Annotated in this window: 51 protein-coding genes, 1 tRNA gene, 1 other RNA gene and 1 pseudogene (2 of these 54 running past the window's edge); 24 read left to right on the plus strand and 30 right to left on the minus strand. The window is 65.8% G+C overall.

Features of this window, described 5'->3' with window-relative positions; genetic code table 11:
- Positions 1–1248: the end of a Cache 3/Cache 2 fusion domain-containing protein gene (locus FHY18_RS01665; RefSeq protein WP_259150584.1), read on the plus strand. Its footprint begins 1425 nt before the window's first position; the window shows 1248 of its 2673 coding nt (coding positions 1426–2673); the start codon falls outside the window, past its left edge; the stop codon is at positions 1246–1248.
- Positions 1249–1313: 65 nt separating this feature from the next.
- Here the strand turns inward: FHY18_RS01665 and FHY18_RS22040 are convergent.
- A pseudogene (locus FHY18_RS22040) lies at positions 1314–1605 on the minus strand (hypothetical protein); the annotation flags it as partial.
- A 504-nt stretch (positions 1606–2109) separates the two neighbouring features.
- Between FHY18_RS22040 and FHY18_RS01670 the strand changes: the two are divergent.
- From FHY18_RS01670 to FHY18_RS01680, 3 genes are all read left to right on the plus strand, one after another.
- A complete protein-coding gene (locus FHY18_RS01670; protein ID WP_259150585.1) occupies positions 2110–3312 on the plus strand; it encodes a homoserine O-acetyltransferase in 1203 nt (400 codons plus the stop codon).
- Between the two features lie 101 nt (positions 3313–3413).
- Positions 3414–3713 (plus strand): DUF1294 domain-containing protein, encoded by a 300-nt coding sequence (locus tag FHY18_RS01675; RefSeq protein ID WP_259150586.1) that lies wholly within the window; start codon positions 3414–3416, stop codon positions 3711–3713.
- Positions 3714–3778: 65 nt separating this feature from the next.
- Positions 3779–3853, plus strand: a non-coding RNA gene (locus FHY18_RS01680) — sX9 sRNA.
- A 30-nt stretch (positions 3854–3883) separates the two neighbouring features.
- Here the strand turns inward: FHY18_RS01680 and cydC are convergent.
- A complete protein-coding gene (cydC, locus tag FHY18_RS01685) occupies positions 3884–5560 on the minus strand; it encodes a thiol reductant ABC exporter subunit CydC (RefSeq protein ID WP_259150587.1) in 1677 nt (558 codons plus the stop codon).
- A complete protein-coding gene (gene cydD, locus FHY18_RS01690) occupies positions 5557–7368 on the minus strand; it encodes a thiol reductant ABC exporter subunit CydD (protein WP_259150588.1) in 1812 nt (603 codons plus the stop codon). The genes cydC and cydD overlap by 4 nt, the downstream gene beginning before the upstream one ends.
- A gap of 82 nt (positions 7369–7450) precedes the next feature.
- Between cydD and FHY18_RS01695 the strand changes: the two genes are divergently transcribed.
- From FHY18_RS01695 to FHY18_RS01715, 5 genes are all read left to right on the plus strand, one after another.
- Entirely contained in the window at positions 7451–9073 is a 1623-nt protein-coding gene (locus FHY18_RS01695) for a cytochrome ubiquinol oxidase subunit I (protein WP_259150589.1), read from the plus strand.
- Positions 9074–9088: 15 nt separating this feature from the next.
- On the plus strand, positions 9089–10240 hold the full coding sequence (gene cydB / locus FHY18_RS01700) for a cytochrome d ubiquinol oxidase subunit II (protein WP_259150590.1): 1152 nt from the start codon (positions 9089–9091) through the stop codon (positions 10238–10240).
- Between the two features lie 84 nt (positions 10241–10324).
- Entirely contained in the window at positions 10325–10441 is a 117-nt protein-coding gene (gene cydX, locus FHY18_RS01705) for a cytochrome bd-I oxidase subunit CydX (RefSeq protein ID WP_055852095.1), read from the plus strand.
- Positions 10442–10495: 54 nt separating this feature from the next.
- A tRNA-Pro gene (locus tag FHY18_RS01710) sits at positions 10496–10572 on the plus strand.
- 84 nt (positions 10573–10656) lie between these two features.
- On the plus strand, positions 10657–11922 hold the full coding sequence (locus FHY18_RS01715) for an MFS transporter (RefSeq protein ID WP_259150593.1): 1266 nt from the start codon (positions 10657–10659) through the stop codon (positions 11920–11922).
- Here FHY18_RS01715 and FHY18_RS01720 read toward each other — a convergent pair.
- The 13 genes from FHY18_RS01720 to FHY18_RS01780 form a co-directional block, all read right to left on the minus strand.
- Entirely contained in the window at positions 11903–13816 is a 1914-nt protein-coding gene (locus FHY18_RS01720; RefSeq protein WP_259150596.1) for a CocE/NonD family hydrolase, read from the minus strand. The two genes, FHY18_RS01715 and FHY18_RS01720, sit on opposite strands and share 20 nt — an antisense overlap.
- Positions 13817–14098: 282 nt before the next feature.
- On the minus strand, positions 14099–15346 hold the full coding sequence (locus FHY18_RS01725) for a glutamate-5-semialdehyde dehydrogenase (protein ID WP_259150597.1): 1248 nt from the start codon (positions 15344–15346) through the stop codon (positions 14099–14101).
- A gap of 185 nt (positions 15347–15531) precedes the next feature.
- A complete protein-coding gene (proB, locus tag FHY18_RS01730; protein WP_259150598.1) occupies positions 15532–16683 on the minus strand; it encodes a glutamate 5-kinase in 1152 nt (383 codons plus the stop codon).
- Between the two features lie 13 nt (positions 16684–16696).
- Positions 16697–16957 (minus strand): YciI family protein, encoded by a 261-nt coding sequence (locus FHY18_RS01735; RefSeq protein ID WP_259150599.1) that lies wholly within the window; start codon positions 16955–16957, stop codon positions 16697–16699.
- A complete protein-coding gene (locus tag FHY18_RS01740) occupies positions 16957–17310 on the minus strand; it encodes a cupin domain-containing protein (RefSeq protein WP_259150600.1) in 354 nt (117 codons plus the stop codon). Before FHY18_RS01740 ends, FHY18_RS01735 begins: the two co-directional genes overlap by 1 nt.
- Positions 17310–18605, minus strand: a complete 1296-nt coding sequence (locus tag FHY18_RS01745) for an argininosuccinate lyase (protein WP_259150602.1) — start codon at positions 18603–18605, stop codon at positions 17310–17312. Before FHY18_RS01745 ends, FHY18_RS01740 begins: the two co-directional genes overlap by 1 nt.
- A 75-nt stretch (positions 18606–18680) precedes the next feature.
- Positions 18681–19631 carry an N-acetyl-gamma-glutamyl-phosphate reductase gene (gene argC, locus FHY18_RS01750; RefSeq protein WP_259150603.1) on the minus strand — a complete coding sequence of 317 codons (951 nt, stop codon included), beginning with the start codon at positions 19629–19631 and terminating at the stop codon, positions 18681–18683.
- Positions 19628–20239, minus strand: a complete 612-nt coding sequence (locus FHY18_RS01755) for a GNAT family protein (protein WP_259150605.1) — start codon at positions 20237–20239, stop codon at positions 19628–19630. Before FHY18_RS01755 ends, argC begins: the two co-directional genes overlap by 4 nt.
- Positions 20240–20244: 5 nt before the next feature.
- Complete coding sequence (locus FHY18_RS01760) at positions 20245–21588, minus strand: acetylglutamate kinase (RefSeq protein WP_259150606.1); 1344 nt, start codon at positions 21586–21588, stop codon at positions 20245–20247.
- A 48-nt stretch (positions 21589–21636) separates the two neighbouring features.
- Complete coding sequence (locus FHY18_RS01765; RefSeq protein WP_259150607.1) at positions 21637–22737, minus strand: acetylornithine deacetylase; 1101 nt, start codon at positions 22735–22737, stop codon at positions 21637–21639.
- 191 nt (positions 22738–22928) lie between these two features.
- Positions 22929–24173: an argininosuccinate synthase gene (locus tag FHY18_RS01770; protein WP_259150608.1), complete on the minus strand. Its 1245-nt coding sequence runs from the start codon at positions 24171–24173 to the stop codon at positions 22929–22931.
- 71 nt (positions 24174–24244) lie between these two features.
- Positions 24245–25270, minus strand: coding sequence for an N-acetylornithine carbamoyltransferase (locus FHY18_RS01775; RefSeq protein WP_259150609.1), 1026 nt, complete (start codon positions 25268–25270; stop codon positions 24245–24247).
- Positions 25271–25579: 309 nt separating this feature from the next.
- Complete coding sequence (locus FHY18_RS01780) at positions 25580–26092, minus strand: hypothetical protein (protein WP_259150610.1); 513 nt, start codon at positions 26090–26092, stop codon at positions 25580–25582.
- Positions 26093–26248: 156 nt separating this feature from the next.
- Here FHY18_RS01780 and cysS point away from each other — a divergent pair, with 156 nt between their 5' ends.
- The 3 genes from cysS (at position 26249) to FHY18_RS01795 (ending at position 29564) form a co-directional block, all read left to right on the plus strand.
- Entirely contained in the window at positions 26249–27664 is a 1416-nt protein-coding gene (cysS, locus tag FHY18_RS01785) for a cysteine--tRNA ligase (protein ID WP_259150611.1), read from the plus strand.
- A gap of 215 nt (positions 27665–27879) precedes the next feature.
- A complete protein-coding gene (locus FHY18_RS01790) occupies positions 27880–28317 on the plus strand; it encodes a SufE family protein (protein ID WP_259150612.1) in 438 nt (145 codons plus the stop codon).
- On the plus strand, positions 28314–29564 hold the full coding sequence (locus FHY18_RS01795; RefSeq protein ID WP_259150613.1) for an MFS transporter: 1251 nt from the start codon (positions 28314–28316) through the stop codon (positions 29562–29564). Before FHY18_RS01790 ends, FHY18_RS01795 begins: the two co-directional genes overlap by 4 nt.
- A 526-nt stretch (positions 29565–30090) precedes the next feature.
- Here the strand turns inward: FHY18_RS01795 and dksA are convergent.
- Positions 30091–31116: an RNA polymerase-binding protein DksA gene (dksA, locus tag FHY18_RS22045; protein WP_259150614.1), complete on the minus strand. Its 1026-nt coding sequence runs from the start codon at positions 31114–31116 to the stop codon at positions 30091–30093.
- Positions 31117–31200: 84 nt separating this feature from the next.
- Here dksA and yidD point away from each other — a divergent pair, with 84 nt between their 5' ends.
- The 6 genes from yidD to eutC all read left to right on the plus strand — a co-directional run bounded on the left by yidD (position 31201) and on the right by eutC (position 37967).
- Positions 31201–31500, plus strand: coding sequence for a membrane protein insertion efficiency factor YidD (gene yidD / locus FHY18_RS01805; protein WP_259150615.1), 300 nt, complete (start codon positions 31201–31203; stop codon positions 31498–31500).
- On the plus strand, positions 31497–32846 hold the full coding sequence (locus tag FHY18_RS01810; RefSeq protein ID WP_259150616.1) for a dihydroorotase: 1350 nt from the start codon (positions 31497–31499) through the stop codon (positions 32844–32846). The genes yidD and FHY18_RS01810 overlap by 4 nt, the downstream gene beginning before the upstream one ends.
- Positions 32846–33685 (plus strand): M23 family metallopeptidase, encoded by an 840-nt coding sequence (locus FHY18_RS01815; protein WP_259150617.1) that lies wholly within the window; start codon positions 32846–32848, stop codon positions 33683–33685. The genes FHY18_RS01810 and FHY18_RS01815 overlap by 1 nt, the downstream gene beginning before the upstream one ends.
- A 690-nt stretch (positions 33686–34375) precedes the next feature.
- The gene (eat, locus tag FHY18_RS01820) at positions 34376–35740 is read left to right on the plus strand and encodes an ethanolamine permease (protein ID WP_259152454.1); all 1365 of its coding nucleotides are present in this window, start codon (positions 34376–34378) and stop codon (positions 35738–35740) included.
- Positions 35737–37149 carry an ethanolamine ammonia-lyase subunit EutB gene (locus FHY18_RS01825; RefSeq protein WP_259150618.1) on the plus strand — a complete coding sequence of 471 codons (1413 nt, stop codon included), beginning with the start codon at positions 35737–35739 and terminating at the stop codon, positions 37147–37149. Before eat ends, FHY18_RS01825 begins: the two co-directional genes overlap by 4 nt.
- Entirely contained in the window at positions 37146–37967 is an 822-nt protein-coding gene (gene eutC / locus FHY18_RS01830) for an ethanolamine ammonia-lyase subunit EutC (protein ID WP_259150619.1), read from the plus strand. Before FHY18_RS01825 ends, eutC begins: the two co-directional genes overlap by 4 nt.
- Positions 37968–38096: 129 nt before the next feature.
- Here the strand turns inward: eutC and FHY18_RS01835 are convergent, their stop codons facing one another.
- The 3 genes from FHY18_RS01835 to FHY18_RS01845 form a co-directional block, all read right to left on the minus strand.
- Complete coding sequence (locus FHY18_RS01835; RefSeq protein WP_259150620.1) at positions 38097–38393, minus strand: hypothetical protein; 297 nt, start codon at positions 38391–38393, stop codon at positions 38097–38099.
- 202 nt (positions 38394–38595) lie between these two features.
- A complete protein-coding gene (locus tag FHY18_RS01840; RefSeq protein WP_259150621.1) occupies positions 38596–38886 on the minus strand; it encodes a hypothetical protein in 291 nt (96 codons plus the stop codon).
- A gap of 287 nt (positions 38887–39173) precedes the next feature.
- Positions 39174–39677, minus strand: a complete 504-nt coding sequence (locus tag FHY18_RS01845) for a pyridoxamine 5'-phosphate oxidase family protein (protein WP_259152455.1) — start codon at positions 39675–39677, stop codon at positions 39174–39176.
- A gap of 407 nt (positions 39678–40084) precedes the next feature.
- Between FHY18_RS01845 and FHY18_RS01850 the strand changes: the two genes are divergently transcribed.
- Together FHY18_RS01850 and FHY18_RS01855 are read left to right on the plus strand one after the other, a co-directional pair.
- Complete coding sequence (locus tag FHY18_RS01850; RefSeq protein ID WP_259152456.1) at positions 40085–41224, plus strand: putative acyl-CoA thioester hydrolase; 1140 nt, start codon at positions 40085–40087, stop codon at positions 41222–41224.
- A 390-nt stretch (positions 41225–41614) separates the two neighbouring features.
- A complete protein-coding gene (locus FHY18_RS01855) occupies positions 41615–43285 on the plus strand; it encodes a glycoside hydrolase family 28 protein (protein WP_259150622.1) in 1671 nt (556 codons plus the stop codon).
- 181 nt (positions 43286–43466) lie between these two features.
- Here FHY18_RS01855 and FHY18_RS01860 read toward each other — a convergent pair whose 3' ends face one another.
- Genes FHY18_RS01860 through efp form a run of 6 tightly spaced genes read right to left on the minus strand, consistent with a single transcriptional unit; the run spans position 43467 to position 48491 of the window.
- Complete coding sequence (locus FHY18_RS01860) at positions 43467–44156, minus strand: phytoene/squalene synthase family protein (RefSeq protein ID WP_259150623.1); 690 nt, start codon at positions 44154–44156, stop codon at positions 43467–43469.
- Between the two features lie 28 nt (positions 44157–44184).
- Positions 44185–44910: a phosphoglycolate phosphatase gene (locus FHY18_RS01865; protein ID WP_259150624.1), complete on the minus strand. Its 726-nt coding sequence runs from the start codon at positions 44908–44910 to the stop codon at positions 44185–44187.
- A gap of 55 nt (positions 44911–44965) precedes the next feature.
- Complete coding sequence (gene ubiG, locus FHY18_RS01870; RefSeq protein WP_259150625.1) at positions 44966–45685, minus strand: bifunctional 2-polyprenyl-6-hydroxyphenol methylase/3-demethylubiquinol 3-O-methyltransferase UbiG; 720 nt, start codon at positions 45683–45685, stop codon at positions 44966–44968.
- A 29-nt stretch (positions 45686–45714) separates the two neighbouring features.
- Positions 45715–47052 (minus strand): TRZ/ATZ family hydrolase, encoded by a 1338-nt coding sequence (locus tag FHY18_RS01875; RefSeq protein WP_259150626.1) that lies wholly within the window; start codon positions 47050–47052, stop codon positions 45715–45717.
- An 18-nt stretch (positions 47053–47070) separates the two neighbouring features.
- A complete protein-coding gene (locus FHY18_RS01880; RefSeq protein ID WP_259152457.1) occupies positions 47071–47874 on the minus strand; it encodes a hypothetical protein in 804 nt (267 codons plus the stop codon).
- A 50-nt stretch (positions 47875–47924) separates the two neighbouring features.
- Positions 47925–48491: an elongation factor P gene (gene efp / locus FHY18_RS01885; RefSeq protein ID WP_259150627.1), complete on the minus strand. Its 567-nt coding sequence runs from the start codon at positions 48489–48491 to the stop codon at positions 47925–47927.
- A 101-nt stretch (positions 48492–48592) separates the two neighbouring features.
- Between efp and epmB the strand changes: the two genes are divergently transcribed.
- Complete coding sequence (gene epmB, locus FHY18_RS01890; RefSeq protein WP_259150628.1) at positions 48593–49621, plus strand: EF-P beta-lysylation protein EpmB; 1029 nt, start codon at positions 48593–48595, stop codon at positions 49619–49621.
- A 538-nt stretch (positions 49622–50159) separates the two neighbouring features.
- On the opposite strand, the gene FHY18_RS01895 is transcribed toward epmB, so the two are convergent.
- From FHY18_RS01895 to FHY18_RS01905, 3 genes are read right to left on the minus strand one after another with little or no spacing between them, the layout of a single operon-like run.
- A complete protein-coding gene (locus FHY18_RS01895) occupies positions 50160–52277 on the minus strand; it encodes an EAL domain-containing protein (protein WP_259150629.1) in 2118 nt (705 codons plus the stop codon).
- Complete coding sequence (locus FHY18_RS01900) at positions 52274–53203, minus strand: phosphate/phosphite/phosphonate ABC transporter substrate-binding protein (protein ID WP_259150630.1); 930 nt, start codon at positions 53201–53203, stop codon at positions 52274–52276. The genes FHY18_RS01895 and FHY18_RS01900 overlap by 4 nt, the downstream gene beginning before the upstream one ends.
- A 51-nt stretch (positions 53204–53254) precedes the next feature.
- Positions 53255–54019, minus strand: coding sequence for an RNA methyltransferase (locus tag FHY18_RS01905; RefSeq protein ID WP_259150631.1), 765 nt, complete (start codon positions 54017–54019; stop codon positions 53255–53257).
- Between the two features lie 116 nt (positions 54020–54135).
- On the opposite strand from FHY18_RS01905, the gene FHY18_RS01910 reads away from it, so the two are divergent.
- A complete protein-coding gene (locus tag FHY18_RS01910) occupies positions 54136–54969 on the plus strand; it encodes an inositol monophosphatase family protein (RefSeq protein ID WP_046963628.1) in 834 nt (277 codons plus the stop codon).
- A 344-nt stretch (positions 54970–55313) separates the two neighbouring features.
- On the opposite strand, the gene FHY18_RS01915 is transcribed toward FHY18_RS01910, so the two are convergent.
- On the minus strand, positions 55314–55925 hold the full coding sequence (locus tag FHY18_RS01915) for a superoxide dismutase (protein WP_259150633.1): 612 nt from the start codon (positions 55923–55925) through the stop codon (positions 55314–55316).
- Between the two features lie 263 nt (positions 55926–56188).
- Between FHY18_RS01915 and FHY18_RS01920 the strand changes: the two genes are divergently transcribed.
- Together FHY18_RS01920 and FHY18_RS01925 are read left to right on the plus strand one after the other, a co-directional pair.
- Positions 56189–56629 carry a ribonuclease gene (locus tag FHY18_RS01920; RefSeq protein WP_259150634.1) on the plus strand — a complete coding sequence of 147 codons (441 nt, stop codon included), beginning with the start codon at positions 56189–56191 and terminating at the stop codon, positions 56627–56629.
- Positions 56626–56917, plus strand: the 5' portion of a protein-coding gene (locus FHY18_RS01925) for a barstar family protein (protein WP_259150635.1). Its footprint extends 134 nt past the window's final position; the window shows 292 of its 426 coding nt (coding positions 1–292); it begins with the start codon at positions 56626–56628; its stop codon lies off the right edge, out of view. Before FHY18_RS01920 ends, FHY18_RS01925 begins: the two co-directional genes overlap by 4 nt.

The raw sequence follows: 56917 nt of genomic DNA on the forward strand, positions 1-56917 counted from the left end.
GAGCATCAGGCACGCATGCTCGATCAGCTCACCAGCACGCACATCGCGCAGATCCATGTCGGCGGCCGCACCATGCGATTGGTGGTCAGCCCGGTACTGGGCGCCGCCGGTGAGCGCATGGGGTTTGTGGTCGAGTGGGCCGACCGCACCCAGGAGGTGCAGGTGGAAGAAGAAGTCGCACGCATCGTGCAGGCGGCCGCCATCGGCGACCTGAGCGGGCGCGTCAGCCTTGATGGCAAGCAGGGCTTCCTGCTGCTGCTCGCCCAGCAGCTCAACGCGCTACTGGACAACAACGCCGACGGCCTGTCACGCGTGTCCGCGCTGCTGTCGTCGTTGTCGCAGGGCGACCTCACCGCACGCATGGACGGCGATCTGCAAGGCGTGTTCGCCACCATCCGCGACGATGCCAACGCCACCGCCGACCAGCTGGCCGGAATCGTACGCCGCATCAAGGATTCGTCGCTGGCGATCAACTCGGCTGCCACCGAGATCGCCACCGGCAATGGCGACCTGTCGCGGCGCACCGAGCAACAGGCCGCCGCGCTGGAAGAGACCGCCGCATCGATGGAAGAGCTCACCGCCACCGTCAAGCAGAACGCCGACAACGCCGACCAGGCCAACCGCCTGGTGCTCGATGCCGCCGGCGTTGCCGCCAAGGGTGGCGATGTGGTCGGCCGTGTGGTCACCACCATGGCCGACATCGACGCTTCGTCCAAGAAGATCGCCGAGATCATTTCCGTCATCGACGGCATTGCCTTCCAGACCAATATCCTGGCGTTGAACGCGGCGGTGGAAGCGGCACGTGCCGGCGAGCAGGGCCGCGGTTTTGCCGTGGTGGCCTCGGAGGTGCGCACACTGGCGCAGCGCTCGGCCGGCGCGGCCAAGGAGATCAAGCACCTGATCGAAGACTCGGTGACCCGCATCGGCAACGGCGCCGCACTGGCATCGGAGGCCGGCAGCACTATGCAGCAGGTGGTCGGCTCGGTCCAGCGCGTCACCGACATCATGGGCGAGATCACCAGCGCCTCGCGCGAGCAGGCCGCCGGCATCACCCAGGTCAACCAGACCGTCACCCAGATGGACGAAACCACCCAGCAGAACGCAGCGCTGGTGGAAGAAGCCACCGCTGCGGCACGCGCGATGGAAGACCAGGCCGCGCAGCTGGTAGACGCCGTGGCGGTGTTCCGCCTGGAGCCGCAGGACCGCTTGAGCACCCTGCTGGCCAGCGCACGCCACGCCTACAGCTGAGGCGTACTTGCAGCGTGTCCTGCGATGGTGGGCGGGCAAGGGCCCTGCAGCAAAGGCGCAGCGGTGAGGGCGCGGTGCCCTCGCCGCTCGCGGGACACGCCGTGAACCCGTCCATGGGGGCTCGATGGCGGCATCCATGCCGCCAACGGTCCCGCAATCGGCGAGGACACCGCACCAGACAGTTGGCTGGTGGTTTTGTTGAAGAACGAAACCACCGCCTCGTGCGGTTTGCGGGTTGCGGGTTGCTGTGCTGAAACTTCACGCACCGATCAACTCGACTGGTCCTTGTCCGCTCACCGTCGCGGGACCCTTGGCGGCATGGATGCCGCCACAGAGCTTACAGGGACGTACTTGCAGCGTGTCCCGCGATGGTGGGCGGGCAAGGGCCCTGCAGCGGGCGCGAAGACCTCGAGGGCGCGGTGCCCTCGCCGCTCGCGGGACACGCCGTGAACCCGTCCATGGGGGCTCGATGGCGGCATCCATGCCGCCAACGGTCCCGCAACCGGCGAGGACACCGCACCAGACAGTTGGCTGGTGGTTTTGTTGAAGAACGAAACCACCGCATCGTGCGGTTTGCGGTCTGCTGTGCTGAAACTTTGCGCACCGAAACTTTGCGCACCGATCAACTCGACTGGTCCTTGCCCGCCCACCGTCGCAGGACCCTTGGCGGCATGGATGCCGCCAAGTAGCTTACAGGGACGTACTTGCAGCGTGTCCTGCGATGGTGGGCGGGCAAGGGCCCTGCAGCAAAGCCGCAGATCAACAGCGTTAAAAGGTGACATCACCTAACGCAAGGGCTCAAACCGAGTCCCCATCCCGATTCACCATGCCGCCCACCGCCACGCCGGATAGAATTGCGACATGACCGAATTCATTCCCCCTGGCACGCTATACCACTCCCTGCCTTCGCCGTTTCCGATGAAGCGCGGTGGTGAGCTGCATCAGGCTCGTGTGGCTTACGAGACCTGGGGCACGCTGGCTGCCGATCGCAACAACGCGGTGCTGATCGTCACCGGCTTGTCGCCCAACGCGCATGCGGCCGCAAATCAGGCCAACCCCGAGCCGGGTTGGTGGGAGGCGATGCTGGGGCCGGGCAAGCCGATCGATACCGAACGCTGGTTCGTGGTGTGCGTCAATTCGCTGGGCAGCTGCAAAGGTTCGACCGGGCCGGCCTCGATCGATCCGGCCACCGGCGAGCGCTATCGGTTGCGCTTTCCGGACCTGTCGATCGAAGACGTGGCCGATGCTGCCGCCGATGTGGTGCGCGCACTGGGCATCGAACAGCTCGCCTGCCTGATCGGTAACTCGATGGGCGGCATGACCGCACTGGCGCTGTTACTGCGGCACCAAGGCATTGCGCGCAGCCACATCAACATCTCCGGCAGCGCGCAGGCGTTGCCGTTTTCCATTGCCATCCGCTCGCTGCAGCGCGAAGCGATCCGGCTGGATCCGCACTGGAACGGCGGCCACTACGACGACACGCGCTACCCGGAATCGGGCATGCGCATGGCACGCAAACTTGGCGTGATCACCTACCGCTCGGCGCTGGAATGGGACGGCAGGTTTGGTCGCGTACGCTTGGATTCCGAACAGGCCGACGACGACCCGTTCGGGCTGGAATTCCAGGTCGAAAGTTATCTGGAAGGCCACGCGCGCCGCTTCGTGCGCTTCTTCGATCCCAACTGCTATCTGTACCTGAGCCGCTCGATGGACTGGTTCGATCTGGCCGACTACGCCGAGCCGACTCCGGGCGCACAGACGCCATTGGCTGGCGCCCGCGGCCCCGGCGCGCCTGTTGGCATTGCGTCGGCAAGCCAGGGCTCCAGCGATGGCGAGGTGCTGGCCGGCCTGTCGCGTATCCGCATCGCACGCGCGCTGTCGATCGGCGCCAACACCGACATCCTGTTCCCGGTGCAGCAACAGGAACAGATCGCCGATGGCCTGCGCGCCGGCGGCGCCGATGCCCGTTTCATCGGCCTGGATTCGCCGCAGGGCCACGACGCCTTCCTGGTGGATTTCGCACGGTTCGGCCCGGCGGTCCGCGATTTTCTGGACGCCTGCTGATTGCCAGGTCCAGAGCCACATCCAGAGCCAGATCACGCCCCTCGCAGACCGCCAGCAGCGTACTGCCACGCCGGCTGCTGGCCGGTCTGTTCGCGGTCGGCATGCTCGGCCTGGTGCTCGCAGAACGGCTACCGGCTGCGATTGCGCTCTGGTACGCGGCAACCAGCATTGCCGCGCTGATCGCCTATCGGCTGGACAAGACCGCAGCCACACGCGGCCAGCGCCGCACCCCGGAAGCCACCCTGCATGCCATCGCCTTGCTCGGTGGCTGGCCCGGCGCGCTGCTGGCGCAATCGCTGTTCCGGCACAAGACCGTCAAGACCTCGTTCCAGATCGCGTTCTGGGTCAGCGCGCTCGCAAACGCCGCGGCCCTGGCCTGGGCGGTGTATCTGACGCGCTGAAGCGCGCCATGCCTGCGCTTCGACTGCGCAACAGCGATGCAGGCGCGGCCGGTGCTCGGTACGGCAGGCCCACGCGTCCCCCCGGTCATGAGCGCGCCATCCACGCCCACCTTACGACTGCGCGCTTCGTTCTGTTGGCCGCTCCAGGACCCAGCCATGGCGAGGGCCGCTCACTCCAGCGGCTGCAGCGTTCCATCACGCATGCGGTAATGCCGGTGCACCACACCGGCAGGCACGCTGTCGTGGGTGATCATCACCAGGCTGCGCTCGCCGAGTGCGGCGGCCAGATCCAGCAGCAAGGCGTGGGCGGTGTCCACGTCCAGGCCGTCGGTGGGTTCGTCGAGCAGCAGGATGGGAGCATCGCGCAACAGCGCGCGCGCCAGCGCGAGGCGACGTGCCTGGCCTGCGGAAAGCGTGGCGCCGTTTTCGCCCACCCAGGTGTCCAGACCACGTTGCGCACGGGCCCAGTCGTGCAGGCGCACCTGCTCCAACGCCTGCCACATCGCCGCATCGTCGGCAGCGGCATCGCCGATGGCCAGATTCTCGCGCGCGCTGCCGGCAAAAACCGGGGCGTTCTGCGGCAGCCAGGCGATGCGGCGATGCCATTGCGCCTGTGCGCAGTCACGCAGATCGATGCCGGCGTAGCGCACCTGCCCGGCCTGCGGATCCCATAGCCGCAGCAGCAATGCCGACAAGGTGCTCTTGCCGCTGCCGCTGTCGCCACTGATGGCGATGCGCTCGCCATGCGCCAGGGTCAAATCGAGTGCGTGCAGCACCGGCCGTACGCCACCGGGCCACGCAAACGACACCTGCTGCAGTTGCAGCGTGCCAGTCCGTGGCATGTCGATGGCCTGCACGGGATCGTCGACCGACGGGGCTTGATCGACGATGACCTGCAAGCGCCGGGCAGCGACGCGCGCGCTTTGCAGCGACTGCAACGCAAGCCCGGCACCGGCCCATACCTCCAGCAGCGCCATGGTCAGAAACACCAGGCCGGCAGCCATGTCCGCTGCGATCAGCCCCCGCTCGGCGGCGTGCAGCGCAAGCCACAGCATGCCGGCCAGACCGAAGGCAGCGCAGACCGCGTGCAGCAGGTTGCCGGCGATCAGGCGACGCCGTTGCAGGCGGTCGCCCTGCCCCACGGCCGCCGCAGTGGCGTGAAGCCGATGCAGCCAGGCGCCTTGCGCATCGACCGCGGCCAGGTCGGCCGCACCTTCCAGGCCTTCGAACGCCTGCGTGCGCAATGCCGTGCGGTGCTGCGCACGCAACTGCTCGCGCTGCGCGCCGCCACGTGCGACCTGCCAGGGCACCAGCCCGCCGATCAACCCACCCAGCGCCAGCAACAACAGCGCCGCGGGCGGATAGATCAAGGCAGCGGCAACCGCGCCGGCCAGCCAGATGCCGAGCAGCGCCGACAGCGGCGCCAGCGCGCGCACGCTCAGGCCATCGACTTCGCCGATGTCCGACATCAGGCGCGCCAGCAGATCGCCGGTGCGCGTGGCCGACAGCCGCCCCGGCGCCAGCGGTAACGCACGACGGAAGAACCACACCCGTAGATCGCGGGCGATGCGCAAGGTGGCATCGTGGCCGATCAATTTTTCGCCATAGCGCGACACGATGCGCGCAAACGTCAACGCACGAATGCCGGCAGATGGCGAGAAGAAATTGAAGCCAGCCCCCATGCCGGCAACGCCAGCCAATGCCGCGGCCGTGAGAAAGCTGCCGGACAGGCTCAGCAGGCCAACCCCGGCCAGCATGGTAACCAGCACCAGCAGCGCAGACAGCAACAGCCGCCAGGCGTGCCGGCGAAACACCCCGCTCAGCCGATCGTGGCGTGTGTCGTTCATGGCGCGCTCGCCGTCACGGTTGTGCCACGCAGATCGATCACCACATCGGCCCAGCGCATCACCGCGGGGCTGTGCGTTGCCAGCACCACCGCGCGGCCACGTGCAAATACGCCAAGCGTGCGCAGCAATTCGGCTTCGGTGTCCGGATCGAGAAACGCGGTGGGTTCGTCCAGTAGCAGCAGATCCGGCTCGCGCAGCAGCAGCCGCGCCAATGCCACACGCCGCGCTTCGCCACCGGACAGGCCGAAGCCGCGCTCGCCGATCAGCGTGTCCAGGCCGGCCGGCAACTGCGCGGCGAAGCGCAGCACCTGCGCGGCATCGGCCAACGCGTGCAGGCGTGCGCTGCTGGCCTGCGGATCGGCCAGCCGCAGATTGTCGGCAATGCTGCCGTGAAACAGGTACGGCCGCTGGGTGGCATAGCCCACACGCGTGCCCGGGCGCAGCACTACACTGCCCGCTTCGGCTGGCAGCCAGCCGGCAAGCCCTTCCAGCAAGGTGCTCTTGCCGCTACCGCTGGCACCGATCACCGCCACGCGCTGCCCGGGCTGCAGGTCCAGCGAGAATTGCGTGATCACCGTGTGCGGCGCACCGGCCGGACGCAGTGCCAGAGCACGTGCCCGCAGCAACGGCGCATGCGCCTGTGCAGGCTCCAGGGCGTGTTGCGACAGCGCCGAGCCCGGCGCGCTGCCATCAACATCGTCGGGGAAGCCTTCCAGCAACCGCTCGGCCTCCGTCACTGCGGCCAGCGCGTTGGCGCGGTCGTGGTAATGCGCTGCAAGACGCCGCAACGGCGCAAAGAATTCCGGCGCCAGCAGCAGGCAGAACATGCCAGCACCCAGCGACGGCAGCCCATGCAAGTCGAGCATGCCCAGATAGCTCAAGCCGAAATACAAGGCCACGATCGCCACGCTCACCGAGGCGAAGAATTCCAGCACCGTGGACGACAGGAACGCGATGCGCAGCACCTTGAGCGAACGCTCGCGCACGCCCTCCGCCGCCGCGGCAATGCCGCCCAGTTCGGCCTGGCCACGGCCATACACCCGCAGCAAGCCCAGCCCCTTCAGACGGTCGGCAAAGTGCCCGCCCATCCGTGCCAGCTCGCCGAGTTGCTCGCGACCTGCAGCTTCCGCACCCCATCCCACCAGCATCATGAAAAATGGAATCAACGGCGCGGTGAGCAACAGCACCAGGCCCACCACCCAATCGACCGAAAACACCGCAATCAGGATCACCGGCGGCACCAGCATGATCTCGGTGCGTGCCAGCTGATAGCCGACGAAATACCCTTCCAGCGCATCGGTGTGCGCCAGGCTCAACTCCCCCAGTTCGCCGCTGCGTTGCCGGCGTAGCCAGAGCGGGCCGTGCTGCACCAGACGGCGCGCGATGCGGGCACGCAATTCGCGCTTGGCCGCATCGGCCACCTCGCCGGTCAGCGATTGCGCACAGCCGTTGAGCAGTGCACGCCCGAGCAGCGCGACCAGCAACCCCACGCCCACGTTGCGTAACTGCGCCAAGGCCACGTGCTGCACCAGTACCGCTTGCACCAACCATGCGATGGCCGCCGACTGCGCCAACAACAACACCCCAGACAACGCCACCGCCACAGCGGACAGCCGACGGGCACGCGCAGCGGGTGCGGCAAGCGCATCCAGCCACTGGCCGCGTTGACGGCGCTGGGCGGGCGTTTCGCTGACTTGCACGCTGGGCTGGCTCACATGGCTCTCTTCAGGCGCTGCATCGCAGGCGATTGTAAGTCGCCACTGCCCACTGCGGGATGGACAGTGTGCCGCACCCGAGCGGGGCCGCATTGATTTGGATCAACGCGCGCGGCGCGGCGGCGGCAGATGATCCGCCATGTTCCTCACCGATACTCAACCAGGCCACCCCGCCATGATCGACTCGACAGTTGTCGAACTGTCGCGGCTGCAATTCGCAGTCACCGCGATGTACCACTTCATCTTTCCGCCGCTGACCATGGGCCTGTCGTTCCTGCTCGGCATCATGGAAAGCGTCTACGTCATGACCGGCAAGCCGATCTGGCGGCGCATGACCATGTTCTGGGGCGTATTGTTCGGCATCAACTTCGCCATGGGTGTCGGCACCGGCATCGTGATGGAGTTCGAGTTCGGCATGAACTGGTCGTACTACAGCCATTACGTCGGCGACATCTTCGGCGCGCCGCTGGCGATCGAAGGGTTGATGGCGTTCTTCCTGGAAGCGACGTTCCTGGGCCTGTTCTTCCTGGGCTGGAACCGCCTGAGCAAGCTGCAGCACCTGATCACCACCTGGCTGGTGGCCTTGGGCAGCAACTTCTCTGCGCTGTGGATCCTGATCGCCAACGGCTGGATGCAGAACCCGACCGGCGCGGTGTTCAACCCGGACACCATGCGTATGGAAGTGGTCGATTTCATGGCGGTGCTGTTCAACCCGGTGGCGCAGGCCAAGTTCGTGCATACCGTCAGCGCCGGCTACGTGCTCGGTGCGGTGTTCGTGATGTCGATCAGCGCGTTCTATCTGCTACGCGGCAAGCACACCGAGATGGCGCGCCGCTCGTTTGCGGTGGCCGCAGCCTTCGGCCTGTTGTCGTCGCTGTCGGTGGTGGTGCTCGGCGACGAGAGCGGCTACGCCGCCAACGAACACCAGAAGATGAAGCTGGCCGCGATCGAAGCGATGTGGGAGACCGAAGCCGCGCCGGCCGACTTCACCGCGTTCGGCATTCCCAACCAGCAGACCCATCGCAACGACTACGCGATCAAGATTCCGTACCTGATGGGCCTGATCGCCACGCGTTCGCTGGATCAGCCGATCCCCGGCATCCTGGAACTGGTCGGCCGTGCCGAACACCGCATCCGCGGCGGGCAGATCGCCTACGGCGCGCTACAACGCATCCGCACCAACAAGGACGATCTCGAAGCACGCAAGATCTTCGATGCGCATTGGCAGGATCTGGGCCACGGCCTGCTGCTCAAGCGCTATCGCGACGACATCGGCAATGCCACGCCCGAGCAGATCGCGCAGGCGGCGATGGATACGGTGCCACGTGTGCTCCCGCTGTTCTGGACGTTCCGCATCATGGCAGGCATCGGCGTGTATCTCATCGCCTTCTTCGCCATTGCGTTCTGGTTCGCGTGCAAGCACACCTTCCAGGAAAAGCGCTGGTTCCTGACCCTGGCGTTGTGGACGCTGCCGTTGCCGTGGATCGCCATCGAGTGCGGTTGGTTCGTGGCCGAGTACGGCCGCCAGCCGTGGGCGGTTGAAGGCGTGCTGCCGACCTTCTATGCCGCATCGGGTCTGGATCTGTATGAAATCGTGTTGACCCTGGTCGGCTTCACCGCGCTGTACACCACGCTGCTGGTGATCGCGATCAAGCTGTCGCTGAAGACGATCCGCAAGGGCCCGGACGCGCTGTTTCCGCCGACGCAACGCAGCCCGTCACCGAACGGCGACTCGCCCGACGCGTCCTCACCCCATGCCCCATTGAGCACCGGCGCACTGGCCGGCGGCGCACCGTAAGCCAGGAGAGACACCATGGATTTCATCTTGCTCGACTACACCACATTGCGCGTGATCTGGTGGCTGTTGCTCGGCGTATTGCTGTCCGGTTACGCGGTGATGGGCGGTTTCGATCTGGGCGTCGGCGCGCTGCTGCCGTTCGTGGCGAAAAACGATGCCGAACGTCGTCTGGTGATCAACACCGTCGGCCCGGTCTGGGAAGGCAACCAGGTATGGCTGATCCTGGGCGGTGGCGCGATCTTCGCTGCGTTCCCGCCGCTGTATGCGGTGAGTTTTTCCGGATTCTATCTGGCGATGTTCGTGATTCTGTTTGCGCTGATCCTGCGGCCGGTCGGCTTCAAGTTCCGCGGCAAACTGACGGACCAACGCTGGCGCAACAGTTGGGATTGGGCATTGTTCGTCGGCGGTTTCGTTCCGGCGTTGATCATGGGCGTGGCGGTTGGCAATGTCGTGCTGGGTGTTCCGTTCCATTTCGACGACAGCATGCGCATCTTCTACACCGGCAATCTGTTCGGGCTGCTGACGCCGTTCGCGCTGCTCGCCGGTCTGCTCAGCGTGGCGATGCTGATCGCCCACGGCGCGGCGATGCTGGTGCTCAAGACCAGTGGACCGGTGGCCGAACGCGCCGCGCGTATCGGCAGCCTCGCCGCGCTGGGTGCGGTGGCATTGTTTGCCGCAGCCGGCGCCTGGGTGGCGCTTGGCCTGCCCGGCTACGCCGTGACATCGGTGCTGGCGACCGATGCGCAGACCAATCCACTGGCCAAGACCGCTGCACTGACGGCTAGCGGCGGCTGGCTATACAACTACGGCAGCATGCCGGCCACCTTGGTGGCGCCACTGGTCGGCCTGCTCGGGCTCGGGATGAGCGCAGTGCTGCTGCGTGCACGACGCGGCGGGCTGGCGTTCATCGCCTCGGGCAGCGCCATCATCGGCATCGTCTTTACCGTGGGGTTTGCGCTGTTCCCGTTCCTGCTGCCGTCCTCCACTGCACCGAGTGCCAGCCTGACGCTATGGGACGCTTCCAGCAGCCGTCTCACGCTGTGGATCATGCTGCTGGCCACCACCGTGTTCATGCCGATCGTGCTGGCCTACACGGCGTGGGTGTATCGCGTGCTCCGGGGCAAGGTGACTGCCGACGAACTCTCCGCCAATCCCAATGCGTATTAGCTGACGCGGTTGCGGCGATGCCGGCATGTCGTCGCAGCTGCGCTCGCCTTCCCACTTCCTCAACGTTTTTCAGGAGCACACACGATGTGGTACTTCGCCTGGATTCTCGGCACCGGTCTGGCGGCATTGGCCGCTGTTCTCAACGGCATGTGGTTCGAGGCGCGCGAGCCCGAGCGTGCGCATCGGCCTCAGGAAAAATAATTGCGATGGATGCTTGCCGATTCCGCATTCCCTATGTAACATACGCGGCTCCTTCGGGGTGTAGCTCAGTCTGGTAGAGCGCTACGTTCGGGACGTAGAGGTCGCAGGTTCGAATCCTGTCTCCCCGACCAGTTTCAAAACACAAAACCGGCCTCGTGCCGGTTTTGTGTTTTCAGGCGCCGCCGCACGGATGTGCACGGTGCGGATGGTCTGTCATGTCTGTTGTCACTGCCGCCTCGTCCTTGTCCGCCCAATCGCGTGGGCGCGCCCTGGTGCTGGCCGCCATTTTGTTGTCCGCCTTCAACTTGCGTACGGCGGTAACGTCGTTGACCCCGTTGCTGGAACGCATTGCCGGCGAATACGGGTTCGGGGCGCCGACCATGGGCGCGCTCGGCATGTTGCCCACTGCCGCATTTGCGCTGACCGGCGTTGCAACGCCTGCGGTGCTGCGTCGCTACGGGCTGCTGCGCACCGCACTGGTATCGATGGCGCTGGCCACGCTGGGGCTGATGGTGCGACCACTGCTGCCGGGCACCGGCGGGCTGTTGACCGGTTCGCTGGTGGCGCTGGCCGGCATGGGCATGGGGAATGTGGTGCTGCCGCCGTTGGTGAAACGCTACTTCGGCGACCGCGTGGGGCGGGTCAGCACGCTGTACATCACCGTGCTGCAGGTCGGCACCCTGCTGCCGGCGTTGATGGCGGTGCCGGTGGCCGATGCGCTGGGCTGGCGCAGCTCGATGGTGGTGTGGGTGTTGCCGGCACTGCTGGCCCTGGTGGCCTGGGCGCTGGTGCAGGCCAGCCAGGGCCGCCCGCGCGCTACCGGACCGGCACCGGTCACGCCCACCTCCGAAGCCGAAGGCCGGGTCGCACGCACCGCCCTGGGCTGGAGCATGGCGATCACCTTCGGCATGACCTCGCTGGTGACCTATTCGATGTTCACCTGGCTGCCCACGCTGCTGCGCGAAGCCGGCGCCTCGCCCGCGTTCGGCGGCACCATGGTGGCGCTGTTCGCCGCGCTCGGCATGGTCGGCGCATTGACCATGCCGGCCTTGGCAGTGCGCATGCGTAACCCGTTCCCGATCGTGTTGCTGTGCGCGGCCTGCCACCTGGTCGCGTTTGCCGGGCTGTGGTGGGCACCGCTGGCGGCGCCGATCCTGTGGGTGACCTTGCTCGGCCTGGGGCCGAGCACGTTTCCGCTGGCGCTGGTGCTGGTCAACCAACGCAGCCGCACGGCCGCCGGGTCGGCCGCGCTCTCCGGGTTCTCGCAGGGCATGGGCTATGCGGTGAGTTGCCTGGGGCCGTTTCTGTTCGGCTGGCTGCATGCGCACAGCGGCGGCTGGAGCTCGCCGTTCGTGTTTCTGGTGATCTGCATCGTGGTGCAGCTGGGCGCCGCCTGGGTGGTGTGCCGCCCGCAGTTGCTGGAAGACGTGTGGGCGCCGCCGGCGCGCGGCGCCCGTGGGCTCAACGCACCGGCAGACTGATGTAGCTGGGCTGCTCCGGCGTCACGTAAACGCGCTGGGTAGCCTTTTGATAATCACCCGGCTTGGCGAAGAAGATATTCGGCACGTAGGTTTGCGGGTTGCGGTCGTAGAGCGGGAACAGGCTGGATTGCACCTGCACCATCACCCGGTGGCCTTTCTGGAAGGTGTGGTTGGCGGTGGGCAGGCCGAATTCGAACGCCAGCGGCTGATTGGACGCCAGCGGCTTGGGCGCGCTGAAACTCTCGCGATAGCGGCCGCGGAAGATCGCCAGCGAGACCGGCAACTCGTAGCCACCCATCTTGGGGGTGGACGCCATCTCGTCCGGATACACGTCGATCAGCTTGACCACCCAGTCGCTGTCGCTGCCGCTGGTGGAGGCCTGCAGATGCACATCGGGCGCACCGGCGATCTGCAACGGCTCGGTCAGCGGCTCGGTGACGAAGGTCAGCACATCCGGGCGTCCGTCCACAAAGCGTTGGTCGTGGACCAGCCAGGTGGTCCACATGCTGCGGTCGGCAAAATCCACCGGGCGCGGCGCGAACGGCACCGGCTTGGCTGGATCGGAAACGTATTCTTCAAACGCGCCCTGCCCTGCAGCGGGCTTGTCGAAGGACAGCTTGCCGCCGGCCTGCAGATACAGCGGTTTGCTCGCCGACGCACAGCCCTTGGCGCAACTGCGCGGCCAGGACTGCAGGCGATCCCAGCGGTTCTCGCCGGTGTCGTAGATGAACACCGGCGGCGTGCTCGCCTTGGGCGCGCCATCGACCAGGTATTGATCGAAGAACGGGCGCAGCACATCGCGACGAAACTGACGCGCGGTGTCGCCATCGAAATTCAATGCGCCCAGGGAGCTGCCGTCGTAGTTCACCTGGCTGTGCCGCCATGGCCCCATCACCAGATAGTTGAGCGTGTTGCGCTTGTCGCGCGGCTCCATCGCCGCGTAGCTGTGGATCGCGCCCCACATGTCTTCCTGGTCCCACAGCCCCTGCAGCCACATCGTGGGCACCTTGAGCGGCGTGCGCGCCATCACCTTGTCCAGCGCCTGCTCCTGCCAGAACGCATCGTACGCCGCGTGCTCGGTGAGCTTGTGCCACCACGGCAACTGCTCCAGCCCGGCGGCCTTGGCGAAGTCCCCGGCCGAGCCGGCCTGCAGGAAATTGCTGTAATCGTCCTGCCCCTGGCGCGGGATGCCGGCCCCCTTGCCGCGCTTGCTGAGCTGGCCGGTGAAGTAGTCGAAGTTGACCTGGCGGAACGCGCCGTAGTTGAACCAGTCGTCGCCCATCCAGCCATCGATCATCGGGCTTTCCGGCGCGGCCACCTTCAACGCCGGATGCGGGTTGGTCAGTGCCATCACCACGGTGAAGCCTTCGTAGGACGAGCCGATCATGCCGACCTTGCCGTTGGATTCGGTCACGTTCTTGACCAGCCAGTCGATGGTGTCCCACGCATCGGTGGCGTGGTCCACGTCGCCGGGATTAAGCGCGCCGCGCAGCGGGCGGGTCATCACGTAGTCGCCCTCGGAGCCGTACTTGCCGCGTACATCCTGGAACACGCGGATGTAGCCGCCTTCCACGAAGACGTCGTCGCCGGGCGGCAGCAGGTCCTTCATATGCGGCGAGGCCAGGCGCTCGCTACGGCCGCTGGCGTCGTATGGCGTGCGCGTCAGCACCATCGGCGCGTTGCGTGCGCCCTTGGGCACCACGATCACGGTGTGCAGCTTCACGCCATCGCGCATCGGAATCATGACCTCGCGCTTGACGTAGTCGTTGGCAGCCTCGCTTGCCACGAACGGCTTGCCGGTGATGTCCGGCGTCATCGGCGAGGTCTGGGCGAAGGCACTGCCGGTGGCGGCGGCAATGGCGGTGGCGAGCAGGCAGACAGCAAGGCGGCGCATCGACGACTCCGGAACGTGCGGGGCAATCGACGACTGTAGTGAGGCGACAGGCTGCCGGGGGAGTGTCAAAGGTCGTGGTCGGCAGGTTGGACGTGCGCTGAGTGGCTGCGGATACGGCGGGTGTGGGCACGGTTTGCACGCACGGTGGCTGCGGACAATGGCGCAGGCAGGGCTGCGTCAGTTCGCGACGCCACGCCTCCACCACCAGGGGCGCGGCAGCGCTGCTTCAGCAGGCAAAGGATCGCTGGCGGGCCGCCACGGTCCTGGTCGGCCGCGTGCCGATCAGTGACGCACCTGGCCTTCGCCACGCACCACAAAGCGCTCCACGGTCAGCGCTTCCAATCCCATCGGGCCATACGAATGCAGGCGCGTGGTCGAGATACCGATCTCCGCGCCCAGGCCGAGCTCGCCACCATCGGAGAAGCGCGAGGAAGCGTTGACCATCACCACCGCCGAGCGCAGTGCATGCACGAAACGCTCGGCGTTTGCGGCGTCCTCGGTGGCGATCACTTCGGTATGGTCCGAGCCGTACTGGCGAATGTGGGCCAGTGCGGTGTCAAGATCCGGCACGATTCGGATCGCCAGGATCAGATCCAGATACTCTGCGGCATAGTCGTCGTCGCTGGCAGGCGCGATCTCGGGCACCACCGCACGCGTTGCCGCGTCGCCACGCAGCTCCACGTTGCGCGCACGCATCGCAGCGGCTGCCAGCGGCAGGAAGCGCTCGGCGATGTCTGCATGCACCAACAGCGTTTCCAGCGAATTGCAGGCCGATGGCCGGCTCGCCTTGCCGTCGACCAACAGGCGCACGGCACGCTCCACATCGGCCGAGGCATCCACAAACAGATGGCACACGCCCTTGTAATGCTTGATCACCGGCACGCGCGCGTGTTCGGCGACAAAGCGGATGAGCCCTTCCCCACCACGCGGAATCGCCAGGTCGATGATGTCGCTGAGCTGCAACAGCTCCAGCATGGTCTCGCGACGCAGATCCTCGACCAGCGTCAAAGCCGCTTCCGGCACACCCGCCGCACGCAATGCACCCTGCAATGCGCGCGCAATTGCGGTGTTGGAATGGATCGCCTCGGAGCCGCCACGCAGGATCACGCCATTGCCGGCCTTGATGCACAGCGCTGCCGCATCGGCGGTGACGTTGGGACGGGCCTCGTAGATCATCGCAATCACCCCCAGCGGCACGCGCACCTTCTGCACGCGGATGCCGTTGGGGCGCGTGTCGTCGCGTGTGACCTGACCGACCGGGTCCGGCAACTGCGCCACCTCGCGCAATGCCGCCGCGATGCCGGCCAGGCGCACCTGGTCCAGCGCCAGCCGGTCGAGCATGGCTGTGCCGGTGCCTTTGGCGCGAGCGGCGTCAAGATCGCGCGCGTTTGCGGCAAGGATCAACGCGGCATCGGCTTCCAGTGCGGCAGCCATCGCGTCGAGCAGATCCTGCTTGGCCTGCGCGGAAAGTTGCGAGAGCACCTGCGCGGCCTCCCGGCACTGCAGGGCCAGCATTTTCATTTCGGACATGGTGGGAACGTTCGGCCGTCGAGACTGCAGCAGAAAGTAGCGCAAAGCGTCGCCGAGAGCCAAAGCGGTCGCGCTTGCAACGATCTCTCGGCGCGCCGCTGCCGCAGCGCAGACGACTGGATCAGGGCGTGTGCAACGCGCTGGCTCCCGGACGAGCATGGGTAGCGCGTCGCGCTTGCGATGCGCTACAGCACCACCAGGTCGTCGCGATGCACCACGTTCTCCCCATAGCTGTACCCGAGCACGGACTCGATCTCGCGCGAATGGCGGCAGGCAATACGGCGGATATCCACTGCCGAATACTGGCTGACGCCGCGCGCCAGGCAGCGCTCGCCGCTGTCGTCGCGCAGACGGATCTCCACCATGTCGCCACGCCTGAAGTCGCCCTCGGCCCCGGCCACGCCGCCAGGCAACAACGATGCGCCCTTCTCGCTCAGCGCGGTCGCCGCGCCGGCATCGATCAGGATGGCACCGGCTTCCACCGGCGCATGCCGCAACCAGTACTTGCGCGCCGCAATCCGCGTGCGCGCGGCATGGATGCGCGTCCCGCATAGGCGATCCTGCGCCAGCCCGCGTACCACCTCGCTGCTGCGGCCATTGAACAGATAGGTCTCGATGCCCGCGGCGCCGGCCTTGGCGGCAGCTTCCAGCTTGGTGCGCATGCCGCCGGTGCCCACGCTGCTGCCGCTGCCGCCGGCCATCGCCATCACCTGCGGCGTGAGATCGGGGACATCGTCGAGCGGCCGCGCCAACGGGTTGCTGCGCGGGTCGGCGCTGTACAGGCCGTCGATATCGGTGGCGATGAACAAGGCATCGGCATCGACCAATGCGGCGACGATCGCCGCCAGATTGTCGTTATCGCCCAGCTTGAGCTCGTCCACCGATACGGTGTCGTTTTCGTTGACCACCGGCAGCGCTCCAAGCCGCAACAACTCGCCCAAGGTAGCGCGTGCATTGAGATAACGGCGACGGTTGCGCAGGTCGTCGTGGGTCAGCAACACCTGCGCCACCGGGCGCTCGAAAAAGCGTTGCCAGAGCGCGATCAATTGCGCCTGCCCCAGCGCAGCCAGTGCCTGCCGCGCGGCGATCGGCGCGCCGGCCTCGGCAGCTTTGGGCAGGATTGCCCGGCCGGCCGCCACCGCGCCCGACGACACGATCACCAGCTCCCGCCCGGCGGCCAGATTGGCCGACACGAACTGCGCCAGACCCAGCGCAAAGCGGGGCGACAGGCCACCACCGTCTGCGGCCAGCAGGCTGCTGCCGACCTTGAGCACCGCACGCCGCCACGGCGGCAGCGCTTGCTCGGTGAACGGCGAGGTGTTCGCAGGCGTGGTCATCGTGGCGAAATGCTCAGTGCGTCTTCCATTCGTGGACGGTCAGCGTGGAGGCATCGCGCAGCACCAGCGGATCGCGTGCCACGATCTGCTGCGCCTGCTCCAGGCTGTCCACGTTGACCAGCACGTAGGCGCCGCCGCTGCCGTCGCTGAAGCCGCCGGTCAGTTCCAGCTGCCCCGCCGCCCGCAGCGTATCGAGAAATGCGCGATGCGCCTCCACCACATCCGCCGGAAAGTGCGGCTTGCGCATCGCCAGCACCAGATAGCGCATCGACATCAGCCGGCCTCCTTGTCGGGTGTTGCCTCGCTACGACCGAACGGGGTGGAAATCACCAGGAAGCGCGCTTCCATCGCGGACAGGTTATGCATCTGATGGGTGGAACCGGGCGGCACATGCAAGCCCTGCCCCACGCGCAACACATGCTGTGCGCCGTCCAGCTGCAGCATCACCTCGCCGGCCAGCACATAGAAGAAATGCCGCGCGCGACTATGCCGATGGCGCAACTCTGCAGCGCCTGGCGGCATGTGTTCCTCGAGCACGCTCAAGTTGGGGTCGCGCAACAGGTGCCAGCCGTGGCTGGCTTCGCCCCAGGGGTAATGCTCGGCGGTGTCGGTGCTGATCATGGCCATCAGAGCAGGGCCTCCCATCGGGCACGCAGCACGTCCAGCTGCAGGTCCGCTGCGGCACCTGGCGAGACGCGTGCAGCCAGGCTGCCTTCCGGCGTGCGCCCCTGCCCTGCGGTTTCCGATGCTTCCGCTGCAGCCTTGTAGGCATCGCGGAACGGCACGCCGGCCACGGCCGCTTCCACTGCCACGTCGGTGGCGTACATGCCCGAGTCGATCGCCGCATGCAGCTTGTCCGGGCGCCATTCCAGATTGGCGAGCAGCGCCGGCAACAGTTCCAGCGCGGCCAGGCCACGGCCGAAACCATGCACGATGGCGCCCTTGCTGCTCTGCAGATCGCGGTGGTAACCGGACGGCAGCGACAGCAGCTGTTCGATCTCGGTCCGCGCGGCCGCCACGCTGGCATGGGTGGCGCGCATCAGTTCGATGACATCGGGGTTGCGCTTGTTCGGCATGATCGAGCTGCCGGTGGTGTACTGCGCCGGCAACGCGACAAACGCAAATTCGCCGCTGGTGAACAGCGACAGATCCCAGGCGATACGCCGCAAGTCCAGGGTGGCGCTGCCAAGCGCCTCGAGTGCGGCCAGCTCGTACTTGCCGCGCGACAGTTGCGCGTAGATCGGCGAGACCTGCAGACGTGCAAAACCGAGCTCGGCGGTGGTGTGCGCGCGGTCCAGCGGCAGATTGACGCCATACCCGGCAGCGGTGCCGAGCGGGTTGCTGTCCACCAGGTGCAAGGTGCCGGTCGCGCGCACGGCATTATCGATAAACGCTTCTGCCCAACCGGCCCACCACATGCCCGCCGACGACACCACCGCACGCTGGATATGCGTGTAACCCGGCACCGGCAATGCGGCTTCGGCCTGCGCGCGATCCAGCGCCACCTTTGCGATCTCGCCGCTGAGCTCGGCCACGCGCTGCAGTTTGTCCTTCAACCATAGCCGCGTTGCGACCAGGATCTGATCGTTGCGACTGCGTCCGGTGTGGATCTTGCGGCCGGCATCGCCCAGGCGCTCGGTCAGGCGTGCTTCGATCGCCGAATGGCAATCTTCGTACTGGGCATCGAGCACGAACGCGCCGCTACGGAAATCGTCCGCCAACAGATCGAGTTGTTCGCTCAGGCCGCCCAGCTCCTGCAACGACAGGATGCCGATGTGCTGCAGCCCCTGTGCATGCGCCTTGCTGGCCGCGATGTCGTGCAGGAAGAACTCGCGATCCAGGATCACATCGTCGCCGGCCAGGAAGGTCTGGATTTTGGCGTCCACCGCAACACCGGGTTTTTGCCACAACAGATTGGTCATCGGAAAGCGTCTCGAAGTAAAGCGTCAGGTTAAATCCCCGCACATGGCGGTGCAGGCTTCTGCGAGGGACTCGCATCAACACATCGCGGTCAACTCGTCCCAGCCCAATGCCAGGTTGAGGTTCTGCATCGCCTGGGTCGCCGCGCCCTTGAGCAGGTTGTCCAGCGTCGCCACCACCACCACCCGCTTGTTGCCGGGCGCCAGGGTGATGCCGCCGATCTGCACGCCGTGCTTGCCGGCAATGCGGCTCACCCACGGCGCCTCGTCGACAAGCTCGACCAGCGGCTCGCCCGCATACCGCTGCGCATAGCGGGCCTGGATCTGCTCGCGTGTCAGCGCTTGCTGCAGCCACAGGTTGACGGTCATGGTGATGCCACGGAAATGCGGCGCCACGTGCGGCATGAACTCCACCGGCACGCCAAGCTGCGCCGACACTTCGCGCTCGTGCATGTGGTTGGTCAGCGCATACGGCATCAGGTTATCGGCGAGCAGCTCGGGGTTGTTCTTGTCCGACGGCGTGGTGCCCGCACCGGAATAGCCGGACACGCCAAAGCATTGCGGCGGGCCGGCCAGCTGATCCAGCAAGGGGGTGATCGCCAGCTGCATCGCGGTGGCATAGCAGCCAGGGTTGCTGATACGGCGCTGCCCCGCATACCTGCCACGGGTGAGCTCGGGCAAGCCGTAATACCACGCCGGGTCGAAACGATAGTCCGCCGACAGATCGATCAGCAGCGTCTGCGGCCGGCTCGCGTCGATTGCGGCAACGAACGGCTCGGCCTTGCCGTTGGGCAGCGCCAGGATCACCACGTCGGCGGCCTTGGCGGCCACCGCGTCGGCGTCCAGGCTTTCGAACCGCAGATCGCCGCGATAACCGTCGTTGTGGTCGGCCACGGCCTGCCCGGCCAGTTCGCGCGATGACACGAACACCAACTGCAGGTGCGGATGCGCCGCCACCAGCTTGATCAATTCCGAACCGGTATGCCCGCGGGCACCAACGATGCCGATGGTTGTTGCTTGAGCACTCATGCGTTTGCTTCCAGGCGGAACTGCAGGTGGCGTTTCACCCCCGCCCATTCCGTATCGATGATGGAGAACACCACGGTATCGCGCGGCGTACCGTCGGCGTGGCGGGTGTGATTGCGCAGTACGCCGTCCTGCTTTGCGCCCAGCCGCGCGATCGCCGCGCGCGAGGTGTGATTGAACCAGCTGGTTTCGAACACCACGCTCAGGCAGCCCAGCGTTTCGAAGGCGTACTGCAGCAGCATCAGCTTGGCTTCGGTATTGACGCCGCTGCGCTGCACGCGCGGCGCGTACCAGGTGTAGCCGATCGACAACTTGGGCACTGTCGCATCCAGCCCGTAATAGCGTGTGCAGCCGACGACCTCACCGGCCGCATCGCGCACCGCCAGCGGCAGTGCCGTGCCCTCGGCGCGGGCCGCCATTGCCGCCGCGAGGTAGGCATCGACCTGGGCCGGTGCCGGCACCCCGGTGTACCACAGGTGCGACAGCGCACCGTCGCCCAGTGCCGCGCGCAGACCATCGGCATGCGCTGGCTGCAGCGGCTCCAGGGTTGCGTGCTGCCCGCGCAAGACGGGCATCTGGCTCCAGGCCAAGGGCAAGGCGATGGGCGTCATTATGCTCAGCCCAGGAGCGTCGGCTGGCGCGTCGCACAATGCGCCACGCAGTGCTGGATCTGCTCGAAATTCTCCAGCCCGTACCAGAACACCTTCCACTTTTCCTGCTTGATGCAGCCGTCGGATTCGGCGTAGTAGAAGATGTTGACCTGGTTGTTGTGACGCGAGCGCCAGAACAGCTGCGGAGTTTCCTCGCGCATCACGTTCCACACTGCGCGGCCCAGGCCCTCGCCCTGCGCATCGTCGAGCACGGCAAACTTGTCCAGATAGATCAGCGCGCTTGCACCCAGCATGCCTTCGTCGGTGAGGATCACCGCGGCGCGATAGTTCTCGCTGACATAGGCACGCAACAACTTGGTGTTGCTGAAGTAATCCGGCACCAGCGTGCGGCCGAAGCTGGATTCGATCAGCGACTTCAGGCGAGGCAGATCCAGTTCGTCCCAGGAGGTCGCGCGCAACACGCGCTCGCCCCGCCGCACCAGCGTGCCCGAGCCCTTGTGGGTGAACAACTCTTTGGCCAGATCCGCCGGCCGGGTGATCGACACCGACGATTCCAGCGGCAGCCGGTCGAGCAGGTCCTTGATCTGTTCGATCTTGACCCGCATGCCGCCGTTGATCCACGGCTGCTGCATCAGATGATCGTATTCGGTGGACAGGTTGATCGAATCGATCAGCTTGCCGTCGGCATCCAGCAAACCGCCGGTACCGGTGAGGAAGATGATCTTGTACGGCTGCAGTTCCTGCACCAGTTCGTTGGCGGCGAAATCCGCATTGACGTTGAGGATCTGCCCACTCGGCGTTTCGCCCAGGCTGGTGATCACCGGGATCGAGCCGGCCTGCAGGCTGGCTTCGATCGGCGCCAGATTCACCGCCTTGACCTCGCCGACCAGCCCATAGGTGTCACGGTCCAGATACTGCGCTTCGAACACGCCGCCGGTGATCGATGTGGCACGCGCACCGTTCTGCTGCAGCGCTTCCACCAGCTTGAGGTTGGAGGCCTGGAACACCTTGCGCACGATCGCCAGCGCTTCCGGCGACGTCACCCGCAAGCCGTTGACGGTCTGTTTTTCGATGCCCGCTGCAGACAGCTCCGCATCCAGCTGCGGGCCGGCGCCATGCAGCACGATCGGGGTCAGGCCCACCTCCTGCAGGAACGACAGCGACGAGGTCAGCGCGTCCAGGTCGTCGCGCAGCACCGCGCCGCCCACCTTGACCACCGCAAAGCGCTTGGCGTCCAGCTGCGAGAAACGCTTGAGGTACTGGCTGATTTCCTTGGCGCTGGCCATGCTCGAAAGCAGGCGCACGATGGTCTGGCGAGTCTGTTTGTGGGGCTGTGCGGAGAGGGACATTGCGGTGATCGATAGGAGGAATGGCCGCGCCAGGCGCGGAACGCGGCGTCAGTGCGCGCCGTTGATGATGCGGTGTACCGAGTCGGCATAGCGCTGCAGTTGCTCCAGCGTCACGAATTCGTCGGCGGTATGCGCCTGGGCGATATCGCCCGGGCCATAGACCAGCGCGGTATAGCCGCCGGCGGAAAACAGCGAGGCCTCGGTCCAGAAATCCACCGCGTTGCCGATCGGCAGGTCCAGCGCATCGGCCACATCGCGTGCGGCAAGGCGGCGTTCCTCCGCGCGTGCGATGTCACCCGACGGCAGGCTCGGCCCGCGAAAGGTTTCTTCGAAATGCGCTGCCGCAGGATCGGCAAAGCCGGCAAACGTGGCCAGCAAGCCGTCCACGTCCATCGACGGCAACGGACGAAAGCCAAACCGTAGTTCCGCCGCCGGCGCGATCATGTTGGCCTTGATGCCACCGTCGACGCGGCCGATGTTGAAGCGCAAGCCGGTCAGGCCGCCGAAGCGCGCATGCGCCAGCGACTCGACATGGTCCAGCGCCTTGCCGCCCCAGCGCATCGCCTGGTGCAAGGCGCTGGCGGACGGATCCTGCTTGCCCGACGCATGCCCGGCACGCCCGGCAAAGCGCATCAGCACCGAACTGATGCCGCGATGCGCCAGCACTGCCTCGCTCATGGTCGGCTCGGCCACCAGCACCGCCTCGTAGGGCAAACCACGCGCCAGAAACGCAGCGATGCAGCGCGGGTCGTTGGCCTCTTCGTCGGAGGAAAACAGGAACGCGGCATCGCCGTCGCCGGCATTGGCCGCTGCCACCAACGCCGCCGCCGCGCCCTTGATATCGCACACCCCCAGACCGATCACACGGTCCTCGTTACGCCGCATCACATGCGGGTCCGCGCTCCAATGCGGCGAATCCGGCACCGTGTCCAGATGCACGTTGAACAGATACCTGGGAGTTCCGCGCACGGCATACAGGCTCACCGCACCGGCGCCGTGGTCGATCACCTCGACCTGGAAACCGGGCAGCTGCGCGCGCAGGTAGTCGAAGATGCCGCCCTCGGCAGCGATCGCCCGCGGCGGATTGCGGGTGTCGAAGGACACCAGCTTCTGCAGATGCGTCAGTGTGTTGTCGAGCAGTGTGGTCATTGATCGCGTCTTATTGCGTCGGGTTGCGTGTGGTTGGTCTTTCTAACGCCCATCTAGCCGCTTCCACGCCTGCAGGGGAAGCGACCCGACAGGGCAGCTGGGGGCATGCGGCAGGTCGCCCTCATCCGGCGCTATGCGCCACCTTCTCCCGCGTGCGGGAGAAGGAGCATAGGCTGCCTGCGGCGGTCGTCTCAGCGGTTGACCTGCGCGTAAAGCGTCGAGCTCATGCCGAACAGCTTGATGAAGCCTTCGGCCTCTTCCACGCCCCAGTCGGCCGACTGCGCGTAGGTCGCGCCCTTGGTGTTGAGCAGGTGCGGCGAGCGCACCGCCACCGCATCGACGCGGCCGCCGCGGGTTTCCAGCGTCACTTCGCCGTTGACCTTGGCCTGCGAGGACTTCAGGAACGCCTCGATGTCGGTCTTGAGCGGGTCGTGATAGAAGCCTTCGTACACCAGCTCCACCCACTTGCGCGCCACGTCCGGCTTGAAGCGGTTCTGCTGCTTGGTCAGCACCGCATCTTCCAGCGCACGGTGCGCGGTGAGCAGCGAGATCAGGCCCGGCGCCTCGAACACGATGCGGCCCTTCAGGCCGATCACGGTGTCGCCGGTGTACACGCCGCGGCCCACGCCGTACTGGGCAAACAAGGTATTGAGCTTGGCCAGGATCTTGGCGCCCGGCAGCGGCTTGCCGTCCAGCTCCACCGCCTCGCCTTCGACGAACTTCAAGGTCACCGTCAACGCTTCGGTCGGCCACGCACTGCGCGGGGCGCACCAGCCACGCGCCCCTTCGCCCGGCGCTTCCCAGCGGTCGATTTCGCCGCCGGACATGGTCAGGCCCAGCAAATTCTCGTTGATGGTGTAGGCCTGCTGTTTGGCGCGCACGCCGAAGCCGCGCGCTTCCAGATACTTCTGCTCGTAGGCGCGAGTCTGGGTGTGTTCCTTCTGGATCTCGCGGATCGGCGCGACGATCTGGTAATCGCCCAACGCCTTCACCGCCAGGTCGAAACGCACCTGGTCGTTACCCATGCCGGTGCAGCCGTGCGCAATGATGCGCGTGCCCAGCTCTTCGGCGCGCTTGAGCGCGGCATCGACGATCAGATAGCGGTCCGACACCAGCAACGGGTACTGGCCCTGGTAGCCCTCGCCCGCCCACACGAACGGCTTGACGAAGCCTTCCCAAATCGCCGGGCCACCATCGACGGTGACATGGCTGGCGGCGCCCAGCTCGGCGGCGCGCTTCTCGATGAAGTCGCGCTCCTCGGCATCCACACCGCCGGTATCGGCAAACACGGTATGCACCGCATAACCACGCTCCTGCAGATACGGAATGCAGAAGCTGGTGTCGAGGCCGCCGGAGAACGCCAGGACGATGTCCTTCTTGCTGCCGGAATTGGAGAGTGGGGATTCGGGATTGGTAGAAGCGGTCTGCTGCGACATGGGGGTCTCTTTAGAAGTTGACTAGGTTGGGTCGGGAGCCGGGTTCGCCGTTGCGAATCCCAAATCCCCAATCACGAATCCCGGCTGCCCTGGCCCACCAGGGCAGCCATGATCGCCTTCTGCACATGCAGGCGATTCTCGGCTTCATCGATGGCGATGCAGTTGGGCGAATCCATCACCGCGTCGGTGGCCTTGACGTTGCGACGCAGCGGCAGGCAATGCGAGAACACGCCGTTGTTGGTCAGCGCCATCTTGCGTTCGTCGACGATGAAGTGCTGGTACTGGTCGCGGATCGGCTTTTCCGGCTCCCAGTTGCCGAAGAACGGCAGCGCGCCCCAGCTCTTGGCATAGACGACATCGGCGCCGGCGTAGGCGCTGTCGATGTCATGGCTGACCTGCAACGAGCCGCCGCTTTCGGCCACGTTCTGCGCCGCCCAGTCCATGTAGCGCTGATCCAGGATGTAGTCCGGCGTCGGGCACAGCAGGGTCACGTCCATCCCCAAGCGGGTGGCGATGGTCAGCGCGGAATTGGCCACCGCAGTGTTGAGCGGCTTGGGGTGATAGGTCCAGGTCAGCACGTACTTCTTGCCGCGCAGATCCGGCGTACCGAAGTGCTCCTGCAAGGCCAGCGCATGCGCCAGCTCCTGGCACGGGTGGGTGATCGTCTCCATGTTGATCACCGGCACCGGCGAATACTTCGCGAAGCTTTTGAGCACCTGGTCCTCGCGGTCCTTGGACCAGTCGACGAACTTGGGAAACGCGCGCACACCGATCAAATCGACATAACGACCCAGCACGCGCGCCACTTCGGCGATGTGCTCTTCGGTGTCGCCATCCATCACCGTGCCCAGGTTGAACTCGATCGGCCAGGCATCCTTGCCCGGCTGCAGCACCACCGCATGCCCACCCAACTGGAACGCGCCCAGCTCGAAGCTGGTGCGGGTGCGCATGGACGGGTTGAAGAACACCAGCGCGATCGACTTGCCCTTCAGCTCGCTTCCCAGCTTGTTGCGTTTGAACAACGCGGCCTGGGTCAACAGCGCGTCCAGTTCGGCGCGGCTCCAGTCCTGGGTGTTCAAGAAGTGCTTCAGTGACATCGATCGATCCTTTGCTGCGTGCTTCTGCTGCGTGGTCCGCCAGGAGCGACGGGGTGCGCGACATGCGCGTTTCTTGCGGTTGAAACTTTTGTGACGCCAAAACGAAAAAACCCAGCCTGTGGGCTGGGTCTTCAGAACGGACAGCAAAACGCCCCGGTTACCCAGCGAAAATGTGGGATTCCGGTCGGCGGGCACGCGAGGTCATGCCGGAGGCCATCCGGGCGGCGCTGGTGTCGTGCTGAAAGGGGATTGCTTGCATAGGGCGCGAATCCTCGCATGCATGCGGGCACGGCGCAACCGCCATGCGCCTCAGCGCGGCGGTGCGACGATGGCGTCGGGAATGTACGGGGTCACCGACACCCGGATGCGCAGCCGGTTGCCCGGATCTTCCGGCAGCCGCGAGCGGTACTTGGTGCCCTTGTAGACGTAGTCCACGTCGAAGGCGATCGGGCGCCGGAACTCGCGCGGCACTTCCACGACCTTGCAATTGCGGCGGGTGCTGGTGGGCGGCACTGCCGCCGGCGTCGCCGGCTCGGGCCGACGCGAGAACATTTCCTTGACCGAATCGACCATGCGGTTGATGCGGCCCTCGTCCTCGACAGCGGCAACCGGCACCGGCGTCGCCTGTTCGGCCTCGCACTGTTCTTCGATGCGGGTGGCGCGCAGGGTCTGGTAGACCGGCTCGACATTGAGCACCTGCGCGTAATCCAGCTTGACGTTTTCGATCACGACGACCCGGTTTTTGACATCGGGCTCTGCCGCATGTGCCGGCAATGCCTGCCAGGCCAGCACACACAGCGTGGGGAACAGAAGAAGTCGCATCAGGACCGAAGGGGCGAAGCCAGGCAGTACGTAAGTGTATGGAGCTTGCGATCTCCGGGGCTGAACGCAGCCCATCCGGTCGCCGGTGTCGGCGTGCCGGTTCGCCATCTTGCCGCAAGGGGCTAGAATCGCGCGGTTACCCTTTTTCAGATGCCGATGAGCCTGCGCCTGCACAACAACCTGACGCGGCGGGTCGAACCGTTCGCGCCGCTCGATCCGTCCTGCCCCACCCTGTATGTGTGCGGCCCTACCGTCTACAACTACGCGCATATCGGCAACGCCCGCGGCCCGGTGGTGTTCGACGTGCTGGCCGCGCTGCTGCGGCGGCGCTATGGCGCGCTGCGCTACGCACGCAACATCACCGACGTGGACGACAAGATCAACGCTGCCGCACAGGCGCAGGGCGTGCCGATCTCCACCATCACCGACCGCTTCGCCGCGATCTATCGCCAGGACATGGCCGCGCTCGGCGTGGTGCCGCCGGATATCGAACCGGAGGCCACCGCGCATATTCCGCACATCGTGGCCATGATCGAGCAGCTGATCGAGGGCGGCCATGCCTATGCCGCCGAAGGCCATGTGCTGTTTGCAGTGGCCAGTTTCGACGGCTACGGCAAGCTGTCGCGGCGCGACCCCGACGAAATGCTGGCCGGTGCGCGCGTGGACGTGGCGCCGTACAAGCGCGACCCCGGCGACTTCGTGCTGTGGAAGCCGTCCAGCGACGAGCTGCCCGGCTGGGAGTCGCCGTGGGGCCGCGGCCGCCCCGGCTGGCATATCGAATGCTCGGCGATGGCCGCCGCGCACCTGGGCCCGACCATCGACATCCATGCCGGCGGCGTGGACCTGCAGTTCCCGCATCACGAAAACGAAATCGCGCAAAGCGAATGCGCGCATGGCGGCGCCACCTTCGCCCGCTTCTGGCTGCACAACGGCATGCTCAATTTCAGCGGCGCCAAGATGAGCAAGTCGCTGGGCAACATCGAGACCGTGCACGACCTGATCGCCAAGCACCCGCCCGAAGCGCTGCGGCTTGCGCTATTGAGCGCGCATTACCGGCAGCCGCTGGATTGGTCGGATGCGCTGATCGAGGATCAGGTCAAGCGGCTCGACGGCTTGTACGGAACCTTGCGGAGCCTGAAGGCGATCCAGGCGCAGGCAACGATTCCCGAGCAGATAGAAGACGCGCTCAGCGACGACCTCAACACACCGCTGGCGCTCGCGGTGCTGGCAAAGCTTGCGAAGGATGCGAACCGGGCGCTGCTGGAGCTTGCACCGGCCGGTGGCCCAGGCGATGGGCTCAGCGCGGAGAATCTTGCAGCATTGCAACGTGCCAAGGCCGAGCTGCTCGGGGCCGGAATGGCGCTGGGCCTGCTGCAGCAGGACCCGGCCACCTGGTTCGCGCGCGGCACCGATGCCGGCGACGATGCGCGTATCACCGTGCTGGTCGAAGAACGCAATTCTGCCAAGAAAGCCAGGGACTTCGCCCGCGCCGATGCCATCCGCAAGCAGCTCGCCGACGAAGGCATCGTGCTGGAAGACACCCCGCAAGGCGTGCGCTGGAAGCGTGCCTGACCTACTTTCCTTCTCCCGTCGGGAGAAGGTGCCCCGCAGGGGCGGATGAGGGTACGGGCGAAGTCACATGCATGGCTTTTTTTGAGATGGGCGAAGCCACCCGCATCCAATTCCAGCCAGGCTTCGCCCGCACCCTCACCCCAACCCCTCTCCCGGAGGGAGAGGGGCTTTGACCGAACGCCCCTGGATTTTTTGCGAACGATTCTGGATTTTTGATGACCAACTCCCCCTTCCCGCTAGAACCCACCGCCACCGATGCCCAGGCAGCGATCGCCGAGGAGTTCTCCTTCTTCGGCGACTGGTCCGAGCGCTACCAGTACCTGATCGACCTGGGCCGCAAGCTGCCGACCTTCCCGGAACAGTGGAAGACCGAAGAACACCGCCTGCATGGCTGCCAGTCGATGGTGTGGATCGTGCCCGAAGGCAATGCGCAACGGCTGGACTTCCATGCCGTCAGCGATTCGGCCATCGTGTCCGGGCTGATCTATCTCGCACTGCGCGTGTATTCCGGGCGTAGCGCGCAGGAAATCCTGGCCACCGAACCGGACTACATCGCCGGCATTGGCCTGGCCAAGCACCTGTCGCCAACGCGCAGCAATGGGGTGGCCGCCATGCTGGCCTTCATCCGTGAAACGGCCCGCGCACAACAGTGAGTACGCCGACGCCCTCGCCCACCGACTCGCTGCGCACGCTGTTCGCCCATCCTGGCTTCGGCCTGGTGTTGCTGTACCGCGTCGCGGCGATGCTGTCGTATCAGGTCGTGGCAGTCACGGTCGGATGGCACATCTATGAGATCACGCGCAATCCGCTGTCGCTGGGGCTGATCGGCCTTGCCGAAATCCTGCCGTTCTTCTGCATCGCGCCGTTTGCCGGCTATCTGGTCGACCATCTGCCGCGCAGGCGCCTGGGCATGGTCGCAGTGCTGGGGCTGGTGACCACGGCACTGCTGTTGATGGCAGTCGCGCAGGGCTGGCTACCCATCCAGGGCGTATGGCCGATCTACGCTGCCATTGCATTGACCGGCGCGGCGCGCTCGTTCCTGTCGCCGGTCTACAACGCCTTGTTCGCGCGTGCGTTGCCGCGCGAAGCGTTCGCACGCGGCGCCAGCATCGGCAGCGTCACCTTCCAGGCCGGCATGGTGATCGGCCCGGCACTGGGCGGCGTGCTGGTCGGCTGGGGCGGCAAGGGACTGGCCTATGGCGTGGCCGCCGGCGTGGCGCTGGTGGCGATCCTGGCCCTGGCGCTGTTGCGCGTCAGCGAGCCGGTCAACGCCGGCCCGCGCGCACCGATCTTCCGCAGCATCGCCGAAGGTGCGCAGTTCGTGCTCTCCAACCAGATCATGCTGGGCGCGATGGCGTTGGACATGTTTTCGGTGTTGCTGGGCGGCGCGGTCTCGATGTTGCCCGCCTTCATCCAGGAAATCCTGCATTATGGCCCCGAAGGCCTGGGCATCCTGCGCGGTGCGCCGGCGCTTGGCTCGATCGTGGTCGGTGTGTGGCTGGCGCGGCACCCGCTGCAGCGCAATGCCGGACGCATCCTGATGCTGTCGGTGGCCGGCTTCGGGCTGTGCACCATCGCCTTCGGCCTGTCGCGGCACTTCTGGCTGTCGGCGGCGATCCTGCTGGTCTACGGCATGTGCGACGGCGTGTCGGTGGTAGTACGGCAAACCATCCTGCAGCTCGCCACACCGGACGCGATGCGTGGCCGGGTGTCGTCGATCAACGGCATCTTCATCGGCTCGTCCAACGAACTGGGCGCGTTCTACGACGGCGTCATGGCACGGCTGGTCGGGCTGGTGCCGGCAGTCGTCATCGGCGGCTGCGTCACCCTGGGCGTGGTGGCGACCACGGCCTGGAAGGCCCCGCGGCTACGCAAACTGGATTTACGCGACCTGCAATAAGCGCAGCTCACAAGACGGCTGCGCGCAGTGCAGGACGGGCGCAGTCGGTGCTCGGCGCGGCAGCGGATACCGCGTGCGCGGGTGATGCGCGCTGCGGCTAGGCCCGCCCATGACTGCCCGCCACGTGTTGCCGGAGGCCCCGAGCCTAGTCTGGCGAGGCAACCCCGGTTGCAGATCCCGCCGGTGCCTGTGATAACGGCTACGTGCGCGTTATCGGACGCTCCGCTCCAGGCCAGGCCAGGCAACGGTTGCACATGCCGCCGTTGCCTATGCCCAGTGCTTGCTACGTGTCGTCAAACGCTCAAGCCAAGCCTGGCGAGGGGGGCTGCGTATGCCGCCAGTCCCTGCACCGCTTGCGCGCGCTCGCGTTGCGGCAGTCGATGCAACCGCATTAAGCGGCCACGCAAGACGCGGCGTGACCTGACACCTGCAACGGCGCGCCACCACAACGGCCTGCGGCACCCCACCGCCACACAAAAAACCCCCGCACATGGCGGGGGTCTTCAATGCGAACGGAGGATGACGATCAGTCGCCCTGCTGCTTCTGCAGGTGCTCCCAACGCTCCTGGGCGTCGATGGTGCGCTCGGCAGTCAGACGCGCGTCCAGACGGTCCAGGCCGATCTCTTCGCCGGTATCCACGCAGTAGCCGTAGTCGCCGTCTTCCAGACGCTTGAGCGTGCTGTCGATCTTGGAGATCAGCTTGCGGGCGCGGTCGCGGGCGCGCAGTTCCAGCGAATTCTCGGTCTCACGCGTGGCGCGTTCGGCTTCGTCGCCGATATCGCGGACTTCTTCGCGCAGGTTTTCGATGGTCTGCTTGGATTCCTCGACCATCTCGTTGCGCCAGCTCTGCAGACGCTGACGGAAGTATTCCTGCTGCAGCTTGCTCATGTACTCCTCGTCCGCCGAAGGCTTGTAGCCCTGCGGGAGGATCGGACGACCGGTGGTCTCGTCGATCTTGTAGTCGACCACCTTGTACTTGGTCTTCGGCGTCGGGCTGGAGGACTTGGCAGTCACGGCCACTGCCACCTTGCCGACCGGACGGGTCGCGGCGGGCTTGGCGGGGGCTTCGGTTTTGGTTGGCGTTTTTGCGGAAGATTTCGAAACGGGCACGGGATTCTTAAGTGGCGGGGTCGCAGGCTTTGCCGGCTTCGCAGGGACGGCCTTGGGGGCCGGTGCGGGCGCGGGCTTCTCAGCCTTGACCGGGACTGACTTGGCCGGAACCGGCTTGGCGGCCGGCTTCGGTACGGACTTGGACGCCACCGGCTTGGCAGCCGGTTTGGCGGCAGCCGGAGCTGCCTTGCTCGCCGCCGGCTTGGCAGCGGTCTTGGCGACAGGTTTCACGGGCTTGATCGCTGCGGTCTTGGAGGCCGCTGCCGGCTTGGCAACGGTCTTGGCCGCAGCTGCCTTCTTGGCAACCGGTTGCTTGGGAGCCGGAGCCGCCTTCTTGGCGGCCGGTTTTGCAGCAGCGGGCGCCGCTGCCTTCTTCGCAGCGGGTTTGGCGGACTTCTTGGCGGCCTCTACGGCCTTTTTTGCAGGTTTTTTAGCAGCCACGAAACGCTCTTCCTTGGTTCCCCCGGGGCCCGGGAAAGCGGGCCTTTATAACGTACCCCGCGGACCCCCGGCAACCACCTATTAATGCAACTGGCATATCATTGGCAAGTGATCGGACGCCTGCTCATCGCGCTGTTGCGCTTCTACAAGCTGTTCATCAGCCCGCTGCTCGGGCCGCGCTGCCGTTTTGCGCCCAGTTGCTCGGAGTATGCGATGACCGCCATCGGCCGCTTCGGCCCGCTACGCGGGAGCTGGCTGGCCGCGCGCCGGCTGGGCCGCTGCCATCCCTTCCATCCGGGCGGCTTCGATCCGGTACCTGACGCGCCCGCCTCCGCTGCCCCTTCCCCCTCTTCTTCCTGCAGTTGCAAAGGACCTCATCCATGAGCCGAACCGTCATCATCAACGCCCGCCTGGTCAATGAAGGCAAGGAGTTCGACGCCGATCTCCTGATCGAGGGCGGTCGCATCGCCAAGATCGACAGCAAGATCACCCCGGATGCAGGCGACACCGTGGTGGACGCGGCCGGGCGCTGGGTGCTGCCGGGCATGATCGACGACCAGGTGCATTTCCGCGAGCCGGGCCTGACCCACAAGGGCGATATCGCGACCGAATCGGGCGCAGCGGTGGCCGGCGGCCTGACCAGCTTCATGGACATGCCCAACACCAACCCGCCCACACTGAACTCGGCCGCACTGCAGGCCAAGTACGATGCCGCCGCCGGGCGCGCCTGGGCCAACTACGGCTTCTACATGGGCGCCAGCAACGACAACCTGGCCGCGATCCAATCGCTGGACCCCAAGACGGCTCCGGGCATCAAGGTGTTCATGGGCGCCTCCACCGGCAACATGCTGGTCGACAATCCCGAGACGCTGGACGCGATCTTCCGCGACGCGCCGACGCCGATCATCACCCATTGCGAAGACACCCCGACCATCGATGCGACGCTGGCGCAGTACAAGGAAAAATACGGCGACGCGTTGACCCCGGAGATGCACCCGGACATCCGTTCGCGGCAGGCCTGCCTGAAGTCTTCGCAGCTGGCGGTATCGCTGGCGCGCAAGCACAACACCCGCCTGCACGTGCTGCATATCTCCACCGCCGACGAGTTGGGGCTGTTCGAAGCCGGCCCACTGGTGGACGCCGACGGCAAGCTGCGCAAGCGCATCACCGCCGAGACCTGCATCCACTTTCTGCGCTTCGACCGCAGCGACTACGCGCGGCTGGGCAACCTGATCAAATGCAACCCCGCGATCAAGGACGCCGACGACCGCCTGGCCCTGATCGAAGCGCTGGCAGAAGACGTCATCGACGTGCTCGCCACCGATCACGCCCCGCATACCTGGGAAGAGAAGCAAAAGCCCTACGCGCAGGCACCGTCCGGGCTGCCGCTGGTGCAGTACGCGCTGGTCGCCGCGCTGGAGCTGGTGCACGAGGGCAAGCTGCCGATCACCCGCATCGTGCAGAAGTTCGCGCATGCGCCGGCGCAGCTGTTCGATGTGGAAGAGCGCGGCTTTCTGCGCGAAGGCTACTTCGCCGATCTGGCGATGATCGACAACACCCCGTTCACGGTGAAGCGCGAGCAGGTGCTGTCCAAATGCGGCTGGTCGCCGTTCGAAGGCACCACCTTCCGCTCGCGCATCGCCGCAACCTGGGTCAACGGACAGCAGGTGTGGGATGGCGAACAGCTGGTCGGCAGCGCCGCCGGCCAGCGCCTGACCTTCGACCGCTGATGCGCGCAGCCTTCCTCGGTGCATGGCTGGCGCTGATGCCGGCCATGCTGAGTGCGGGTGCGGTGCAGGCGCAGGCCACAAACGAGGCTGGCGTGGTGTTCCCGGCCAGCGCGTCGCAAGGGGCGATGGTGATCGGCAAGGTGCCTGCCGGCAGCAGCGTGCAGTATGCGGGGCGCACCTTGCGTGTCAGCGGCTACGGCAGCGTGGTGTTCGGCATTGGCCGCGATGCCACCGGCCCGCTGCAGGTGCGCATCACCCTGCCCGATGGCACCCAGCGCACCAGCAGCATTGCGGTGACGCCACGCGACTGGCCAACCGAGCGCGTCAATGGCGTGCCACCCAAGACGGTGAACCCGCCTGCAGCCATTGCCGAGCGCATCAAACGCGAGCAGGCGCAAGTCACCGCCGCGCGCGATCGCGACGATGCACGGACCGATTTTGCGCAGCCATTCATCTGGCCGGTGCAAGGCCGTATCAGCGGCCGGTTCGGCAACGCGCGCGTGTACAACGGTCAACCGGGCGCGGGACACTCGGGCATGGACATCGCCGTACCGACCGGCACGCCGGTCAAGGCGCCGGCGGCCGGCGTGGTGACCTTTGCAGCGCCGGATCTGTATCTGACCGGCGGCACGCTGCTGCTCGATCACGGCTTTGGCATCAGCTCCAATTTCCTGCACCTGTCGCGGATCGACGTCAAAGTAGGCGATCGGGTGGAACAAGGCCAAGTGATTGCCGCAGTGGGAGCGACGGGGCGGGCGACCGGACCGCATCTGCATTGGGGGATGAATTGGTTCGATGTACGCATCGACCCCTTGCTGGTGCTTGAGCGCGGGAAGTAGGTCTGCTGATCTGCTGACTCGTAGAACACCGGCGCGGCAACCATGCCGGCAGCCAACTCTCTCTGCGGCGCGGTTCGATATACGCATCGACCCCTTGCTGGTGCTTGAGCGCGGGAAGTAAATGCAGTTGGGCGGCTTCTCCCTTCTCCCCTCGGGAGAAGGTGGCGCGTAGCGCCGGATGAGGGTGCGGCGGCGGTGGGTTAACTGAGCAACCGTACCCTCACCGCAACCCTCTCCCAGAGGGAGAGGGGCTTTCAGCGATTGCGGCCGCACGGCGACCTGTCGGCGATTCCACCCACTTGTCGATTGATCGGATGGATTTGCTGCGCGTGCGAAGCTATGCGGCACTAAAAGCGTGAGCCAATGACACGCCAGCGCCACTGTGTAAGCACAGGCAGACATGCTGAACTCGCAGACAAGACCAGACCGGGAACCGGTAACCGGGAGCTGCGCTGGTCCCTCCGGAACCGCAGGTCAAGCATCGGGAAACTTAATAAAGATCGGAACGCCGCCACGTTCCGCCACACCTACCCGCTGCGCTTGTGTCCGTCGCCAGGCTTTGGGGTATAACCGGGAGAGCGTCGATCATTGCCGATGACAGCGACCGGTCAGCCAGCGATGGTCGATTGGTGTCGCGGCCCAGTCCCGGCAACCGGCGTGCTTCGTCTCCCCTCCCCCCGACTGCAGGAGATGTGCGACATGCGCAACGAGCAACTCAAGCCCACACTCGGTACCTGGCAGCTGTGGGGCATTGCAGTGGGTCTGGTGATCTCCGGCGAATACTTCGGTTGGAGTTATGGCTGGGGCACCGCCGGCACGCTTGGATTCCTGGTCACCACCGTGCTGGTTGCGGTGATGTACACCTGCTTCATCTTCAGCTTTACCGAGCTGACCACCGCCATTCCGAATGCGGGTGGGCCGTTCGCCTACAGCCTGCGCGCGTTCGGGACGTATGGCGGGATGCTGGCAGGCCTGGCCACGTTGATCGAATTCGTCTTTGCACCACCGGCCATCGCGATGGCGATCGGTGCGTATCTGAATGTGCAGTTCCCCACGCTGGACCCACGTATCGCAGCCATCGGCGCGTACGTGATCTTCATGAGCTTGAACATCGTCGGCGTGGCGATTGCGGCCACCTTCGAGCTGATCGTCACCTTGCTGGCAGTGATCGAACTGCTGGTGTTCATGGGCGTGGTGGCACCGGGTTTCAGCGTGACGCGCTTCGCCGCCAATGGCTGGGCCGGCAGCGACGTCTTTGGCCCAGCGGCGATCTCCGGCATCTTTGCCGCGATCCCCTTTGCGATCTGGTTCTTTCTGGCGATCGAAGGCGCGGCGATGGCCGCCGAGGAAGCCAAGGACCCCAAGCGCACGATCCCGCGTGCCTACATCGCCGGCATTCTCACTCTGGTGGTGTTGGCGCTGGGGGTGATGGTATTTGCCGGCGGCGTGGGCGACTGGCGCCAGCTCTCCAACATCAACGATCCGCTGCCGCAGGCGATGAAGGCGGTGGTCGGCACTAGTTCGACCTGGCTGCATATGCTGGTGTGGATCGGCCTGTTCGGCCTGGTGGCCAGCTTCCACGGCATCATCCTGGGCTATTCGCGGCAATTCTTCGCGCTGGCGCGTGCCGGCTTTCTGCCGCATGGGTTGGCGACGTTGTCGCGGTTTCGCACGCCGCATCGCGCGATCTTGGCCGGCGGCGCCATCGGCATTGCCGCAATCTGCAGCGACAGCGTGGTGAAGATTCAGGGCATGTCGCTGACGGCGGCAATGATCACCATGTCGGTGTTCGGCGCCATCGTGATGTATGTGATGAGCATGCTCAGTTTGTTCAAGCTAAGGCGCAGCGAGCCCGGCCTGGAGCGTAGCTTCCGCGCGCCGGGGTATCCGGTGGTGCCGGCGATTGCGCTGTTGCTCGCGCTGGTCTGTCTGGTGGCGATGGTGTGGTTCAACCCGATCGTGGCGCTGATCTTCGTCGGCCTGCTGCTGTTCGGCGCGCTGTGTTGCGTGCTGAGCCTGCGCAGCCAGGCCTCGACTGTGGCCAACAGCAGATGAGCGGCTTTGCCTGCACCGTTGGCGGCGAGCAGTTCCGCTTCGCCGATCTGAAGACCCTGCTGGCCAAGGCAACGCCGGCGCGTTCGGGCGATCAACTGGCAGGGCTTGCGGCCGACTCGGAGCGACAGCGTGTGGCGGCGCAGATGGCGCTGGCGGATCTGCCGTTGCGCCATTTCCTCGCTGAAGCGGTGGTGCCGTATGAAAGCGATGAAGTCACGCGGCTGATCGTCGACCGGCACGATGCCCACGCATTCGCTACTGTCGCCCACCTCACCGTCGGCGGCTTTCGCGATTGGCTGCTGAGCGCGCAGGCCGACGAAGCCGCGCTGGCCGCACTGGCACCCGGACTGACTCCGGAAATGGTGGCCGCCGTGTCCAAGCTGATGCGCGTGCAGGACCTGATCCTGGTGGCGCAGAAGATCCGCGTGGTCACGCGCTTTCGCAATACCTTGGGGTTGCGCGGGCGGCTGTCCACTCGCCTGCAGCCCAATCACCCCACCGACGACGCCACCGGCATTGCCGCCAGCGTGCTCGACGGGCTGTTGTACGGCAACGGCGATGCGGTGATCGGCATCAATCCGGCAAGCGATAGCCTGGCGGCCACCACGGCGTTGTTGCGCATGCTCGATGCGGTGATCACCGGCTACCAGATCCCCACGCAGTCGTGCGTGCTGGCCCACATCACCACCACCATCGAGGCCATCAACCGCGGCGTACCGGTGGATCTGGTGTTCCAGTCCATCGCCGGCACGGAGGCGGCGAATGCCAGCTTCGGCATCAACCTGGCGTTGTTGCAGGAAGGCCATGAGGCGGGCGTGTCGCTGCGACGCGGCGGTGTCGGCGACAACGTGATGTATTTCGAAACCGGCCAGGGCAGCGCGCTGTCGGCCAATGCGCATCACGGCGTGGATCAACAAACCTGCGAAGTGCGTGCCTATGCGGTAGCCCGACAGTTCAAACCGCTGCTGGTGAACACCGTGGTCGGCTTCATCGGCCCGGAGTATCTCTACGACGGCAAGCAGATCATTCGTGCGGGGTTGGAGGATCACTTCTGCGGCAAATTGCTTGGCGTGCCGATGGGGTGCGATATCTGCTACACCAACCATGCCGAAGCAGACCAGGACGACATGGATGTCTTGCTGACCCTGCTCGGCACCGCCGGCATCAACTTCATCATGGGCATTCCCGGCTCGGACGATGTGATGCTGAACTACCAGACGACCTCATTCCACGATGCGCTGTATGCGCGTCAGGCGCTTGGCCTGCGGGCGGCGCCCGAGTTCGAGCAATGGCTGGAGCAGCAAGGCATTTTGCGATTGCACGAGGATGGACGGTTTGCACTGGGCAGCGAGGTGCCCGCAGCATTTCGCCGCGCGTTGTCGCACTTTCCCAGCGGGGCGCCGCAATGAGCGAGCGGACAGACTCCCCGCACGATGCCTGGGCGCAACTGCGCCAGCTCACCCCTGCGCGCATCGCACTCGGACGGGTCGGTACCAGTCTGCCCACCGCAGCCCATCTGGATTTTCAGCTGGCGCATGCGCAGGCGCGCGATGCGGTGCATCTGGCATTCGACCCGGCGCCACTGCAGGCCGCGCTGGAACAACGTGGGCGCCGCAGCGTTCTGCTGCACAGCGCTGCGGCGGACCGGCACACCTATCTGCAACGCCCGGATCTTGGCCGTCGCCTGGCCGACGACGCTGCCACGCATCTGCGCGGACTCACCGCCGTTCATGGCGGCGGGCGTGATGTCGCGGTGGTGGTCGCTGACGGGCTCTCTGCGCTGGCCGTGCATCGGCATGCGGCGAACATGCTCGAACAGATCGATGCCCTGGCCGCGCATGAAGACTGGTCGTTGGCGCCGGTGGTGCTGGTTGCACAAGGACGCGTCGCCATTGGCGACGAGGTCGGCGAGCTGCTCAACGCGCGCGTCGTGATCGTCCTGATCGGCGAGCGGCCGGGTCTGAGTTCGCCAGACAGTCTCGGCCTGTATCTCACCTACACGCCACGCGTCGGCCTGACCGATGCCGCCCGCAACTGCATCTCCAATATCCGCGCCGAAGGACTGAGTTACGCCGACGCCACGCATAAACTTGCGTTTCTGTTGCGCGAATCGTTCCGCCGCAAGTTGTCCGGTGTGCAACTCAAGGATGAAGCAGAGCAACCGGCGCTGCCGTCGGCCGGGCCTGCCGATGCCGCTCCGCGCACGTTCCTGTTGCCGGATGCGTGACGTTCTGGCCTAAGGAGATGGAATCGGTCATGAGCAAGGCAGCCAGCCGAGCGCGTACTCCGCGTCACGCATCACACGCCATCCTGCGATCCTGGGGATGCGGACAGGCCGATGACAGCCTGCGTGCGGTCATCTTTCGCGCAGCGCCGGTTCACTGACGACTCCGTTGTCGTACACGGCCAGCGATGCTGGATGCACACCGTGGTTCGTCTCGAAATCGAAGCGGATGTCGCGCTCGATCGCAAAGAAACGCGTCGTCGATTCGGGATAGAGCGTGGCCGAGAAACTGCCGGCAACCAGTTCCAGATGGTTGCCATCGACGGTCACCGCAATGTCGCCGGCATGGATTGTCGCTGGCAAATCGGATGCAATCGCGTCGACTGCGGCAAGAAGCGACAAGGCGATGAATAAATTGGCGAGTTTCACGCCGGATCCCGCTGTGGTGAAGTCCGACGGTAAACCTTGGCCCAACATCTGGCGCCGCCCGGAAGTCACCATGCCCGCTGGCCGCCGAGCCGAGCGATCGGGCCGCGATGCAACGTGCAGTGCATGGGCAATTGTAACCGCGCATCCATCTCGCACATCCGTCATCAGCCCACGGCGACCCGCTCATGGATGCGCATGACGCTTATGGCAGCGCGCCATCGTGCGGATTGCTTGCGGCATACCTGCTGGTCTGCAGCTCGCTGTCATGAACATGACGCAGTGCATTGCGCACGTTCTCGGGCAACCGGTCGACATCCAGCACTACCTTGCCGGAATGCACATCGCGTACCGCCGATGCCTGCAGCACAAAATCGCCACCGTTCTCGATATTGACCACCAGCTCGGCACCGTCGTTGCGAATCTCACGTACCGCGCCAACGCCAACCTCGCCGTCGCGCAAAAATACCATCTGGCCGATTTCGATCTGCTGCATGTCAGCCTCCTGGCTGAGCGCCGCGGCACAGCCGCGCTGTGCCTTGGCAGACGATCATTGCGCCGTCCGCTGTTGTGTGCCGGTGAAGCGCAGATCAGCGCCGCGTGGGCGCGCGCAACAAGGCACCGACTGGCACATCCTTGCACATCGCGCGGACGGCTCCGCCAAGCGCTCCAATCCTGCAACGGCATGCGAACGCTAGCGCGCTGTCGGCAGGTGCCGGTGACCACCGTGCAGGGAACTCAGCGCGCACACGCGGCCAGGCAGGCCGCATGTGCCCGTGGACATCAACGCAGCGGGACGTCCGCCACCTTATCTTGATAATCCTTCTTCGGGTCCACACCGAACAACACCTTGATGCCGGCGAGCAGGCTTGACCCGTTGAGCCAGATCTGTGCATGGTCGGCGTCCAGACGCAACAACGCCAACTTGGGATCGTCCTTGCCGCCTTCGTACCAGGCTGCGACGTACGGGTTCCACAAACGCTCGACCATGGCCGGATCGGTGTCCTCGATCAGCGAGCCGCTGATACTGGCAAACAAATCATGGCCCTTGCTGCTGAAGGCGCCGATGACGCGACGGCCCTGCCCCAGCATCGCGATCAAGGCATTGTCCTTGGAGGTGAAAAACCAGATGGGGCCGCCGCTGTCGCCTTCGATCTGTGCGGTCATCGGGCGCGCATGGCCATCTTCGACGCCATCCAGGCCGAGCATCACGGTGCGATCGGATTTCAGGGCCTTCCAGAATTTTTCCTGTAGTTCTTTGGGATCTGCCATTTCGGTTCCTGACATACGCGTTACTACGCGGGCCGCTGAGTCTGGAAGGCCGCATGCCCACGGCATGTGAGGACGCTGCGTGCAATGTAGCGGCAACCCAAAGCCACGTCGACAACGCGACGCAGTGGCGCGCGTTGCGACCTGCACCCGATGCAAAGCGTGACCACTGCGCACATCCTGCACATTGCTTGGCACCATCGGCACCTGCAAGCGAACCCGGCAGTACCATCGCCCCTGCACCACATGCGAGGCGAGGTGAACTTCGACACGCCCGTGGCGCAAACTCCATCGCAGGCAACCGCGCTCGACGTTCACGCCGCGCCCTGCATCTGCGATATCCCACGTGTCTGATGCGTCCCTTTCCAAGAGAGCGCCACACCATGTCCGTCTCGCATATCCGCACGACCTGCATCGCCGCTGCACTGCTCAGTCTTGTCAGCGCCAATGCGGCCGCACTCACCGGCACCGCCTCACGCCCGCAGCTCACCAGCAGCGAAGCAGGCAGCTATACGATCGCCAAGGCCCTGGCCAAGGCCGGGCCGCTCACGGCCTTGGTCACCGACAACTGGAACCCCACCGCCGGCGTCGCCTTGCTCAGCGCGGACTATGCAGTGGCCGCCGATGGCTCAACGCGCTATCGCACCGTGCAGTCGGCGGTCGATGCGGCCGTGGCAGCAGGCGGCAGCACGCGCCGCTACATCAGTATCAAGGCCGGCACCTATACCGAACTGGTGTGCGTGCCGACCAACGCGCCGCCGCTGACCCTGTTCGGGCTGGGCACCGACGCCACCGATACCGTCATCCGCTTCAACAACGCCAACCCGACGCCCAAGCCGGCTGGCACGGCAAGTCACCCCTGTGCCAGCAATGCGTCGGCGACCACGGTGGGCACCTCCAACAGCGCGACCGTGACGGTGCGTGCAGCGGGCTTCCAGGCGCGCCACCTGCGCGTGCACAACAGCTATGTCGAAGGGACCTATCAGGACAACAACCAGTCGGCCGTCGCCCTGGCGGTGCGTGGCGACCAGGCCAGCTTCGAAGACGTGCTGGTGACTGGCAATCAGGACACCTTGCTGATCAGTGCGACCAATGCCGCCAACGTGATTCGCGCCTATTTCAAGAACAGCACGATCGAAGGCGATGTCGACTTCATCTTCGGATCGGGCATAGGCGTGTTCGACAACGCCCTGATCCGCTCGGCGGGTACGCGCCTGGGCAGCAGTCGCGGCGGCTATATCTTCGCGCCGAGCACGCGCCCGGGCAGCAGCTATGGGTTCCTGGCGATCAACAGCCGCTTTGTCGCCGGCTCCGGTTCGCCCGACAACCAGACCTATCTGGGCCGCGCCTGGGACGAAGGTGTCAGCAATCTGGGTGCTTACGTCAATGGCACCTCGCCCAATGGCCAGGTGACGGTGCGCGACTCCAGCCTGGGCAGCCATATCCGCAAGACCGCGCCCTGGAATGCCTCCACCGCCAGCCGCCCCTATTGCAGCAGCGGCTGCACCAATTCGGCAAACCGCTTTTACGAATACGGCAATACCGGGGCCGGGGCCGCCGACTGATCCATCGCCACGCCAGCTGCGTTTTTTGCAGCGTCCTGGCAGCAACATTTAGGCCTGTCACCGCTACTCATCGCCTGTTGGCAATCCGCGTGATGCGGTGTGCCAACAGGCGATGGTGTTGACCGCCCATCCGCTTGCGCGATGGCAACGCGTTATCGAATTGGGCACTGCGTTGGGTGACTTCGGGGACGCGGCGTCGAGTTCGCCCCTCCGACGTCGGCCGCCCGTATGAGGCACCAGGCTTGCCGCTCCCCTGCGCAATCGACATCGCAACATCGATACCTGCACTGCATGCCCGGCGTACCAGGCACGGTCATACGGCTGTCATGCAACGTATCGCCGCTGCGCGCAGATCGCACCGTCGCCACGCCCCATCGGAGCCCTCCCCCAATGCAATCTCCTTTCGCCTTTCCCGCCATCGCAGCACTGACGCTCGCCGTGTTCGGCATGACAAGCTTGCAGGCCGGCGCAGCGCGGCCGCACGGGCAGGATGTGCCCGACACTGCTCACAGCATCTCCACCCGTTGGGGCGTGGTCCGGCAGCCGACCTTACCGACCCATATCTGCGCCACGCTAAAAGCCGCACTGATGCCAGTGGCCGGTTCGTTGGACACGCTGGATCAGGACCCGGCCCACTCCAAGCGCGATACCGCGCGCCTGCAGGCAGCCATCGACGATTGCCCTGCCGGCAGCGCAGTGCATCTTGTCCCCGGCGATGCCGGCGAATCCGGCATGCTCAGCGGGCCGTTGACCATCAAGAGCGGGGTCACGCTATGGATCGATCGCGGGGTCACCTTGTTCGGCTCGCGCAATCCGCAGGACTACGACAACGGCCTGGGCACCTGCGGCACCGCCACCAGCGACAAGGCCAAGTCGTGTAGTCCACTGATCCATCTCTCCGACACCGCCAACAGCGCCATTGTCGGCGCCGGCAAGATCGACGGCCGTGGCGGCAGCACGCTCACTGCCGGGCCCAATGCCGGCAAGGCCAGCTGGTGGGATCTTGCCTATCTCAACGTCACCCAGGGCTTGAGCCAGCACGTGCCGCGCCTGCTGCAGATCGACGACAGCACCGACGTCACCTTGTACGACATCACCCTGGAGAACTCGCCCAATTTCCATGTCATCAGCGACAACGTGGTGGGCCTGACCGCGTGGGGCATCAAGATTCTGGCGCCCAGCCTGGTCTATTCGCGTCCCGGCTACCGCTGCCCGGCAGGCAGTACCCCGGACGTCAATCCGCACGCGACCTGCTTCACGCCGGAGACTGCCAAGAACACCGATGGCTTCGACCCGGGCCAGTCGAAGAATGTGCTGCTGGCGTACTCGTATATCGGCACCGGCGATGACGGTGTGGCGATCAAGGCGCACGCCAACAGCAAGCGCAGCATCGCCTCGGAAAACATGCTGTTCGCCTACAACCAGTTCTACTACACCCATGGTTTTTCGCTGGGCAGCGAAACCGATTCGGGCATGCGCCATATCGCCGTGCGTGGCTTGAGCATCGACGGCTTCAACGCCAACGATGTGCAGCGCGATCCCTACTCGGCCAATGGCCTGCGCATCAAGTCCGATGCCTCCCGCGGCGGCCAGGTCTACGACATCAGCTTCGAGAACATCTGCATGCGCGGGGTTGCGCGGCCGCTGGTGTTCGATGCCAACTACGCCAACCCGGCGACCCGCGACAAGCCCCCGCAGTTCAGCGGCATTTCGCTCAGTCACGTGCATTCGCTGGGTTCGACCACCTTGGGTGGCGGCGAATTGAGTTTCTATGGGTATCGCGACGCCGGCACTACCCGGCCGATCACCATCTCGCTGGACAATGTCGTGCTGGAAGGCGGCAAGGTCAGCTTCGCGCAGCCGCATTTCGGCGGGCCTGCGAGCAACCCGGGCGCGACGCACTTCACCTTCAAGGGCGGGCCGGTGAGCTTTTACGATCAGCTGACCGAATCGGTGCCCAACGATGTGCAGCTACAAGGCAAACCCGGCCCGGGCACGCCACTGCAATGCAATGACGCCTTCATTGCCTACCACTCGGTGCTGCCGGATTCGCCGATTTGAATCCCACGTGCCGAGCGCCACGGCAATCACATGCGGATGCAACGCTTGCTGCGGTCTGCCGGTCGCAGCAAGCCATCGGTCCCAAGCCAACGATGTAACGGGCTTGCAACCGCCGCATCCGGCCGCACGGCCGTACCAGTGCGCTTGCACTGGTACGGCCGTGCGGCCGTCTCGCCTGCGCTCAGTCCGCGCCGCTAGCTGCGCGCCAGCTATGCCACAGCTGCTGCACCGGCGGCGGATAGGCTGCCTTGCCGCCCAGTTCGCGCTGCAGACGCAACCGTGCCAGGCGCGACCACACCCGGTGCGGCCGTGCCAATGCCGGCTTGCGTGGCCACGCACGTAGCAGCTGCGTGCGCCAGGCAACCGTGGTGACGCCGCCGGGCGCGGCGCTGTCACCGGCCACGCGTTGCCGTGCGTCCAGCCATTGCACCGACACCGCACTGGCATCGCCTGGCTGGCTGCGCGCAAACAACACCGCTTCCACAGCGACCACCGCCCCGGCAAAGCCACGCAGTTGATCCAGCGCCTGCTCCAGCGATGCCGGCTGCGCACGTGCTACCTGCATCGCCGGCAAGGTCTCGGCCAACTGCGCCCACGGCGCACGCACCGGCTCCAGCACGCGCCCCAGCGGGTGCCGCGAGCGTTGACCAGACCAGTCGCGCAGTTCCTGCTGCCACCACGCCAGCTTGGCATCGGCCGGCAGCGGGTCGCCGGCGATATTCATGATGTCCTCCCATTCCTGCAGCAAGGCGAACCAGGCCGCGGCCAGGTGCCGCTGCGGTTCGGGAACGAAAGGCTCGGCAACCGACCATTCCGGCCAGCGGGTTCGCCACTTGTCGAGAAAACTGTCGAGGGCGCTGGATTGGCTCATGGCGGGTCCAGAAAAAAGTCAAAAAGAATCAGGTCTGCGGCCACGTCGCCGGGTTCCACAGCAGCTGCGGCTGGTCTACCAGCACATCGGCCTGCCAGCGCTCCGGCACGTCGTCATGCAGGCGATAGCCCCACAACACCGCCACCGACGGCATGCCCGCCGCGCGTGCCGCAAGAATGTCGCGCTCGTCGTCGCCCACATAGACGCACTGCGCAGGTGCAACGCCGATACGCTCGGCCGCAGTCAGCAATGGCAGCGGATGCGGCTTGCGCTCGGGCAAGGTATCGCCGCCGATCAGCACGGCGCAGCGCTGCTGCCAGCCCAGTTGCGGCAGGATCAACCGGGCCAGGTATTCGGGTTTGTTGGTGACGATGCCCCAAATGCAGCCGGCGCTTTCCAGTCGCACCAGCAGCTCTTGGACACCATCGAACAGCTGCGACTGCGTGCCGATCAAGGCTTCATAGCGGCTCAGGAATTCCGGCACCAGCGCCGCGCGCGCCGCGTCATCGAGCTCGGCGAAGGCCACGCCCAACATTGCACGCGCGCCCTTGGACACCACCGGCCGCAGCTGCTCCAGCGCCACCGGCCCACGCTCCCGCGCGGCCAGCATCGCGTTGACGGTCGCCAGCATGTCCGGCGCGCTATCCAGCAAGGTGCCATCCAGATCGAACAACACCGCGCGCGGAAACCTCGCAGCCGCCCCGTCGCTCTGCAGTCGTGTGCCGCCATCGGGACGGTGGGACTCGGCAGACATCAAGCACGCACTCGCTGTTGCCAATCCCAAATCCCGACTCCCCAATCCCTGCTCGTCACGGCCTCACCGCGTACGCCAGATAATTGACCTCGGTGCGCGAGGACAAGCGCGCGCGATTGCGCCACGGCTCGTACACCATGCCGCTGACGTCTTGCAGCTGCAGCTCGGCGCTGCGCAACCAGGCCGCAAGTTCTGCCGGCTTGATGAAATCCTTGTAGTGATGCGTGCCCTTGGGCAGCAGCCGCGCGATGTACTCGGCGCCGACCACCGCCAGTGCGAACGCGGCCGGCGTGCGATTGAGCGTAGACAGGAACAGCTTGCCGCCCGGCTTGAGCAGGCTGGCGCAGGCGCGGATGATCGCGGTCGGGTCCGGCACGTGTTCGAGCATTTCCATGCAGGTCACCGCATCGAAGCTACCCGGCTGCTCGGCCGCCAGGTCTTCCACCGACTGCACGCGGTAATCCACCTGCACGCCCGATTCCAGGCTGTGCAGCCGGGCGACTTTCACCAGCTCCGGTGCCAGGTCGATCGCCGTGACCTGCGCGCCCAGGCGCGCCATCGACTCGCTGAGCAAGCCGCCGCCGCAGCCCACATCCAGCACGCGTGCGCCGGCCAGCTCCTGGCGCGCGGACACGTAGCCAAGGCGCACCGGGTTGAGCGCATGCAGCGGCTTCTGCGGGCCATCGGCGTCCCACCAGCGGTTAGCCAGCGCGGCGAATTTGTCCAGCTCGGCCTGATGGAAATTGCTGGAGGTGGATTGGGTCGTGGGATTCATGCGGAACTCCGTGATGCGATGACGCGCGGTCAGGCGCGGACGGTGCGGATGCGTTCGCGCCATTGCCGCGCATTGGCGACCAGGGCAGCGGTATCCATGTCGATCAGCTCGCGCTGCACCAGCTTGGGCTTGCCGGCGATCCACACATCGGTGACCTGATGACGGCCGGCGGCATAGATCAGTTGCGACAGCACATGATGCAACGGTTGTGTCTCCAGCGCAGACAGATCCACGCAGACCAGATCGGCCTGCTTGCCGACTTCGATCGAGCCGATCCTGTCGCCGAAGCCCAGCGCGCGCGCGCCGCCCAGCGTGGCTGCGCGCAGCGTGGTGGCCGCATCCAGCGCGGTGGCATCGTTGGCCACGGCCTTGGCCAGGATCGCGGCGGTTCGGTTTTCGCTGAACATGTCCAGGTCGTTGTTGCTGGCGCAGCCGTCGGTGCCGATGGCCAGGTTCACCCCGGCACGCTGCAATGCGCAGGCCGGGCAAAAGCCCGATGCGAGCTTGAGGTTGGACTCGGGGCAATGCACCACGCTGACGCCGCGCTCGGCGCACAGATGGATTTCTGCATCGGTGAGCTGGGTCATGTGCACGGCGATCAGGCGGTCGTTGACCAGGCCCAACCGATCCAGGCGTGCCAGCGGGCGCTGGCCGTATTGCTTGACCGAATCGGACACTTCCTGCGCGGTTTCATGCGTGTGCAGATGCACCGGCATGTCCAGCTGGTCGGCAAGCATGCGCACGCGCTCGAAGTTGGCATCGTTCACCGTGTACGGCGCATGCGGAGCGAACGCAGTGCCGATCAACGGATCGTCGCGCCATTGGTCGTGCAGCTCGCCGGCCCGCGCGAAGTATTGGTCGTCCGACGACGCCCAGGCAGTGGGGAAATCGATGATCACCGCGCCGACCAGCGCACGGAAACCGTGTTGCTTGTAGACCGCGGCCTGCACATCGGCAAAGAAGTAGTTTTCGTTGACGCAGGTGGTGCCGCCACGCAGCATTTCGGCGATCGCCAACGTGGTGCCGTCGGCCACGAACTCCGGCCCGATCACCGCCGCTTCCACCGGCCAGATGTGCTGCTGCAACCACACCATCAGCGGCAGATCGTCGGCAATGCCGCGCAGCAAGGTCATCGGGTTATGCGTATGCGCATTGACCAGGCCCGGCATCAGCGCCGCTTCCGGGCGCGAGACGGTCTGCTTCGGCGCAAACCGTGCGCGCGCTTCGGCAATCGGTGCGATCGCCACGATGACGCCGTTGCTGACCGCCACCGCGTGCTCTTCGAGCACCACCGCATGCGGTTCGATCGGCACCACGTAACCGGCTTCGATCAACAGGTCGCACGCTTCGGGAGGGGCATTGGTCATGAGCGTATCCATAAAGGGTTAGTTGTCGAACGGCCAGCTGGGATCGCCAGCGGCCACAGGCACGTAGCGCTGGCCGTTGTACTGCACTATCTGGCGCACGCGACGGGTGCGTTCGGTATCGGTGTCGCCGCCGGCGGCGCTTTCCCTGGTAGACACGTTGGCTGTCAGCACGATGTCCGCGTAGCCGGCATGTCCCTGCGGTGCCATGGCCAGGCTCAGATTGGCGACTTCGGTGATCACATCGCCCTTCCCCGGGCTGCAGGGCTCGCCTTTCACGCGTTGCCACGCATAGAGATCGCGTTGCAGTACCGGACGCAAGCTGCGCCCCTCGCGCACCAGCAGGGTCAAGGCCTGATTGCTGTAAAAATCCGGGCAACTGGGCCCACGCGCAGCGCTATGCACCACCACACCGATCGCGCGCACGCCCTTGGCCAGGTCGTAGCGCGCAGTATCCAGGCGCAGGCCGTCGGCAGCGAGTTCGAACGCGGCGTCCTCGCCCATGTCCTGCGCGTAAGACGCCAGCACCTTGCCGCTGGCGGCATCGAGCATGGCGACACGCAACGCAATGTCGCGCTCGCTAGGCTCGGTCTGTGCGTCGCCAGCAAATGCGATTGCCGCCAGCCGGATGGCCGGATCGTTCGGCCACGGTTTGCAGCCCTGGGCCACCACCCGGTCGACCGACAGCGCAGTTGCGGCGCCGCCCACCCGGCCAGACGTCGCGATGGCCGCAACGGCGGCCACGTCAGCGTCGTCGCAGGTTGCGCCAGCCGTTTGCGCAACGGCCGGGCACGCTGCGAGCGCAGCCCACAGCCCCACCAGCACACCGGCACTGCGTACCGCTCGACCAGGCCAGCGTCCCGGGCGCATCCGGCTTACTTGACGCGCGCCGAGTATTCGCCCGAACGGGTGTCGACCTTGATCACTTCGTCCTGATTGACGAACAGCGGCACGCGCACCACTGCGCCGGTTTCCAGCGTCGCCGGCTTGCCGCCGCCACCGGAAGTATCGCCGCGTACGCCCGGGTCGGTCTCGGTGATCTTCAGTTCGACGAAGTTCGGCGGCTGCACCCAGATCGGTGCGCCATTCCACAGCGTCACGATGCAATCTTCCTCGCCCTTGAGCCACTTGTCGGCGCCGCCCATGCCCGCCTTGTCGGTCTGCACCTGCTCGAAGGTTTCCGGGTCCATGAAGTGCCAGTACTCGCCATCGCTGTACAGGTAGCGCATGTCGGTATCGACCACGTCGGCCACTTCCACGTCGTCGGTGGCCTTCATGGTCATTTCGACCACGCGGCCGGACTTGATGAAGCGGTACTTCATGCGGGTGAAGGCCTGGCCCTTGCCCGGCTTGACGTATTCGGTCTCGGTGATGACCGCCGGTTCGTTGTTGACCAGGATCTTCATGCCGTTCTTGACGTCGTTCATGCCAACAGTGGCCATGGTGCAGCTCCTCGATAAGACCACGACCCGCCACACGGTGGCCGGTCGGATTAGAATGGGGCGCCCGCCGCAACCGGCGGGCATTGGTTTTGTGACCGCACATGATAACCGCAGCCCCCGTCGCCTTACAGCCATCCCAGCCCACCGCCCTGCAGCCGCCGCGCTGGCAGCAGCAGTGGCGCGACGCCGTGCGCGACCCGCGCACGTTGCTGGAACTGCTGGGCCTGGACGCGCAAGCGGCCGGTATCAGCGCGGACGCAGCCGCGCAGTTCCCGCTACGGGTACCGCAGGCATTCGTGGCGCGGATGCAGCACGGCGACCTGCACGACCCGCTGCTGCGGCAGGTACTGCCGCTGGATGCAGAAATGCAGCCGGTGCCGGGCTACGGCCTGGATGCGGTCGGCGATGCCGCCGCCAAGACCGCCGCCGGGGTGATCCAGAAATACCGCGGTCGCGCCCTGCTGATCGCCACCGGCAGTTGCGCGGTGCATTGCCGCTACTGTTTCCGCCGCCACTTCCCGTATGCGGAAGAAACCGCCGCGCGCGATGGCTGGCGTGAGGCGGTGGAGGCGATCGCTGCCGACCCGGACATCGACGAAGTGCTGCTGTCCGGCGGCGACCCGCTGTCGCTGGCCACACCAAAACTGGTCGAACTCACCGATGCCCTGGCCGCCATCGGGCACCTCAAGCGGCTGCGCATCCATAGCCGCCTGCCGGTGGTACTGCCCGCGCGCGTGGACGCGCCCTTGCGGGCCTGGCTGCGCAGCCTGCCGTGGCCGGTGGCCTTCGTGATCCACGCCAACCATGCCAACGAATTCGATGCCGACGTGGACACCGCCATGCAGGCATTGCGCGGTGCCGGCGTGCAACTGCTCAATCAGGCGGTGTTGCTGCGCGGGGTCAACGACAGCGTGGACGCGCTGGCCGCGTTGAGCGAACGCAGCTTCGCCGCCGGCGTGCTGCCGTACTACCTGCATCAGCTCGATCGCGTAGCCGGCGTGGCGCATTTCGAAGTGGACGACGCCCGCGCACGCGCCCTGCATGCGGAACTGGCCACGCGGCTGTCCGGTTATCTGGTCCCGCGCCTGGTACGCGAAATCCCTGGCGATACCGGCAAACGGCCGCTGTAACCCCAACGCCCAACGCACCCTCTCGCAGGAGCGCACCCGGGCGCGACGAAGCCTTACCGATAAAGCCCCATCGCGCCCTGGTGCGCTCCTACGGGGTTATCGGGCACCGCGCCGCGCGCGAAATCCTCGACGAAAGGCCACGGCAACCACCCAGACCCAACGCACCCTGCCGTAGGAGCGCACCCGGGCGCGATGAAGCCTTACCGATAAAGCCCCATCGCGCCCTGGTGCGCTCCTACGGGGTTATCGGGTACCGCGCCGCGCGCGAAATCCTCGACGAAAGGCCGCGGCAACCACCCAGACCCAACGCACCCTGCCGTAGGAGCGCACCCGGGCGCGACGAAGCCTTACCGATAAAGCCCCGTCGCGCCCAGGTGCGCTCCTACGGGGTTATCGGGCACCGCGCCGCGCGCGAAATCCTCGACGAAAGGCCACGGCAACCACCCAGACCCAGCGCACTCTGCCGTAGGAGCGCACCCGGGCGCGACGGAGCCCTACCGATAAAGCTCCTTCGCGCCCAGGTGCGCTCCTACGCTGTTCAGCCCGCGGCGATCAGCTTGACCATGTCGGCCGGGCTCAACGGCCTGCTGAACCAGTACCCCTGCCCCAGGTCGCAACCGCGCTCGCGCAGCAGGTTGAATTGCGCTTCCTGCTCGATGCCTTCGGCCACCACGGTGATCCCCAGCGAATGGGCCATGTTGATGATGGCGGTGGTCAGCGCCAGATCGTCCGGGTCGCGCTGCAGGTCGGCGATGAAGCTCTTGTCGATCTTGACCCCGTCCACCGGCACCTGGCGCAAATGGCTCAAACCGGAGAAGCCGGTACCGAAGTCGTCCAGCCACACCTTCACCCCGGTGCGGTGCAGCTGATCGAGCAGGCTGGCGGCCATCATCTCGTCGCCGATCACCGCCGTCTCGGTCAGTTCCAGGTGCAGCCGCGCGGCCGGCAAGCCGGACTCGGCCAGGCACTCGGCCACGGTGTCGATCAGATCGCCGCTGCGCAGCTGGCGCGGCGACACATTGACCGAAATGAACAGGCCCTCGCCCACTTCCGGCCATTGCGCCGCTTCCAGGCAGGCCGCGCGCAGCACCTTGGGGCCGATCGTCTCGATCAGCCCGCTCTGCTCGGCGATATCGATGAAGGTAGAGGGCGCAATCGTGCCCAGCGCCGGGTGCTGCCACCGCAGCAGCACCTCCACGCCCACCAGTACGCGGTCGCTGGTGCGGTAGATCGGTTGATACACCAGCCGCAATTCGTCGCGCTCCCAGGCACCGCGCAGCTCGTGCTCCATGTGCACGCGACGCTCCACCGCATGGTCGGCCGCGCGGCTGTAGAAGCGGTGGCAGTTCTTGCCGGCGACCTTGGCCTGGTACATCGCGATGTCGCCGTTCTTCAACAGCGCGGTGGCATCGTTGGCATCGTCCGGAAACAGGGTAATGCCGATCGAGGTGCCCAGGAACACTTCACGGCCCTGCACGTTCAACGGGCGGCTCAACTCGTGCACCAGGCGGTCCGCCAGCTGTGCGGCGAGCAGGCTGACATCGCCGCTTTGCAGCAGGATCACGAACTCATCGCCGCCGAAGCGCGCCAGGATCGCATCGTCGCCACCCAGCGCCGAAACCGCGCGGCTGATCCGGCTGGCGAACTGCAGCAAGGCCTCGTCGCCGGCCTCATGCCCTAGCGTGTCGTTGACGCGCTTGAAGTCGTCGATATCGGCAAACAGCAGCGCCAGCTTGCTGTTGCTGCTGCGTGCGGTGTTGAGCAGGTGGTCCAGTCCTTCGCGAAAACCGAGGCGATTGGTCAGCCCGGTCAGCGCATCGGTGTAGGCCATATGACGCACTTCGCGGTCGTGCCGGGCGATGCTTTCGCTCATGCGGCCGAAGGCGGAAATCAGCTCGCCGATTTCGTCGTTGCGCGGATGCGGCGGCAGTTGCACGGCATAGTCGCCACGCTCGATCTGGCGTGCGGCCGCAGCCAGCAACCGCACCGGCGCCACCAGCGTGCGCTGCACATAGATCGCCAGCAGCACGCCCAGCGCCACCAGCGCGGCCAGCAGCACCAGCAACCAGCCCAGATCGCGTTTGCCGATCGCATTGAGGTTCTCGACCAGGGTCAGGTTGGCGCCAGATTCGATCTTGCGCACCCGCTCGCGCGACATGCCCACGCGCACGCCGCCGATACGCTGATCGCCGACCTTGATCGGCACCGTCACGTCCAGCACCTCGGGCGAGGATTGCAGCAACATCGCCTGCGCCGCCACCGCCCTGGCCGCGAGCGGGTCGTTCATGCGCTGTCCGTAGCGCTGCAGGTTGGGCGTGCCGTCGTGCACCAGCAGGCCGCGCCGGTCGAACACCAGCACATACGTCACCACTTGCTGACGCGACGCATTGCGCACCAGCGCCCCCACCGCGCCCAGGTCGGAGTAATACAGCGGGTTGGCCAGCCCGGAGGCCAGCTCGGTCGCCAGCGTCTCGCCGCGGGTGCGCAGGCTGCGATCGAACAGCTCGTGCAGGATCTGCGCGCTCAGCCCGCGCACTTCGCGCTGCATCGCACTCTGGCGTTGCAACAGCGACGCCAGGATCGCGCCGACGAGCAACAGGGTCAGCGCCATGACCAACAGGAAACGTGCCTGCAACCCGAAGCGCACCTGACTCATTCCATTTCATTCCTGACGTGCTGCAGGCCGGTGCTCAATGCATCCAGACGCCTGCGACTCTCGCTATCCAGCGGGTAAAACGCGGTGGTGCCGAAGAAACGTTTGAGCGCCGGTGCGGCCTTCGGGTCGGAGGCGGCCTGCAGCAACACCACGCGCAGGCGGCGTTCCACTGCCGGGTCCATGCCGGAGCGCACCATTTCCACCGCCCGCGGCACCGGCGCGCTGCGGTACACGATGCGGAAATCGCGTTTGAACACCGGCGGCAGATGCCGCTCGTCGTCCCAATCGAGATTACTGAAGGCCCCGGCATCGATCAGGCGCTTGTGCACGAAAGCGGCGATGTTCAATTTGGAGCCGACCATCAGATAGCCGACCGAACCAGGCACCTGGGGGTCGTCCGGCGACAGCAGCACATCGCAGGCAATGCCGTTGCGCATCAGCTCCAGCATCGGCACCAGATAGCCGCTGGTGGACGATGCATTCTGCAACGCCAGGCTATGCCCGCGCAGTTGCGTGAGCGAGCGGATCGGGCTGTCGCGGCGCACGAAGAACACCGTATGGAAGTCGCGCACACCGCCCCGCTCGGTCATCAGCAAGGGATGCACGCCGCCGCGCCGCTCCAGCAGCATCGCCGCACCGGTGGTCTCGCTGACCCAGTCGACCCGGCCACGCCGCAGGTAACTGGACATCTGGCGCGCATCCGGCGCCATCAGGATTTCGCCCCGACGGATGCCCACCTCGCGCATGCGCGGCACTACGTAGTCCAGCAGCGGTTTGAGTTGATCGTAATGTGTGGCGGGGTCATCGCTGATCCGCCCGAGCACCAATACCGAGGAGGGCGCTGCCGCAGCCGTCACGGCCAAGCCTGCACCGGCCACCAGCCAGCAGGCAATCAGACACCATTGTAGACCGCGCAAAACGGACACTCCCCTAGAGCCGCGGACAGCCTAGCCGAATCTTTGAAGATGTGACAGACGTCAGTTTCCGGCACGCCTGGCCAGCATTGCCATGCGCTGCGCATCGGACAGGATGCCGCGGATCAGCCGCACCTCCTGCTCGGTCATCTCCGCGCGCAGCAGCAACCGCCGCAACTTGCGCATCGCCGACTCCGGCGCGCGGCCCTTGTGGAAGTCGATCTCGTCCAGGGTCTCGCCCAGCTGGCCGAACATGCCTTCCAGCTGCGCATGGCTGGCCGGCCCGTCGCGCAGGCCGGAGGCCGGTACCGGCGCGGGGTCGGCCTCGCCGGCGGCCAATTGCGCCAGCCGCACCTCATAGGCCAGCACCTGCACCGCCGCCGCCAGATTGAGCGAACTGAACTGCGGGTCGGACGGGATATGTACCGCCGCATGGCAGAGCTGCAATTCGTCGTTGGTCAGGCCGGTGCGCTCGCGGCCAAACACGAACGCCACCTCGGCCGGCTCGCCCGCCTTGGCCAGGGCGCGCTGCGCGCCTTCGTCCGGCAGCAATTCTTCCAGCGCTACACGGCGCGCCCGTGCGGTGCAGCCGATCACCAGCGTGCAGTCGGCCACCGCCTCGCCCAGCGTGTCGAACAGCGGCGCATTGCCCAGCACGTCCTCGGCACCGGCCGAGCGCCGATAGGCGTCTTCATCGAGCGCGCGCTCGGGAGCCACCAACACCAGCCGCGAGACACCCATGGTCTTCATCGCACGCGCGGCGGCGCCGATGTTGCCTGGATGCTGGGTACCGACAAGAACAAAACGGATGCGCTGACTGACGGACATGAACGGAGATTGGGGAGCTGTTCGGCCGTAGATGGTAAACTGCGCGGCCGGCTTTCGCGCCGGACCGCTCTTTTACCTTCGCCATCTCCGATTCTGCCTTCACGGGAGCTTTAACCATGCAGAAACCCGCCGTCACCGTCATGGTCAAAGCCGCCCGCCTCGCCGGCAATGTGCTGTTGCGCGGTATCAACAAGCTGGATGCACTCAACGTCGTGCAAAAAGGCCGCATGGACTACGCCAGCGAAGTCGATGCCGATGCCGAGAAGGTCATCATCAAGGAACTCAAGCGCGGTTACCCCGAGTACGCCGTGTTTGGCGAAGAAGGCGGCGTGCAGGGCGGCAAGAGTGGCCGTTACACCTGGGTCATCGACCCGCTGGATGGCACCAGCAACTACCTGCGTGGGTTTCCGCACTACTGCGTGTCGATCGCCCTGGTGGAAAACGGCGAACCTACCGATGCGGTGATCTTCGATCCGCTACGCAACGAGCTTTTCACCGCCAGCCGCGGCGCCGGCGCCGTGCTCAACGACCGCCGCATCCGTATCGCCGAGCGAAAGGATCTGGACGGCGCAATGATCCACACCGGCTTCCCGCCGCGCGAGCGCGCACGGATCAGTGCGCAGCTGAAGTGCGTCGATGCCCTGCTGGTCCAGGCCGAAGACGTGCGCCGCACCGGCTCAGCCGCGCTGGATCTGGCGTATGTGGCCTGCGGTCGCGCCGATGCCTACTTCGAAGCCGGCGTCAAAGCCTGGGACATCGCCGCGGGCGTGCTGCTGGTACGCGAGGCCGGTGGCCGCGTCTGCGACTACAAGGGCGCCACTCCGCCGCGCATGGACAATATGGGCCCGGAAACCCAGCAGATCGTGGCCGGCAACATCAAGATCAGCGACGCGCTGCAGAAGGTCATCGTCAACACCGGCTACGCCCGCGAATTCGACGCCAAGTTCTGATTGCCTGCAGGCTAAAGGTAGGAGCGCACCTGGGCGCGACGAAGCCTTACCGTTAAAGCCCCATCGCGCCCAGGTGCACTCCTACACGACAAACTGCAACAACCGAAGAAGGCCGGGATCGATTCCGGCCTTCTTGCGTTGCAGGGTCAGCATCGGCTGCGCCCGCGAGTTGGACGCCAGGCTCATGGGTTCCCTTGCAATCGTAGGAGCGCACCCGGGGGCGACGGGGGCTTTATCGGTACGGCTTCGTCGCGCCCAGGTGCGCTCCTACACGACAAACCGCAGCAAACAAAGAAGGCCGGGATCGCTCCCGGCCTTCTTGTGTCATAGCCTGCGCGCAGGACTCAGGCGATCGCAGCGTGGTAGCGGCGCTCGACTTCTTCCCAGTTCACTGCGTTATAGAACGCGCCGATGTATTCCGGGCGACGGTTCTGGTACTTCAGGTAGTACGCGTGTTCCCACACGTCCAGGCCCAGGATCGGGGTATTGCCCTCAAACAACGGGCTGTCCTGATTGGCGGTGCTTTCCACCACCAGCTTCTTGTCCGGGGTCACGCTCAGCCATGCCCAGCCCGAGCCGAAGCGGCTGACGGCGGCCTTGGTGAAGGCTTCCTTGAACTTCTCGAAACCACCGATGTCCTTGTCGATCGCCTTGGCAACTTCGCCCTTGGGCTCACCGCCGCCACTGGGCGACAGCACGGTCCAGAACAGCGAATGGTTGGCGTGGCCGCCACCGTTGTTGCGCACCGGGCCCTGCAGGTTTTCCGGCAGGCTCTTCAGCTTGGACACCAGCTCGTCGATCGGCAGGTCGGCGTATTCGGTCCCTTCCAGCGCCGCGTTGACGTTGTTGATGTAGGTCTGGTGATGCTTGGTGTGATGGATTTCCATCGTCTGCGCATCGATGTTCGGTTCCAGCGCGTCGTAGGCGTAGGGCAACTGCGGAAGGGTGTAGGCCATGCGTGTCTCCTGGACTTGCCGCCCGGCGAAGACCGGGCGTTGCGGGGTAGATGGTAAGGACGCCGACGGCGCTTACCAAGGGCAGCGGCAGGGAAACTTCATCCCATTCGAGCAGGGACCGCGCCCTGTTGGCTGCACACCTTGCACCAGCCCCCGGTTACTTGGATGTGAATCGCGCAGCCGCCCGGCCGCGTTCAAAGTCGACACAGTCGCGCGACGGCATACTTGCTCTGCCGCACACTCTTCGCTCCCGGAACGTCTTCATGCGCAAGCCCGCTTTGCTGATCGTCGCCATCGTGCTGCTCGTCGCCGGCTTGTGGGGCATGCGGGCATTGCAGACGCCCAAGCCGCAGTTTGCGCCGCAGCTCAGCGCACCGATCGCCGCCACACCGCCAGCGCGTCAGGTGCCGCACTTGCCGGCCTTTCTGCCGATCGAAGCCATGGCCACCATCGTCCTGATCCAGCGCGGCGGGCCGTTCCCGCATGCCCAGGATGGCAGCGTCTTCGGCAACCGCGAACACCGGCTGCCGGAGCGCCCGCGCGGCTACTACCGCGAATACACCGTCGACACGTCTGGCAGCACCGACCGCGGCGCACGCCGCATCGTTACCGGCGGCACCCCGCCGCAGACCTGGTACTACAGCGACGATCATTACCAGAGCTTCAAGTCGTTCCAGGGCCCGACACCGGAGCAGGCGCCATGAGCGCGGGCGACTTTGCGCTGGACCTGTCCGACCCGCAGCAATCGGGCGTCTATCAAGCCGACACCGACGATCTGGACACCATGGCTGCGCTGGCACGCGATGCCGGCCTGCGCATCCTGCGCGTGGATCTGGCCACCTGCAGCGACAAGCGCATGTTGTTGATGCGCCTGGCCACCCAACTGGACTTCCCCGTCGGCTTCGGCCGCAACTGGGATGCCTTGAGCGATGCGCTGCGCGACCTGGCGTGGCTGCCCTCCCCGCGCGGCTACGCGCTATTGATCGACGGCG

Source organism: Xanthomonas sp. 3793 (genome assembly GCF_024806835.1).
Lineage (GTDB): Bacteria > Pseudomonadota > Gammaproteobacteria > Xanthomonadales > Xanthomonadaceae > Xanthomonas > Xanthomonas arboricola_F.

Coding starts and splice junctions, on each gene's coding strand:
- yidD (WP_259150615.1), top strand. CDS start 31,201: ATGCAACTGGCATATCATTGGCAAGTGATCGGACGCCTGCTCATCGCG.
- FHY18_RS01910 (WP_046963628.1), top strand. CDS start 54,136: ATGCAGAAACCCGCCGTCACCGTCATGGTCAAAGCCGCCCGCCTCGCC.
- FHY18_RS01780 (WP_259150610.1), bottom strand. CDS start 26,092: ATGCGACTTCTTCTGTTCCCCACGCTGTGTGTGCTGGCCTGGCAGGCA.
- FHY18_RS01860 (WP_259150623.1), bottom strand. CDS start 44,156: ATGAGCCAATCCAGCGCCCTCGACAGTTTTCTCGACAAGTGGCGAACC.
- FHY18_RS01715 (WP_259150593.1), top strand. CDS start 10,657: ATGTCTGTTGTCACTGCCGCCTCGTCCTTGTCCGCCCAATCGCGTGGG.
- FHY18_RS01735 (WP_259150599.1), bottom strand. CDS start 16,957: ATGTCGATGCGCTATCTGGTGCTGGCGATGCGCAAGCCGCACTTTCCG.
- cydD (WP_259150588.1), bottom strand. CDS start 7,368: ATGCGGCCCCGCTCGGGTGCGGCACACTGTCCATCCCGCAGTGGGCAG.
- FHY18_RS01770 (WP_259150608.1), bottom strand. CDS start 24,173: ATGTCGCAGCAGACCGCTTCTACCAATCCCGAATCCCCACTCTCCAAT.
- FHY18_RS01905 (WP_259150631.1), bottom strand. CDS start 54,019: ATGTCCGTCAGTCAGCGCATCCGTTTTGTTCTTGTCGGTACCCAGCAT.
- FHY18_RS01675 (WP_259150586.1), top strand. CDS start 3,414: ATGCTCGGCCTGGTGCTCGCAGAACGGCTACCGGCTGCGATTGCGCTC.
- FHY18_RS01845 (WP_259152455.1), bottom strand. CDS start 39,677: ATGTCAGGAACCGAAATGGCAGATCCCAAAGAACTACAGGAAAAATTC.
- FHY18_RS01775 (WP_259150609.1), bottom strand. CDS start 25,270: ATGTCACTGAAGCACTTCTTGAACACCCAGGACTGGAGCCGCGCCGAA.
- FHY18_RS01695 (WP_259150589.1), top strand. CDS start 7,451: ATGATCGACTCGACAGTTGTCGAACTGTCGCGGCTGCAATTCGCAGTC.
- FHY18_RS01815 (WP_259150617.1), top strand. CDS start 32,846: ATGCGCGCAGCCTTCCTCGGTGCATGGCTGGCGCTGATGCCGGCCATG.
- FHY18_RS01915 (WP_259150633.1), bottom strand. CDS start 55,925: ATGGCCTACACCCTTCCGCAGTTGCCCTACGCCTACGACGCGCTGGAA.
- efp (WP_259150627.1), bottom strand. CDS start 48,491: ATGGCCACTGTTGGCATGAACGACGTCAAGAACGGCATGAAGATCCTG.
- FHY18_RS01790 (WP_259150612.1), top strand. CDS start 27,880: ATGACCAACTCCCCCTTCCCGCTAGAACCCACCGCCACCGATGCCCAG.
- FHY18_RS01920 (WP_259150634.1), top strand. CDS start 56,189: ATGCGCAAGCCCGCTTTGCTGATCGTCGCCATCGTGCTGCTCGTCGCC.
- FHY18_RS01755 (WP_259150605.1), bottom strand. CDS start 20,239: ATGACGCCCATCGCCTTGCCCTTGGCCTGGAGCCAGATGCCCGTCTTG.
- FHY18_RS01855 (WP_259150622.1), top strand. CDS start 41,615: ATGCAATCTCCTTTCGCCTTTCCCGCCATCGCAGCACTGACGCTCGCC.
- cysS (WP_259150611.1), top strand. CDS start 26,249: ATGAGCCTGCGCCTGCACAACAACCTGACGCGGCGGGTCGAACCGTTC.
- epmB (WP_259150628.1), top strand. CDS start 48,593: ATGATAACCGCAGCCCCCGTCGCCTTACAGCCATCCCAGCCCACCGCC.
- cydC (WP_259150587.1), bottom strand. CDS start 5,560: ATGAACGACACACGCCACGATCGGCTGAGCGGGGTGTTTCGCCGGCAC.
- FHY18_RS01810 (WP_259150616.1), top strand. CDS start 31,497: ATGAGCCGAACCGTCATCATCAACGCCCGCCTGGTCAATGAAGGCAAG.
- proB (WP_259150598.1), bottom strand. CDS start 16,683: ATGACCACGCCTGCGAACACCTCGCCGTTCACCGAGCAAGCGCTGCCG.
- FHY18_RS01760 (WP_259150606.1), bottom strand. CDS start 21,588: ATGTCCCTCTCCGCACAGCCCCACAAACAGACTCGCCAGACCATCGTG.
- FHY18_RS01740 (WP_259150600.1), bottom strand. CDS start 17,310: ATGGCCATGATCAGCACCGACACCGCCGAGCATTACCCCTGGGGCGAA.
- eutC (WP_259150619.1), top strand. CDS start 37,146: ATGAGCGAGCGGACAGACTCCCCGCACGATGCCTGGGCGCAACTGCGC.
- FHY18_RS01720 (WP_259150596.1), bottom strand. CDS start 13,816: ATGCGCCGCCTTGCTGTCTGCCTGCTCGCCACCGCCATTGCCGCCGCC.
- FHY18_RS01840 (WP_259150621.1), bottom strand. CDS start 38,886: ATGCAGCAGATCGAAATCGGCCAGATGGTATTTTTGCGCGACGGCGAG.
- FHY18_RS01875 (WP_259150626.1), bottom strand. CDS start 47,052: ATGACCAATGCCCCTCCCGAAGCGTGCGACCTGTTGATCGAAGCCGGT.
- FHY18_RS01725 (WP_259150597.1), bottom strand. CDS start 15,346: ATGTCCGAAATGAAAATGCTGGCCCTGCAGTGCCGGGAGGCCGCGCAG.
- FHY18_RS01825 (WP_259150618.1), top strand. CDS start 35,737: ATGAGCGGCTTTGCCTGCACCGTTGGCGGCGAGCAGTTCCGCTTCGCC.
- FHY18_RS01765 (WP_259150607.1), bottom strand. CDS start 22,737: ATGACCACACTGCTCGACAACACACTGACGCATCTGCAGAAGCTGGTG.
- FHY18_RS01865 (WP_259150624.1), bottom strand. CDS start 44,910: ATGTCTGCCGAGTCCCACCGTCCCGATGGCGGCACACGACTGCAGAGC.
- FHY18_RS01895 (WP_259150629.1), bottom strand. CDS start 52,277: ATGAGTCAGGTGCGCTTCGGGTTGCAGGCACGTTTCCTGTTGGTCATG.
- FHY18_RS01670 (WP_259150585.1), top strand. CDS start 2,110: ATGACCGAATTCATTCCCCCTGGCACGCTATACCACTCCCTGCCTTCG.
- cydX (WP_055852095.1), top strand. CDS start 10,325: ATGTGGTACTTCGCCTGGATTCTCGGCACCGGTCTGGCGGCATTGGCC.
- cydB (WP_259150590.1), top strand. CDS start 9,089: ATGGATTTCATCTTGCTCGACTACACCACATTGCGCGTGATCTGGTGG.
- FHY18_RS01745 (WP_259150602.1), bottom strand. CDS start 18,605: ATGACCAATCTGTTGTGGCAAAAACCCGGTGTTGCGGTGGACGCCAAA.
- eat (WP_259152454.1), top strand. CDS start 34,376: ATGTGCGACATGCGCAACGAGCAACTCAAGCCCACACTCGGTACCTGG.
- argC (WP_259150603.1), bottom strand. CDS start 19,631: ATGAGTGCTCAAGCAACAACCATCGGCATCGTTGGTGCCCGCGGGCAT.
- ubiG (WP_259150625.1), bottom strand. CDS start 45,685: ATGAATCCCACGACCCAATCCACCTCCAGCAATTTCCATCAGGCCGAG.